The organism is Xanthomonas sp. F14 (genome assembly GCF_014199865.1).
Window position 1 is genome coordinate 647,579 of record NZ_JACHOM010000001.1, and the last position, 56,485, is coordinate 704,063.

The window sequence follows — 56,485 nt, forward strand, 5'->3', positions numbered from 1 at the left end:
GGTGATCAGGGGCGCCGCCGCGCTTGGGGGCGGCGCCACGTTGGAGCGCACCCGGGCGCGATGCGGCTTTACCGGTAAAGCCGCATCGCGCCCGGGTGCGCTCCTACGATGTCTGTGGTCTGCGGCTGTGCTTATTCCGGGTCGTAATCCAGATTCGATGCCAGCCAACGTTCGGCCAATGCTACGGTGATGCCCTTGCGCTTGGCATAGTCGGCCACCTGTTCCTTGCCCAGGCGCCCGACCACGAAGTATTGGCTCCTGGGATGGCTGAAGTAATAGCCGGAGACCGCTGCGGTGGGCAGCATCGCGAAACTTTCGGTCAGCGTCATCGTGGTATGACGCTCGGCATCGAGCAGGTCGAACAGGGTGCGCTTTTCGCTGTGCTCGGGGCAGGCGGGATACCCCGGAGCCGGGCGAATGCCACGATAGCGCTCGGCGATCAGCGCCTCGTTGTCCAGCGTCTCATCCTCCACATAGCCCCAGAATTCGGTGCGCACGCGTTGATGCAGGCGCTCGGCCAGTGCCTCGGCCAGACGGTCGGCCAGGGCCTTGAGCAGAATCGCGTTGTAGTCGTCGTGTGCGGCTTCGAACCGCGCCACATGCGGCTCGATGCCGATGCCGGCGGTGACCGCAAACGCGCCGATCCAGTCCTGCTTGCCGCTGCTCTTGGGCGCGATGAAATCGGCCAGGCAGAAGTCGGGGCGGTCGATGGGTTTGTCGACTTGTTGGCGTAAGAAGTGCAAGAGCTGCCGGGATTGGGCATTCGGGATTTGGGATTGGCCGGGCTGCTGCGAATCTCCAATCCCGTTTGCCGAATCCCGGTGGTCTGTCAGCACCACTTCCACGTCATCGCCCACACTGTTTGCCGGCCACAGCCCGAACACCGCCTTCGCGGTCAGCCATTTTTCGGCGACGATGGTGCGCAGCATCTTGCGTGCATCGCGGTACAACTCGCTGGCCTGGGTGCCGACCACCTCGTCGCTGAGGATCGCCGGGAACTTGCCGGCCAGCTCCCAGGCCTGGAAGAACGGGGTCCAGTCGATCAGCTCGATCAACTCCTGCAGCGGATAGTCGTCGAACACGTGCAGGCCCGGCTGGCGCGGGGCGGGTGGTGTGTAGGTGTCCCAGTCACCGTCGAAACGCTGTGCGCGTGCCTTTTCCAGCGACACCAGGCGTTTGGCGTCGCCGCGATTGTGGTGGCGCGCGCGGATCTCTGCGTAGTCGGCATCGTTGGCGGCGACGAAGGCCTGGCGCAGGTCGCGCGAGATCAGCGATTGCGCAACGCCCACCGCGCGCGAGGCGTCCTTCACCCACACGGTGGGGGCGGTGTAATGCGGGTCGATCTTCAAGGCGGTGTGCGCGCGCGAGGTGGTGGCGCCACCGATCAACAAGGGAATCTCGAAGCCTTGCCGCTGCATCTCGCGCGCGACATGCGACATCTCTTCCAGCGACGGCGTGATCAGGCCGGACAAACCGATCAGGTCCGCATTCTCTGCGCGTGCACGGTCGAGTATCACCTGCGCCGACACCATCACGCCCAGGTCCACCACATCGAAGTTGTTGCATGCCAGCACCACGCCGACGATGTTCTTGCCGATGTCGTGCACATCGCCCTTGACGGTGGCCATGATGATCTTGCCGTTGGACTTGCCGACATCGCCGGTCCGCAGCTTTTCCGCTTCGATGAAGGGCAGCAGGTACGCCACCGCCTTCTTCATCACACGCGCGGACTTGACCACCTGCGGCAGGAACATCTTGCCGGCGCCGAATAGGTCGCCGACCACGTTCATGCCGTCCATCAGCGGGCCTTCGATCACGTCCAGCGGGCGGGTGGACTGCTGGCGCGCTTCCTCGGTATCGGTTTCCACGAATGCGTCGATGCCGTGCACCAGCGCATGCGCCAGCCGCGCACGCACCGGCTTCTCGCGCCAGGCCAGGTCTTCGACTTTCGCCGCGCCCTTGCTGCCTTTGTAGCGCTCTGCAATTTCCAGCAAGCGTTCGGTGCCGTCCTTGCGGCGATTGAGGATCACATCCTCCACGCGTTCGCGCAGTTCCGGGTCCAGCTCGTCGTAGATCGGCATGCCGCCGGCGTTGACGATGCCCATGTCCATGCCGGCCTTGATCGCGTGGAACAGGAACACCGAGTGGATCGCCTGGCGCACCATCTCGTTGCCGCGGAACGAGAACGACACGTTGGAAACGCCGCCGGAAACATGGCAGTGCGGCAGCGTGCGTTTGATCTGCCGGGTGGCTTCGATGAAGTCCACCGCGTAGTTGTCGTGCTCCTCGATGCCGGTGGCCACGGCAAAGATGTTCGGGTCGAAGATGATGTCTTCCGGCGGAAAGCCCACCTGCTCGGTCAGCACATTGTAGGCGCGCGTGCAGATCTCGACCTTGCGCGCGCAGGTATCGGCCTGGCCGACTTCGTCGAAGGCCATCACCACCGCGGCGGCGCCATAGCGCAGTACCTTGCGCGCCTGTTCGATGAACAGCGTTTCGCCTTCCTTGAGCGAGATCGAGTTGACCACGCTCTTGCCTTGCAGGCACTTTAGGCCGGCTTCGATCACGCTCCACTTGGACGAATCCACCATCACCGGAATGCGCGCGATATCCGGCTCGGACATGATCAGGTTGAGAAAACGCGTCATCGCCTTTTCCGAATCGATCAGGCCCTCGTCCATGTTGACGTCGAGGATCTGCGCACCGTTGGCGACCTGCTGGCGCGCCACGTCCACCGCCTCCTCGTAGCGCTCTTCCTTGATCAGCTTGCGGAACTGCGCGCTGCCGGTGACGTTGGTGCGCTCGCCCACGTTGACGAACAACAGGTCCGGGGTGATGACCAGCGGTTCCAGGCCGGACAGGCGGGTGTGGCGGGGAGTGCTCATGCGATGCTCTGAAGAAGGGCGGCCGCGTTGCTAGCCCGGATCGGAAAAGGAAGTGACGGGACGCAGTCGTCCGCAATCATCCGGCGCTGCACGCCTGCTTCCCCCGCATGCGGATGAAGGTGCCCGAAGGACGGATGAGTGTCATCGCTCTGCATCACGCTGCCAGCTCCTGCGCGCCAGGCAATTGCCGCGGCGGCAGGTCGGCGACCGCTTGGGCGATCGCACGGATGTGATCCGGCGAGGTGCCGCAGCAGCCGCCGACCAGATTGAGCAGGCCGGCCTGCGCGAATTCGCGCAGGGTTTCGGCCATTTCTTCCGGGGTTTCGTCGTACTCGCCGAAGGCATTCGGCAGGCCGGCATTGGGATGCGCGCTGACGTAGGCGTCGGCAATCTGCGCCAGCGTTTCCACGTGCGGGCGCAGGTCCTTGGCACCGAGCGCGCAGTTCAGCCCCACCGACAGCGGCCGCCCATGCGCGACCGAGGCGTAGAACGCTTCCGCCGTCTGGCCGGACAAGGTGCGTCCGGAGGCGTCGGTGATGGTGCCGGAGATCATCACCGGCAGGCGTCCGCCGCGTGCTTCGAACACTTCCTCGATGGCATACAGCGCGGCCTTGGCGTTGAGCGTGTCGAAGATGGTTTCCACCATCAGCGTGTCGGCACCGCCGTCGATCAGGCCGTCGATGGCCTCGCGGTAGGTGTCGCGCAAGGCATCGAAGCTGGTGTTGCGGTAGCCGGGGTCGTTGACGTCCGGGCTGATCGAGGCGGTGCGGCTGGTGGGGCCGAGCACGCCGATCACGAAGCGCGGTTTATGCGGGGTCAGCGCCTCGACTTCGTCGCAGCAGGCGCGCGCGACCTGCGCGCCGGCCTTGTTCAATTCGTAGACCAGATGTTCCAGGTGATAGTCGGCCTGGCTCACCGAGGTGGCGTTGAAGGTATTGGTTTCCAGCAGGTCGGCACCGGCGTCCAGATAGGCGCGATGGATGCCGGCGATGATCTCCGGGCGCGACAGCAACAGGAGGTCGTTGTTGCCTTTCAGGTCGTGGCCTTCCGGCGCGTGTGCGTGATCGCAGCCCGGGCCATGTACGTGCACCTGCGCGCTGTCGTAACCGTCGGCAAAGCGGCTGCCGCGGTAGTCGGGCTCCTGCAGATCGTGGCGCTGGATCATCGTGCCCATCGCGCCGTCGATGATGAGGATGCGTTCGGCGAGCGCGGCAGTCAGTCTGGCGGCGCGTTCGGGATGCAGCCAGGGCAGTGCAAACGGGATTGGAGCTTGGGGATTGGATACCTGCGTCATGATTCAGCTCTCCGCGAAGCAGCGCCTTTGCTTTCAACGATTCCCGATTCCCGATTCCCAATTCCCGGCTTCACCGCAATCAATGAAATCACCTCGAAATGCGGCGGGCGCTTCTCGCGCGTCACCGTCTCCAGGCTGGACACGTCCAGCCCGGCTTTCTCGGCAAACCTGCGCAGTTCCTTGGCAGCAAAGCCGAGATTGACGTGGCCATAGGCATGCACCGCGGCACGGTGTTCGTGCTTGGCCAGGCTGCACAGCAACAGGCGGCCGCCGGGGCGCAGCACGCGCGCGGATTCGGCCACTGCCTGCGCCGGCTTGGCTGCGTAGGTGAGCGCATGCATCAGCACCACTAGGTCGAAGCTGGCATCGGGAAACGGCAGCGCATGCATGTCACCCTCGCGCACTTCCACATTGCGCAGCTTGCGCAGGCGCTCGCTGGCGGCGGCGACCACGCGTGCGCTGGTGTCGATGCAGATGTAGCGGGTGGCATGTGGTGCCACCAGCTCGGCCAGCACGCCGTCGCCGGAGGCGATGTCGAGCACGTCGCCGGTTTCCAGCAGAGGCAGGGCGGTGCGCGCCAGCGCCTCCCAGGTGCGCCCCGGGGAGTAGTGCCGCTCCATGTCGCCGGCCACCGAGTCGGCCCAGTTCTGGTCGGCGGCGCGGTTGGCCAGCACTGCGGCCACGCGCTCGGCGTCCTGACGCAGCAGCGGGTCGTCGCTTCCGGTGCTCAATGCCAGCCACAGGGCGCGCTGCGCCGGGTCCAGCGACACCTCGTCGAAACGGTAGTAAGCCGACACGCCGGCGCGGCGGTCGCGCACCAGCCCGGCTTCCTTGAGCTTGGCCAGGTGCGTGGACACGCGCGGCTGGGCCAGGCGGGTGATCGCCGAAAGCTCGGCCACGGTGAGTTCTTCCTGCTCCAGCAAGGTCAGCAGGCGGACGCGGGTGGCGTCGGCAAATACCTTCAGGCGCGCCGACCAGTCTTCCAGATCCATGAATATCTCTATATCGCGATATGGAGATATTTTCGGCCGGGCAGGGTGTGGGGTCAACTACATACGCATGCGAATGGTTGGGGCTACAATGGACGCTCAGCCTAGGCCTGGAGGGGTGCGACGTGGATTTCAGCTTTACCGAAGAACAATTGATGATCCAGGATGTGGCGCGCCGCATCGCCCAGGAAAAGATCGCCCCCAGCGCGGAGCAGTTCGATCGCAGCGGCGAGTTTCCGCTGGAGAACATCCGCCTGCTCGGCGAGAACGGCCTGATGGGCATCGAGGTGCCGGCCGAGTACGGTGGCGCCGGCATGGACCCGATCAGCTATGCGCTGGCAATGATCGAGATCGCTGCCGCCGACGGCGCGCATTCCACCATCGTGTCGGTCAACAACTCGCTGTTTTGCACCGGCATCCTGAAGAACGGCAGCGAGGCGCAGAAACAGCTGTACGTGCGCGCGATCGCCGAAGGCGCGCAGATCGGCGCGTTCGCACTGACTGAGCCGCAGTCCGGTTCGGATGCCTCGGCGATGCGCTGCCGCGCGGTCAAGCAGGCCGATGGCAGCTTTGTGATCAACGGCAAGAAGAGCTGGATCACCTCCGGCCCGGTCGCCAAGTACATCGTGTTGTTTGCGGTGACCGAGCCGGACAAGGGCTCGCGCGGCATCACTGCTTTCATGGTCGACGCCGATCGCGCCGGCTTCCATCGCGGCAAGACCGAGCCCAAGCTCGGCATCCGTGCCTCGGCCACCTGCGAGATCGAATTTGCCGATTACATCGCCCAGCCCGACGAAGTGCTGGGCGTGGAAGGCGAGGGCTTCAAGACCGCGATGAGCGTGCTCGACGCCGGGCGCATCGGCATCGCTTCGCAGGCGGTCGGCATCGCGCGTGCGGCCTATGAGGCGACCCTGGCCTACGTCAAGGAGCGCAAGGCCTTCGGCGCGGCCATCGGCACCTTCCAGATGACCCAGGCCAAGATCGCCGACATGAAGTGCAAGCTGGATGCAGCGCTGCTGCTGACGTTGCGCGCGGCCTGGTTGAAGGGGCAGGGCCAGAAGTTCGGCACCGAAGCGGCCGTGGCCAAGCTCACCGCCTCGGAAGCGGCGATGTGGATCACCCATCAGGCGGTGCAGATCCACGGCGGCATGGGCTATTCGAAGGAAATGCCGCTGGAGCGTTACTTCCGCGACGCCAAGATCACCGAAATCTACGAGGGCACCTCGGAAATCCAGCGCCTGGTGATCGCGCGTGGCGAGACCGGCTTGCGCTGAAGGGCCTGATCCGGCAGTACGCCGCGGTCGACACCATCGGCCCGAGCTGCGCAACAGTCGATCCGGCACCGTGGCGCTGGCGATTGCCTCGCACGGTGTAGGAGCGCGCTTGCGCGCGATGGGGCGTTATCGATAACGCCCCATCGCGCGCAAGCGCGCTCCTACGCAAACGTGAGCGGTCAGATATCGCGGAGGCGCCGTGTCAGCGGCCTGGCGCCGGCACACCGCAAGCAACGTCACAGTCTTACATCGCGCGTAGTTGCGCCCGACCTTGTCGCGCGCGGCGCGCGCGGATCACAATCGCAGCTTCTCTGGCCTCTGGTGCGCGCATGCCCCGGTCCTTGCACGCTGTGTTTTCCCGCCTTTCGTTGTCCGCCCGTGTTCCGGTGCTGGTGTGTTGGGGGCTGTTGCTGGTCTGCGCTGCGGCAAGTGCGCAAACGCCGCCGCCCTCGATCGTGCCCACCGACCGCCTGCAGGAAGCCTGGTGGGCGCAGCGTCATGCGCAGGTGCTGGAGCAGGTGAAACAGCACGCCGACACGCCGCTGTTGTTGATCGGCGATTCGATCACCCAGAACTACGAAAAAGCCAAGGCACCGGACGAGGATTTTCAGCCGACCTGGCAGACCTTCTACGGCAGCCGTGGCGCGCTCAACCTGGGCTTCAGCGGCGACGGCACCGAGAACGTGCTGTGGCGGCTGGCCAATGGTGAGGTCGATGGCCTGCAGCCCAAGGTCGCGCTGGTATTGATTGGTACCAACAACACCGGCCACCTCGGCCAGACCGCGGAGCAGGCCCAGCTCGGTATCGATGCGGTGGTGGCGGCGATCGAACAGAAATTGCCGCGCACTCAGATCTTGCTGGTGGGCGTGCTGCCCAGTGGCATCTCCAGCGAGAAGTCGCGCCGCGATGCGCAGATCAACCAGGGCCTGGCGGTGCGCTATGGCGACAATGCACGCGTGACCTATCTGGATGTGGGGTCGATCTTCCAGCGCGACGGCAAGCTGCGCACCGAGCTGTTTTACGACACCCGTTTCCGCCCGCCGGCCGCTGCCCTGCATCCGGACACGCAAGGCCAGCGCATGCTGGCCGAGGCGATCGAGCCGACCCTGGCGCGCCTGCTCGGCGAGCCGCCGGTCAAGCCGGTTGCCGCGCTGGGCCGCGATTTTGCGACCTCGCTGATTCCAGTCGACCGGCTGGAGCAGGACTCCTACGACTGGTACGCGCGTCACCATGCGGCGCTGGCCGCAGCGCGCACCCTCAAGCCCGAGGTGGTGATGATCGGCGATTCGATCACGCACTTCTGGGCCGGCCCACCGCAGGCCACGCGTGTCAGTGGCCCCGAGTCCTGGAGCTGGTTGTACGGCAGGCGCCCGGTGCTGAATCTGGGCTTTGGCTGGGACCGCACCCAGAACGTGCTGTGGCGCATCCGCCAGGGTGAGCTCGACGGCCTGGATCCGCGCTGGGTGGTGCTGCATATCGGCACCAACAACCTCACCGGCACTGCGCAAGCGCGCGCCGCCACGCCGGCCGAGGCCGCCCAGGGCGTGGAGGCGGTGGTAAGCGAGGTGCGTCGCCGTTTGCCCAGGAGTCAGCTGATCCTGATGGCGATCATGCCGCGCGGCCGCCATGCCGGGGATGCGCAGCGCGCGCCCATTGCCGAGACCAATCGGCTGCTGGCCGCGCGTTATGGCAAGGATCGGTCCGTGCGTCTGGTCGACATCGGCCCTCGGATGCTGCAGCCGGACGGGACCTTGCCCGAGGCGCTGATGCCGGACGGCACCCATCCCAGTGAGACCGGGTATGCGATCTGGGCCACGGCGCTGCGCGAGGCGGGCATCACGGCAACGCCATAGGCCGTCCTGCGCTGCGGAGTCAGGGTAGCGGCGTCGAAGAGGGCGCTGCTGTCGCGCAGCAGGCTATCCGGTTGCACGGTTGCCGCGTCATGGCGTGAGCGGAATGAAGCGCCGGCCGCCGATCAATAGCGGGCTGCCATCGGCCGGCAACGCAAGCGCACGGCCACCAGCAGAACTTTCCGGACCCCAGAAACCAGAAGACCCCCGATCGCTCGGAGGTCTTTTTAAACTGGTGCCCAGAAGAGGACTCGAACCTCCACGAAGTTGCCCCCGCTAGCACCTGAAGCTAGTGCGTCTACCAATTCCGCCACCTGGGCAGGTGAGCCGCGAATTTTGCAGACTCCCGGCGGGCTTGTCAATGCCTGGTGGCAGGCAATTGCGACCGGCCAGGCGAGGCGTGCCGCCCATGGCGCGGCCGCAAGGGGTACCATGTAAGCAATGACAAAGAAAAACACCCCAGATTCCGATCGGCCCAGTCGCCGCAAGTCCACCAGCCCGGGCGAGTCCACCACCGCCGAAAAACAGAAGTTGCCGGGCTGGATGCCGGACTTCCTGGTCCGCGCCGCCGCCGGTGCGTCGACCAAGTCCGCCAACAAACGCGCTGCCGACAAGGCCGCCAACGCCTCGCCAGAGCTGCCGGTAGCGCCCGCGCTGCCCACGCCGCCGGCACCACGCGCACCGCATCCGCGCAAGAGCGGTCCGCCGGCGCCGCCGCCGGAACGCTTCCAGCAGGCGCCGACCGAAGCGCCCGCCCCGGCGGCGGAGTTCAAGGACCCGCATGCCGACCGCGAGGCACTGCGCTACGCCGAGCCGATCGCCAGCCGCGAGGCCATCCTGCAGTTGCTCGACGCCTGCGATGGCCCGCAGACCGCCGAGGAAATCGCCGAACAACTCAATCTCAGCGACCGCATCGACGCGCTGGGCAAGCGCCTTGCAGCGATGGTGCGCGAAGCGCAGCTGGTGCAGAACCGTCGCGGCGGCTACGCGCCGGTGCAGCAGACCAGCCTGATCGCCGGCGTGGTGATCGCCAATCCGGAAGGCTTCGGTTTCCTCAAGCCGGACGAGGGTGGCGACGACCTGTTCCTGCCGCCTTATGAAATGCGCAAGGTCATGCACGGCGATCGTGCGCTGGCCAACGTCACCGGCATCGACCGCCGCGGCCGTCGCGAAGGTGCGATCGCCCGCGTGCTCGAACGCCGCATGTCGCGCATGCTCGGACGCTTCTTCTACGAGCATGGCGTGGCCTATGTCGACCCGGACGACAAGCGCGTGCAACGCAACGTGCAGATCGCACCTGACGGTATCGGCGAGGCGCGCGAAGGGCAGTTGGTGGTGTGCGAACTGATCGCGCCGCCGGACGCGCGGCGCCCGGCGATCGGCAAGATCATCGCGGTGCTCGGTGACAAGCTCACCCCGTCGCTGGTGGTGGAGATGGCCATCCACGGCCATGAGCTGCCGCACGAATTTCCGCAGGAAGTGCTGGACGAGGCCGCGGCAGTGCCGTTGGTGGTCGAGCCGCAGATGATCGGCGGGCGCGTGGATCTGCGGCAGATGCCGCTGGTCACCATCGACGGCGAAGACGCCAAGGATTTCGACGACGCGGTGTATTGCGAGCCCAATGTCGACGGTTTCCGTCTGGTGGTGGCGATCGCCGACGTGTCCAACTATGTGCGTCCGGGCACGCCGCTGGACGATGAAGCACAGAAGCGTGCCACCTCGGTGTATTTCCCGGGGTTCGTGGTGCCGATGCTGCCGGAGACGCTGTCCAACGGCATCTGCTCGCTGATGCCCAAGGTCGACCGCATGTGCTTCGTCTGCGACATGCAGGTGGGGCGCGACGGCGAAGTCACCGGTTCGCGTTTCTACGAAGCAGTGATGAACTCGCATGCGCGCCTGACCTATAACCAGGTCTGGAAGGCGGTGGGCGAAGACGACGCCGACACCAAGGCCTTCATCGGCCCGTTGCTGCCGCAGGTGCAGCGCCTGCACCAGCTGTACAACGTGCTGTCCAAGGCGCGCACGCAGCGTGGCGCGATCGAGTTCGAAACCTCCGAAGTGCGCTTCGTGCTCGACAACACCGGCGAAGTCACCCAGGCCGGCATGCTGGTGCGCAACGATGCGCACAAGTTGATCGAAGAATGCATGATCGCCGCCAACGTCGAGGCCGCGCGTTACCTGCTGAGCATGCATGTGCCGGCGCCGTACCGCGTGCACGAGCGGCCGCCGGAGAGCAAGTACGAAGACCTGCTGGAGTTCCTCAAGGAATTCCAGCTGAGCCTGCCGGCATGGAGCAAGGTGCGCCCCGGCGACTACACCAAGTTGCTGAAGAAGGTGCGCGCGCGCCCCGACGCGGCGCTGCTGGAATCGGTACTGCTGCGCAGCCAGAGCCTGGCGGTGTATTCGCCGGACAACAACGGTCACTTCGGTCTGGCGCTGGAGGCGTATGCGCACTTCACCTCGCCGATCCGGCGTTACCCGGACTTGCTGGTGCACCGCGCGATCAAGCACGCCCTGACCGGCGCCAGCCCGGAAAAATACATCTATACCCCGCGTCAGATGGCGGCCTTGTCGCTGCAGTGTTCCGAGCGTGGTCGGCGTGCCGACGAAGCCGAACGCGAAGTCGACGAGCGGTATCGCGCCGCGTGGATGGAAAAGCATGTCGGCGGCCAGTTCGATGGCGTGATCAGCGGTGTGACCGGGTTCGGCCTGTTCGTGGAGTTGACCCAGTCCAAGGTCAACGGCCTGGTGCATGTCACCCAGCTGCCGCAGGACTATTACCAGTTCGATCCGATTCGCAAGACGCTCAGTGGCGAGCGCCGTGGCCGCACGTTCCGTCTGGGCGATCCGGTGCGGGTGCTGGTGCTGAAAGCCAGCATGGAGGAGCGCAAGATCGACTTCCGCCTGGCCGAGGATCGCGGCGATTCGCCCGAACCGCCGCCGCCGCCGAGTGCTCAGCCGGCCAAGCGCAAGAAGAAGCAGTACTAAGCGCGTCTTCAGGACCGCGAGCCGCCGTCCGGCGGCGGCCCGCGATGCGTGCGGACCGCCGGATATGAGCGGCAGGTCGTTGCGGGCAGACGCTCGCAACGCGCGCTGGGTGCCCACTTTCAAGGCTTGAGGCGACGATGGACGCAGCAATCGAGTACAGCGGTGGCTGCCAGTGCGGTGCCGTGCGTTTCCACGTGCGCGGCAGGCTGACGGACGCATCGATCTGCCATTGCCGCATGTGTCAAAAGGCCTTCGGTGCCTACTACGCGCCGTTGGTTTCGGTGCGCGGTGTCGAGTTCAGCTGGACACGCGGCGAGCCGAAGCGCTTCGCCTCTTCATCGATAATGTTGCGTGGCTTCTGCGCCGAATGTGGAACGCCGCTGACCTATGAAGCGCCCGACGGCCTGGCGATTGCTGCCGGTGCGTTCGATACGCCCGAGCAGCTGCCTCCGGCAATCCAGTACGGGGTGGAGCGCAAGCTGCCGTTCGTCGATGCATTGGCCGATCTACCGGCGCGCACCACCGAGGACGATGTCGCCGCATTGGCGTTTCTGGCCGATGTGGTGTCAAGGCAGCACCCGGATCACGATACCGCGCAGTGGCCAGTGTGAGTCCGCGCCCGCAGGCGTGAGTGCCTACCGCAGGGGCGCGCGACAGCGGGGTGCGTGCAGGTGCCGGCACCATCACAACGGCGCGAGCGCCATCTTCGATCCCCGCAATCGGCCGTACAGCGTGCTGAAGTTCTGGCCGTGGCCCAGGAGCACCGCGATCTCCTTGTCGCTAGCGCCGTCTGCGCTCCGGCCGTGACGTGGCAGGCCGCAGGCCCTACCATTCCCCTTTATCTCTTCGTATCCGGCGCAATGAGCAGCAAGCAGAATCAGTGGATCGTCGGCGTCAACGCCGTCGCCTCGTCCGTCGAGAACGACGCCGACAACGTGCGCGAGGTCTTGATCGAGGCCGGCAGCAAGAATCCGCGCCTGATCGAAATCGAAGAGCAGGCCCGCCGCAAGGGCATCGACGTGCGCCGGGTCAATACCCAGGCACTCGATGGCGTCGGTGGGCAGGTGCGCCACCAGGGCGTGGTCGCCCGCTATGCCGCAGCGCGGCTGTGGGCCGAAAACGAACTCGAAGCGCTGGTGACCGCCGCCGAGGGACGTGCCTTGCTGCTGATCCTCGATGGCGTGCAGGACCCGCACAATCTCGGTGCATGCCTGCGCAGCGCGGCCGCGGCCGGCGTCACTGCAGTGGTCATTCCCAAGGACAAGTCGGCCACGGTCAACGCGACCGTGCGCAAGACCTCGGCCGGTGCGGCCGACCGTATTCCGGTGGTCGCGGTGACCAATCTGGCGCGTTGCCTGCGCGATCTGCAGAAGCAGGGCGTGTGGCTGTATGGCCTGGCCGGTGAAGCCGAGGCGTCGCTGTACAGCGTGGACCTGCGCGGCAACGTCGGGCTGGTGCTCGGCGGCGAGGCCGACGGCCTGCGTCGTCTCACCCGCGAGCATTGCGATGGTCTGGTCAAGATCCCGATGCCGGGCGATATCGAAAGCCTCAACGTGTCAGTGGCCGCCGGTGTGACCCTGTTCGAAGCGGTACGCCAGCGCCTGGGCGCCTGAGGCGGCCACCGAAACGACTGCGCTCACCGCCAGGTGGGCGCGGGCGCGGCCGATGCCCCGACTCGGCACGCACCACCCGTGCACTGCGCTTGCTGCACGTCGTCCGCATCCAGCTGGCGGCTGTTCGCTCTGTGTCGCCAACCACTCTGCATCGCACGTGCGTGCCAATGGCGAGCGCAGGTCGATCGGCATGGCGAGATCGCGCGTGCGGCGCGGTTTGATCCGCGCACACATGCAGCAGCCGATCTGCGCAAACCATGGCGCCGGTGCGCTTGCCGCTGCAGTGCCAAGCGCGCAGGTGGCCCGCCGCGCATGACGTTAACCAAGGCGTGCGACGATTGACCGGCGCGCGCGCCCGTTTTTGCCTACCATATCGGCAGCGAACGGCGTGTTATGTCTGATGAGAGATGGGGCGGGGGCCTGGTCGACGGGCGAGAACGGATGCGATGCCAAGGCGTCGGCACGGGGAGACAAGCGGCCGCAGCGCTGGCTCGGTGCCATTGTCTGCATGCTGCTGGCGCTGTGCTCGCTCGCGGCACTGGCTGCACCGGCCGGCACGGCGCCACTGCGCGACTACGCGATCGACAGCTGGAGCTCGCGTAACGGCCTGCCGCACAACTCCTTGCGCGATATCGCCCAGACCCGCGACGGCTACCTGTGGTTCGCCACCTGGGAAGGCCTGGTGCGTTACAACGGCCTGGAATTCGGCATCATCGACCGCAGCACGCGTCCCGGCCTGCCCGACAACGGCGTCGGCGCCTTGTACGTCGACCACGACGGGGCGCTGTGGCTCAGCGATGCGCGCGGCAATCTGGTGCGTCACGGCAGCGACGGGCAGTGGCGGCACTGGCAGCGGCAGGGACCGTGGCCGCAGGCGCTGATCCATGCAATGACCATGGATGCGCGCGGTCGCATGTGGTTGCTGTTCGAGGGCCACGGGCTGGGCTGCCTGTGGCCGGATGGGCGCTTCGAGTATTTTCCGCCGCGCGATGGCGTGCCGCTGCAGAGCAGCTTTCCGCGCATGGCATTCGACGACCAAGGCCGGCTGCTGATCGGCACGCTGGACGGCCTGATCTATCGCGAACCGGACGGACGCATGCATCGCGCCCCGGCCGCGTTCGGCCTGCCACCCGGGCTGGCGTGGCCATACCGCGCGCCGGACGGCACGCTGTGGGTCGTCGCCGGCGAGCAGCTGTATCGGCTGCGGGGCGAGACTGCCGAGCTGGTACGGCGGGTGCCCGGGCAGGGCCATTTCACCGCGATGCTGCAGGACCACCATGGCGACCTGTGGCTGGGCAGCGAAAATCAGGGGCTGCTGCGCATCGGCAGTCATGGAGTGGAGCACCTGCCGGCTGGTCGCAGCCTGCCGACCGGGCGCATCGTCAGCCTGCGCGAGGATGCCGAAGGCAGCATCTGGGTCGGCGCCAACGGCGGGCTGTTTCGGCTGCGCGAGACGTTGTTCAGCAGTTACAGCCAACGCGATGGGCTGAGCGGCGACTACGCCCGCGCGGTGCTGGAAGACCGCGACGGCAGCCTGTGGATCGCCAGCACCGCCGGCCTGGATCGCATGCTGCCGGACGGGCGCATCGTGCCGGTGGCGGTGGCCACGCCATCCGGGCGCAAGCTTTCGGTGCTCAGCCTGGCGCTGGATCGGCACGGCGATCTGTGGGTGGGCACCTATGCCGATGGCGTCTTCGTGCTGCACGACGGACGCCTGCTGCGGCATTACGGCGACGCCGAGGGCATTCCCAGCGGGCATATCCGCGCCATCGTGATCGAAGAATCCGGCGTGGTGTGGCTGGCCACGCAGCGCGGCGTGGTGAAGCTGGTGAACGGCAAGCGGGTGCCCCTGGCGGTCGACGGCCTGCCCGATGGCGTGGTGACCGCGCTGGCCAGCATCGATGGCGCGCTGTGGATGGGCTCGGTCGACGGCGCGGCGGTACTGCGCGAGGGAAAATTGCAGCAATTGAATCTGGAAGCGCTGGGCGGCGCGCGGAGCGTGTTCGGTTTTCAGCGCATCGGTGACGCTGTCTGGATCTCGACCGATCGCGGCCTGTACCGGGTGCGCAACGGCAGGCTCGCACGCGTGGGGCTGGAGCAGGGCATGCCGGTCGATACGGTGTTCCAGCTGGTCGGCGACCGGTTCGGCAATGCCTGGATCAGCAGCAATCGCGGCGTGTTGCGCACGCAACTCACCCTGCTCGACGCGGTTGCCGATGGACGCGGCCGGCTGGTCATCGAACGCTATGGCGAGATCGACGGCATGGGCAACGCGCAGGCCAACGGTAGCTCCGGGCCAAGCATGATCGCGCGTGCCGATGGCTCGATCTGGGTGGTCACCGCCGGCGGCGTGAGTACGGTCGACCCGGCGCGCCTGCAGCGCTTTCGCGAGCGGCGCGCGCCGCCGGCGGTGATCGAAAGCGTGCAGCAGGACGCACGTCCGCTGACATGGCGGCAGCAGGCGCGCCTGCCGGGCGGGCATCGCCTGAACGTGTCCTACGTCGGCATGAGCTTCCTGCTGCCGGAGCGGATCGAATACCGCACGCGCCTGGAAGGCCTGGACAGCGACTGGACCGAGCGTGGCCGGCAACGCAGCGTGGAATTCATCGGTCTGCCGCCGGGGCGCTACCGTCTGCATGTGGCGGCCCGTCACCCGGGCGGTGCCTGGAGTCCGCACGAGGCGGTGTGGGCGTTCGAGGTGCTGCCGCTGTGGTGGCAGCGCCAGGACGTGCGTCTTGCCGCGGTACTGGGTGCGATTTTATTGCTGGCGCTGGTGTATCGGTTCCTGCTACGCCGCTATAAGAGCCACAACGCACGCCTGGCCGAACTGGTGCGCAAACGCACCGAAGATCTGCAACTGCAGGCGCAGCGTTTGCTGCAGGCCAACCAGGAAAAGAGCGAGCTGCTGACACGGCTGCGCATCAAGTCGGATGTGTTCGAGCGCCAGGCGCACGAGGACGCCCTGACCGGGCTGCCTAACCGCAGGCATTTCGACGAGGCGCTGGCGCGCGACATCAGCCGCGCACGCCGCAGCGGGCGGCCGTTGGTGCTGGCGATTCTGGATATCGATCATTTCAAGCGCATCAACGACCACTATTCGCACGCCAGTGGCGATGCGGTATTGCATGAAGTCGGTGTGCTGCTGACCGCCGCCGCGCGCGCGTCGGACCTGCCGGCGCGCCTGGGCGGCGAAGAGTTCGCCCTGCTGCTGGCCGACACGGCGCTGGAGGATGCACAGGCGCTGTGCCAGCGCATCCGCGCGCTGTTCCACGCGCGCCACGGCTGGGGCGGCGTGGAAGGCCTGCAGGTGACCTTCAGTGCCGGCGTGGCCCAGTTGCGCGACGACGACACCGGCTCATCGCTGATGCAGCGCGCCGATCAGGCGCTGTACCAGGCCAAGAGCGCGGGGCGCGATCGTATCGGTGTGGGATAGGTGCTGGGATTGGGGAATCGGGATTGGGGATTGGCAAGGGCAGTGTGTTGGTCTGCTTTAGAACCCACCGACTGGCTGTGCCATTGCGTGCGGCGCATCGTGGCTCAGCAGAAAGGACGCGTCAGGCAGCGTGCCTTTGCGAATCCCCAATGCCTAATCCCCAATCCCTGCTCAAACAGGCCCCGGCCAGGCATTGGCGATCGTGCAGAACAGTCGCGCGGTCTGCTCGGTGTCGTAGACCGCGCTATGCGCATCGGCGGCATTCCATTCCAGGCCCGCGGCTTGTGCCGCGCGCGCCAGCACGGTCTGCCCGTACGCCACGCCGGCCAGGGTCACGGTGTCGAACACGCTGAACGGATGGAACGGGTTGCGTTTGTGGCCCACGCGCGCAACCGCGGCGTTGAGGAAGTTCAGGTCGAAATGCGCGTTATGGCCGACCAGGATCGCGCGCTGGCAGCCGTATTTCTTCACTGCCGCACGCACCGGCGCGAACACATGGTCCAGCGCGTCCTTTTCCTGCTTGGCGAAGCGGAACGGGTGGTCGAGCACGATGCCGGTGATCTCCAGCGACTTCGGGTCGATCTCCAGTCCTGGCGCCGGCACCAGATGGGCACTGGCGGTGTCGCCGGGGAAGAACCGCCCGTCGGCATCCATTTCGATCGGCACGCAGGCAATTTCCAGCAGGGCGTGCTTGTTCCAGTCGAATCCTCCCGTTTCCACATCCACCACCACGGGCAGGTAGCCGCGGAAGCGCCGCGACATGGGCAGGAAGGAGGGGGCAGGTTGCAGGTCGACCGGTTCGTTCATCGGCATAGCCTAGCAGGTCGCACGGCCGGCTCGATCGTGGCAACTGGCGGCCTGCCCGCGTGTACTGAGCGGCGATCCGGCAAACAAAAGCCCGACCCGTGTTGCCACGGATCGGGCCTGGAAGCTGTGCTACACCGCTGGCGTCAGCGGGCGGCGACCACGCTTGCGATCAGTCCGGTGGCCACCGCAATCAGCACGTAGTTGTTGTCCACGCGGCGCCATTCGTGCCCGCGCTGCGGCGTGTTCAAGTGATGCTTGCGGTAGTCGGTCACCCGTATGCCGCGGTGGTCCGGTGCCAGGCGCTCGCCACGCCGATACGGCGGGCCGCGACGATCGTTGCGGTGGTCGTCGTTGTGCGCGCTGGGGCGGTGGTCACGCTTGTCATCGTGCCTGTCGTCGCGATGATCGTCGCGGCGGTCCGGGCCATGCGCGTCGTGGTGCTGCGCGCTGCGGTCGCGGTCGTCATGCTGTTGCGGCGTGGCGAACGCTGCGCCGGACGTGAGCAGCGATACAACCATGAGGGATCCGATGATGCGTTTCATCTGCCTACTCCTGCGTCACAGGAACAGCCTGTGCGAGCTCACCGTAGGCATTTGGAGCTGAATACGTAATGAAATAAGGCGTTGCGACCTGTGCCGGCAGATGCCGCCGGCACACGTTGACGATCAGATGACGCCGGTGGTGCTGGTGTCGTCGCGCTTCAGGCGCGGCGGCAGCGGCTGTTCGCCGTGGACCAGGAACCACACGTTCTCGGCGATGTTGGTGGCGTGGTCGCCGATGCGCTCCAGGTTCTTGGCCATGAACAGCAGGTGCGTACACGGAGTGATGTTGCGCGGGTCTTCCATCATGTAGGTCAGCAACTCGCGGAACAGCGCGGTGTATTGCGCATCCAGGCGTGCATCTTCGTCGCGCACGCGGATGGCCGCATCGGCATCCTTGTTGCGGTACGCCTGCACCGCTTCGCGCACGGCATCGGCGGCCATCTGGCCGAGCGCACGCAGGCCCACCGTCTGTGGCAGCGGCGGTGCGGAATTAAGCGCGATCGAGCGCTTGGCGACATTGGCCGCGTAATCGCCAATGCGTTCGATATCGGCCGGAATGCGCAGGCCGGCCAGGATCTCGCGCAGGTCGCGCGCCATCGGCCCACGCAACGCCAGCCGCATCACGTCGTGGCTGATCGCATGCTCCAGCGCATCGATCGCCTCGTCGTTGACCACGATGCGATGCGCGGCGTTGTCGTCGCGACGCTCCACCACATCCAGTGCGGCTTCCAGCTGCGCCACCGCCGTGTCGCCCATGCGCACGATCTCGGCGACAAGACGGTGCTGCTCCTCGTCGTAGCTTTTGACGATATGGTCGTTGAGGTGCTGGTTCATCGTGATCTCGATTCGTGGCGGTGGTGGATGTCCGCCGTACCCCTGGCGACATCGCAGATGATGCAAATGTCGTGCCGGGCAGTGCGGCGGAGCTGCGTCAATGCGGCGTTGCGATAGCCCGCCTTACATCAACCGAAACGGCCGGTGATGTAGTCCTCGGTCTGCTGCTTGGACGGCTGGGAGAAAATCGTTTCGGTGCGGTCATGCTCGATCAGGTCGCCCAGATACATGAAGGCGGTGTAGTCGGAGACACGCGCCGCTTGCTGCATGTTGTGGGTCACGATCACGATGGTGTATTCGCGCTTGAGCTCTTCCACCAGTTGCTCGATACGGCTGGTGGAAATCGGATCCAGCGCCGAGGTCGGTTCGTCCAGCAGCAACACGTCCGGGCGCAGCGCCACCGCACGTGCGATGCACAGCCGCTGCTGCTGGCCGCCGGACAGGCCCAGCGCGCTTTGCCCCAGCTTGTCCTTGACCTCGTCCCACAGCGCGCCCTGGCGCAGCGCCTGCTCGACCCGGTTCTGCATGTCGGCCTTGGACAGTTTTTCGTGGTGGCGGATGCCGTAGGCGACGTTTTCGAAGATCGTCATCGGAAACGGCACCGGCTTCTGGAACACCATGCCGACCTTGCTGCGCAGCCGGTTCATCGGGTACTTCGGCGACAGGATGTTTTCGTTGTCCAGCAGCACTTCGCCGCGCGCTTCCATCTTCGGATACAGCGCATAGATGCGGTTGAAGATGCGCAGCAGGGTGGACTTGCCGCAGCCCGACGGCCCGATCAGCGCGGTGACGCGCTTTTCCGGAATCTCGATGTTGATGCCCTTGAGCGCGTGGTACTTGTCGTAATAGAAGTCCAGATTGCGTGCGGCCACTTTCACCGGCGCCTGCGCGGCCGGTGCTCCCTTGGCGGCCGGAACGGCGATGCGATGCATCGGCATGGCGTTTTGGAGATCGTTCATGTCGGGTGTCCGGAGGGAGAGGTCAGTCATTGGAAATCTTGTTGCGCAATAGCAGCGCGCGCGCGCCCAGGCTCACCAGCAGCACGAACACGGTCAGCACCAGCGCGCCGGACCAGGCCAGGGTCTGCCAGGTCTCATAGGGGCTGCCGGCAAACTGATTCATGATCACCGGTACGCTGGCCATCGGCTGGAACACGTTGCTGTTCCAGTACTGATTGCCGAAGGCGGTGAACAGCAACGGCGCGGTCTCGCCGCTGATGCGGGCCAGGGCCAGCAGGATGCCGGTGAGGATGCCGGCCGAGGCGGCGCGATACAGCACCTGCACGGTGACCTTCCATTGCGGGATGCCCAGCGACAACGCCGCTTCGCGCATCTGCGCCGGCACCAGGCGCAGCATTTCGTCGGTGGTGCGCACCACCACCGGCAGCACGATGAAGGCCAGCGATAGCGCGCCGGCAAACGCGGAGAAGCGCCCGCCGGTCTGCATCACGTACAGCGTGTAGACGAACAACCCCAGCACGATCGACGGTGCCGACAACAAGATGTCGTTGACGAAGCGCACCACCAACCCGGCCTTGCGTGCATTGCCGTATTCGGCCAGCCAGGTGCCGGCGGCAATGCCCAGTGGCGTGCCGATCGCCAGCGCCAGGCCGCACATCACCGCACTGCCGAAGAAGGCATTGAGCAGGCCGCCTTCCTGCATCGGCGGCGGTGTCATCTTGGTAAACAGGTTGACGTCGATGCCCGGCACGCCCTTGGACAGCAAGGTCCACAGGATCCAGGCCAGGAAGAACAGGCCGAACACCGCGGTGACGCAGGACAGCAACAGTGCGATCGCGTTGGTCACGCGGCGGCGGTTGTACAACGATTGCGAGACCGAGGACATCAGTTGCCCTCCCGACGCGACAGCTGCATCAGCATGAAGCGCGCAATCGCCAGCACGATAAAGGTCACGATGAACAAGACAAAGCCCAGCAGCAGCAATGCCGAGCGATAGGTTTCGGTTGCCTCGCCGAAGTCATTGGCGATCAGCGCGGCGATGGTGGTGCCGGGCTCCAGCAGCGACGGCGACAGCCGCACCGTGTTGCCGACCACGAACGCCACTGCCATGGTTTCGCCCAGCGCACGGCCCAGGCCCAGGAACACGCCGCCGATCACCGCAGAGCGGGTATAGGGCAGCACGATGTCCCAGCTGACTTCCCACTTGGTCGACCCCAGCGCATACGCCGATTCCTTCAGGCGCGTCGGCACGGTCAGGAACACCTCGCGCATCACCGAGGAGATGAACGGAATCACCATGATCGCCAGCACGAAGCCTGCGGTCAGCAACCCGATTCCCAACGGCGGGCCCTGGAACAACGGGCCGATCAAGGGCAGCGTGCCCAGGTGATCGTTGAGCCAGGGCGTCACGTGCTCGGTCATCACCGGCACCAGCACGAACAGGCCCCACATGCCGTAGATGATCGACGGGATGCCGGCCAGCAATTCGATGGCGGTGCCGACCGGGCCGCGCAGCCAGCGCGGCGCCACCTCGGTGAGGAAGAACGCGATACCGAAACTCACCGGCACCGCAATCACCATCGCAATCAATGCGGTGACCAGGGTGCCGTAGATCGGCGCCAGCGCGCCGTATTTGTTTTCCACCGGATTCCAGTCGGCGGAATAGAAAAAGCTCAGGCCCTGCATCTGCAAGGCATGGCGCCCGCCCCACAGCATCGACAGCGCGGCGCTGCCGAGCGCCAACAGGACGAAGACGACCGTGGCGGCCAGCGCAAGCTTGAACAGGCGATCGGCACGTGCATCGCGCAGGTCGCGGCCGCGCGGGGCGGTCATCGCTTCGGGAATGGCGGTGGCATTCATTCGATTGGACTCGTCACCCGCGCACTGGCGGGAGCGTGAGACAGCAGGAACGGCGAGGCGCCCGCAAGCACCTCACCGCAGCGCAGCCCGCCCTCACAGCGGGTGCAGGGCATCACTTGAACTCGCTGGCCCAGTAGGCCTGGATCTGCTTGACCAGTTCCGGCGGCAGCGGCACGTAATGCAGTTCGCTGGCCTGAGCCTGGCCGTTGTCCAGCGCCCACTTGAAGAAGTCCAGCGTGGCCTTGCTGCGCGCCGCATCCTTGGGCTGCTTGTGCATCAGCATGAAGTTGGTCGCGGTGATCGGCCAGGCCTTCTCGCCCGGTGCGTTGGTGATCACCAGGTTGAAATCCTTGGCGTTGGCCCAGTCGGCGCTGGCGGCAGCGGCGGCGAAGCTTTCCGCATTCGGCTCCACCCACTGGCCGGCCGCATTCTGCAGCGAGGCGTAGGGCATCTTGTTCTGCAGGGCGTAGGCCAGTTCGACATAACCGATCGAACCCTTGATCTGCTGCACGTACGAGGCCACGCCTTCATTGCCCTTGCCGCCGACGCCACCCGGCCACTGCACCGAGGTGCCTTCGCCGACCTTGCTCTTCCACTCCGGGCTGACCTTGGACAGGTAGTTGGAGAAGTTGAAGGTGGTGCCCGAACCGTCGGAGCGATGCACCAGGTTGATCTTGGTCGCCGGCAGCGTCACGCCCGGATTGGCCGCGACGATCGCCGCGTCGTTCCACATCGTGACCTTGCCCAGGAAGATGTCGCCCAGCAGCGCGCCGGTCAGGCGCAGCTTGCCCGGTGCGATGCCTTCCAGGTTCACCACCGGCACCACGCCGCCGATCGCCGACGGGAACTGGCCCAGGCCGGCCTGCTGCAGTTCGGCGCTGTCCAGCGGCTTGTCGGTCGAACCGAAGTCCACCGTGCCGGCCTTGATCTGCGCAATACCGCCGCCGGAGCCGATCGACTGGTAGTTCACCTTGTTGCCGGTGGCGGCGTTGTAGTCGGCCGACCACTTGGAGACCAGCGGATAGATGAAGGATGCACCGGCGCCGGAGATCTCGGCGCTCTTGCTGTCGCCAGCGGTGGCACCTGCGGCGGTGGCACCCTTGGCGGTGTCGCCGGACTGCGCATCCTTGCCGGGCGAGCAGGCGGCCAGGGCGAGGGCGATGGTGAGGGACAGGGCGGTCAGGCTGGCCGACTGCAGTTTCATGGAAGCTCCGAGGCTGGGTTGGCCGGGGGACCCGGCAGACCACGCTATGAAATGATGTTTTTGTTACACGTGCATGACAGTGCCTTTTGGAGAAGGCATCACAAAAAAGACGCGACCCCGTGGGGGCCGCGTCCCGGTGCCGACGCCGGGGAGAGAGACGGCGTCGTTCCTGTCGCTGTGGCTGGCGTTACTTGGGCAGGTTCTTGGCCCAGTAGCCTTCGATCTGGGTCACCAGGCTGTCCGGCAGCGGCACGTAGTCCAGCTGCTTGGCCTGCGCATCGCCCTTGCTGTAGACCCAGCGGAAGAACTCCAGCGTGTTCTTGAGGCCGGCCGCGTTCTTGGGCTTCTTCTGCACTAGGATGAAGTTGGTGGCGGTGATCGGCCAGGCGTTGTCGCCGGAGGCATTGGTCATCACCAGGTAGAAGTCCTTGCTGTTGCCCCAGTCGGCGCTGTTGGCGGCGGCGGCAAAGGTCTCGTCGGACGGCTGCACGAACTTGCCGGCGGCGTTCTTCATCGCGGTGTAGGCCATCTTGTTCTGCAGCGCATACGACAGCTCGACGTAGCCGATGCCGCCCTTGATCTGCTTCACGTACGCAGCCACGCCCTCGTTGCCCTTGCCGCCGATGCCGGTCGGCCACTGCACCGCGGTGCCTTCGCCGACCTTGCCCTTCCAGTCCGGGTTGACCTTGGACAGGTAGTTGGTGAAGTTGAAGCTGGTGCCCGAACCGTCGGAGCGATGCACCACGGTGATCTTGCCGTCGGGCAGCTTGACGCCCGGGTTGAGCGCGGCGATCGCCGGGTCGTTCCAGGTGCTGACCTTGCCCAGGAAGATGTCGCCCAGGGTCTTGCCGTCCAGCTTCAGCGCGCCTGCCGCCACGCCGGGCACGTTGACCACCGGCACCACACCGCCGATCACCGACGGGAATTGCGCCAGGCCGGCCGCGGCCAGTTCTTCCGGCTTGAGCGGCGCATCGGACGAGCCGAAATCCACGCTGGCTGCCTTGATCTGGGCGATGCCGCCGCCCGAACCGATCGATTGGTAGTTGACCTGCTTCTTGGTGGCCGCGTTGTAGTCGGCCGACCACTTGGACATCACCGGATAGATGAACGACGCACCGGCGCCGGTGACATCGGCGGCCTGGGCGCACAAGGCCAGCGAGGCGGTGAGCACGCCGACGGCCAGACGGGTCTTCAGAGAGTGGATCACGGAACAGCTCCTGTAGCGAAGGGATGAGGACGTCCCGCGGTCGTGCCATTGCAGGGCAGGGGCATGACCGCGCGGTGTCCGGGAGATGACATGCAGATGACGGCGTTGCGGCGGGGCGCGTTGCCGGGTGGGATCAGGGTGATTGCCGCCGTGGCACGCTCACGGGAGCGCAGCACGGCAGCCGATCCAGCGCGCACTTACCAATAGAACTGCGCACGTGCCTCGATGATCGACGGGTTGTCGTCGACCAGGCCACGCGTGGCGCTGTTGTAGCGGGTGCTTTCCACCTTCGCGTAGTCGAGTGCGAACTTGAAGTTGGAGCGCCAGTACCAGTTGGCACCGATCGTCCACACATCCATCTTGCCGCCCAGCACGCCGTCCACGAACGGCGTGGTGCCGTTGGAGACCAGGTGGCCGTCGTTGAGGTCCAGGGTGTCGTAGCGCACCGCCAGCTGCCACATCCCCGAGGCCGGCGCGTTCGGCAGCGGGGTGGTCGGCACGCCGGCCTTGTAGCCCCAGGTCTCGCCGGTGATGTTCCAGACGCCGCTGACGTACCAGCCGTCACTCTTGTAATCGTTGGCGTTGTTGCCGATGCGCTTGGCGTTTTCCTGGAAGAACTCGCTCTGCAGCTTGAACGGGCCGGTGATCCACATTGCCTCGGCGCCGGCCACACCCACGCGGTCCACGTTGGTGATGGCGCCGCTGTCGATCAGGCGCACCGTGGTCAGGTCGGCGTCCGGGCGTGCGCGCAGGCGCAGGGTGTCGTCGTCGGTGTCATAACCCAGGTAGCTCAGACCGAAGTGCAGCACATTGCCGCTCTCGTTGATCGGCGCCCAGGTGCCGCGCGCGCCGTAGCCGCTGCCGTGTGCCTGGTTGCGGGTCAGTTCGCGGCCGAACGCACTGGCGGTGATGCTCCAGTCGTTGTCGCCCATGCCGTAGGCCACGCCCAGCCGGCGCGAGATGCCGTAGGTGTTGGTCACTGCGGCCTTGGAGACGAAGTCGTTGTTCTTGGTGCTGGACAGCTCTTCCAGGCTGTTGGGCTGCTTGAACTGGCCGACCTGCAGGTAGTTGTTGGCGTTGCCGGCGAACTTGTACTTGATGTTGTTGTCGAGGAAACGCCCGGTGCTGCGGATGGTGGTGCCGCGGATGGTGACTTCCTTCAGCACGCTGGGGTCGTAACCGGCCACCCATTCGAAATTGCCCGGGCCCTTGCCCTTGAGCACCAGCTCGGCACGGCGGATGCTGAATTCGGAATTGTCGCCATTGGCACCGATCGGGCCATTGAGGTCCTGCACATCGTTGTGGAACCAGTTGCCGTCGGCCTGGACCAGGCCTTCGAGCGACATCTCCGAGCCGCCGATCACGTCGATGGCGATTTCGGCGTGCGCGGCGGGTGCGGCCAGCGCCAGCAGCAGGGCGGAGCCAAGCAGGGTGGGAGAAAGTTTCATATGTGCCTTGCGACCTGAGAAAGTGAGCGCAGGCTATGGCGTGAAAGTTGCGTTAATGTGACACCTTCAGATCGCGTTGCAATCTGATTTTTGTCAACAAAGACAAAGATTTACGCGTGTTTGTTTTTTGTCAGTGTGTGTCATGAGTCTGAACAGGCCGCGTCGTATGACAGATGTGACAGTGGCGCAGTTCACCGTTTCAGCGAGCTCAAGCTTATTGCGACCTGAACCAACTAAGTGGAACTGCGGCGTATCAAGCGCTTTGTGCGTCGCACCACTTGCACAGGCGCGTTCTAAATTGTTAGTTTCGAGGCCATGTTTCCTCGATTCCTCCAGTTGCTGTTGGTCTGCCTGCTCGCGCTCACTGCGTGGTCGGCGGCCGATGCGCACAGCCGCATCCACGATGCGCTTGTGGGCGACGGCGTGGCGGTAATGGCGGACGCTGGCGAAGAACGTGATGCAGCCGATGATCTGCAGGGCGACGGGGACGCACAGACCCAGGTCGATACCCATTCTGCAGACGATATCCCCTTGCTCTCCCAGGCATGGCCGGTGGTCGCACGTTATTTCCCCTCTTGGTACGCGCATTACGCGCCGGCAACTCAAAAACGCGACCTGATCCCGCAACTGCGTCCTCCCAACGCAGTGCGCGCCTGATCCTCCGTTAGTCGCGTCAACCGGTGCAGCGCACCGGATTCATTTGACTTGTTCGTCTTTGCACTTCGCGGTTCGCGCCGCGGAGAGCCATCCGTTGCCTAGAGGTATCTCCCATGGAAAGTTTGCTAGAAGGTTTTCGTCATTTCCGTAAGGAAGTGTATCCGCGCCAGAGTGCGCGCTTTCAGGAACTGGCCGGTGGCCAGAGTCCGCATACGTTGTTCATCACCTGCGCCGATTCGCGTGTCATGCCGGAGCTGATCTTCTCCGCACAGCCGGGCGAACTGTTCGTCTATCGCAATATCGGTAATGTGGTGCCGCCTTACTCCCAGCACGTCAGCGGCGTGGTTGCGGCGATCGAATACGCCATCGCCGTACTGGGCGTGCGGCACATCGTGATCTGCGGTCATACCGACTGTGGCGCAATGAAGGCGGTGCTCAAGCCGGAATCGCTGGAAGACGTGCCGTCCGTGGCGGCCTGGCTCAAGCACACCGATGCAGCGCGTCACGTCACTGCCCATCACGGACACGATCCGCACAGCCAGGAAGCGCTGAGCTGCATGACCGAAGAGAACGTGGTCTCGCAGCTGGACCATCTGCGTACGCAGCCGGTGGTCGCCGCGCGTCTGGCGGCCGGCACCTTGCGCATCCATGGCTGGATCTATGACATCGCCCATGGCGAGATCCGCGCCTTCGATGCCGAGAAGGGTGGCTTCCGTCCGTTGTTGGCGGACAACACCCCCGAAGCCACCCCACGTCCGCGACTGCAGCAAGTCGTGCGCGCTGAACTCGCCTGACGGAGCACATCATGAACACATCAGGTATCGGCGGATATTTCCGCCAGGGACTGTTCGGACGTGATTTGTTGTCGTCTGTCGTGGTCTTCCTCGTCGCGCTCCCGTTGTGTATGGGCATTGCGATCGCTTCCGGCATGCCGCCGGCCGCAGGTCTGATCACCGGCATCATCGGTGGGCTGGTCGTCGGCTTCCTGGCGGGCTCTCCTCTGCAGGTGAGCGGACCGGCCGCCGGCCTGGCTGTGTTGGTGTTCGAGCTGGTTCGCGAGCATGGCGTTGCCGCCCTCGGTCCGGTGATTCTGCTGGCCGGTGCGATTCAGTTGATTGCCGGCCTGTGCCGCGCAGGCGTGTGGTTCCGGATGACGTCGCCGGCCGTGGTGGCCGGCATGTTGTCGGGTATCGGCATCCTGATCGTGGCCTCGCAGGCACACGTGCTGATGGACGCCGCTCCCAAGGCGCGCGGCCTGGAGAACTTCGCTGCATTGCCGGCCGTAGTGTGGCAGGCGATCACCGAGGGGACCGGCCGTACCGCGTTGTTCGTGGGTCTGGCCACCATCGGCATCATCCTGGCATGGGACAAGCTGCGCCCGCAGCGTCTGCGCTTTTTGCCGGGTGCGTTGATCGCGGTGGTGGTGGTCACGGCGACGGTGCAGTTGCAGGGCCTGAACGTCAACAAGGTCGACGTGCCGACCAATCTGTTCTCGGCGATCAGCATCCCCAGCGTCGCGGACATCTTCGGCGTGTTCAATGCGACCTTGCTGGTGTCGGCGGTGACCTTTGCCTTCATCGCCAGCGCAGAGACCTTGCTGTCGGCGGCGGCGGTGGATCGCATGCATCAGGGCGCGCGTACGCAGTACGACCGTGAGCTGGCGGCGCAGGGCGTGGGCAATATGCTGTGCGGCTTCCTGGGCGCATTGCCGATGACCGGCGTGATCGTGCGTAGCGCGGCCAATGTGCAGGCCGGTGCGGCCACGCGCATGTCCACGGTGCTGCATGGCGGCTGGTTGCTGGTGTTCGCAATGCTGCTGCCGTGGCTGTTGCGGATGACGCCGGTGGCGTGTCTGGCCGGCATCCTGGTCTACACGGGCGTGAAGATGATCAAGATCGGGCAGGTCAAGGAGCTGGCGACCTATGGCCGTGGCACCGCGGCGATCTACCTGGCGACCACCTTCGCGATCGTGGCGACCGACCTGCTGACCGGCGTGCTGATCGGCTTCGGCCTGTCGTTGTTCCGTCTGGCCCTGCATTCTTCGCGCCTGAAGGTGGACGTGCGTGAGCACGAGCACAAGAAGGACGAGATGCATCTGACCCTGCAGGGCTCGGCGACGTTCCTGAAGGTGCCGGCGATGGCGCGTACGCTGGAAAGCGTGCCGCCGAACACCGCATTGCACCTGGACGTGGCCAAGCTGCATCACGTCGACCACGCCTGCATCGAGTTGCTGCGCGACTGGAGCCGGAATGCGGCCTCGCGCGGCTGCGAGCTGGTGGTGGACTGGAACGAGCTGGATCGACGCGTGGAAGGTCAGCCGACGGTGGAAAGCGCGCTGGTCGAACAGCGCGTGGAGCAAGCCAAGGCGGCGTAGACCTGCTGCAGACGCCCGGCGCTCGCGCCGGGTGACATCTATCGTGACCGGGTGATGCATGGCGCCGCAAGACGCATCATCCCGGTCGCGATTTTTTTTTGGGCGGGGATTGGGGATTGGGGAGTCGGGATTTGGGATTCGTAAAAGCGCACGCTGGCCTTGCCGGCGTGATTGCTTGGCCGTCGGTTTGCGGATTGGTTGGTTGTTGAGACGCGCGTTAGCCTTTTGCTGTTATCGGCCTTTCGGCGGGTGCGGGGGTCTTGTCGCGGTAGCGGCATAGGTCGTGGATCACGCAACCTGGGCAATCGGGTTTGCGTGCCTTGCAGACGTAGCGGCCATGCAGGATGAGCCAGTGGTGTGCGTCGTGCAGGAATTCGGCCGGAATGACCTTGATCAGCTTGTCCTCGACCACGCGCACGTCCTTGCCCGGTGCAAGACCGGTGCGGTTGGCGACGCGGAAGATATGCGTATCCACCGCCATGGTGGGCTCGCCGAACGCGGTGTTGAGCACGACGTTGGCGGTCTTGCGGCCGACGCCGGGTAAGGCCTCCAGTGCAGCGCGATCGTGCGGCACCTCGCCGCCGTATTGCTCCAGCAGGATCCTGCAGGTGGCAATGGCGTTCTTGGCCTTGGCGTTGAACAGGCCAATCGTGGCGATGTAGCGCTTCAGGCCTTCTTCGCCCAGATCGAGAATGTCGCGCGGGGTATTGGCCACCGGGTACAGCTTGCGGGTGGCCTTGTTGACGCCGACATCGGTGGCTTGTGCCGACAGCAGCACCGCGATCAGCAACTCGAACGGCGTGGTGTATTCCAGCTCGGTGGTCGGGTGCGGATTGAGCTCGCGCAGGCGCGCGAACATCTCCTGTATTTCGGGCTTGCGCATGTTGCTGCCGCGCCGTGCCGGCGCGGTGACGTGGATCGCGTTCATGGCTGTGCTCCACCAGCGGCCTTGGCCTTGGCGCGCGCCAGGATGGCCGCAGCCAGCGGCGGTAATGCGGCGGCCGCCGGTTGGCTGGGCGCCGCTGCCGGCGTTCGGCGTGCATCGCGTTCGGCAGCGCGACGTTGCAGGCGCGCGGCGCGTGCACGGTAGCGGTCGCGTGCTGCCCAGGCATCGCGTAGCCGTTGTTGTGCGGCCAGCAGCACCGCGCTCAGTTGCGGGCAGGCCGGATCCAGCAGGTCGTCGCGTGGATCGGGCCGGTACTCCATCAGGCCCAGTGCCAAGGCACGATCGAGATCGTCGGCGTGGACGCAGTCGAACAGCTGCTGGGCCAGTGGACGTGGTGCCGATGTGGGGTCGAACGTCATGGCAGGCCGATCAGCGGTTGAGAAAGTGTGCGGGGCGTTTTTCGAGAAAGGCGCCGGTGCCTTCGCGCATGTCGTCGCTGGCGAACAACAGTGCAAATTGCGCGGTTTCCAGCTGCAGGCCTTCTTCGATGGCGCATTCGCCACCGAACACCACCGCATCCAGGATGCCGCGCAGCGCGAGCGGTGCGGCGGCGGCCAGGCGTTGTGCCAGGGCGAGGGTTTCGTCCTGCAATGCCTCCGGCTCGACTACGCGATTGACCAGACCCAACTGGAACGCGCGCGCAGCATCGATCGGCAGGCCGAGCAGGCACAGTTCCAGCGCTGCCGCTCGCCCGGTCAGACGCAACAGCCGTTGCGTGCCGCCGAAGCCGGGGATCAGGCCAAGATTGATTTCCGGCTGCCCAAGACGCGCGCTGGATGCGGCGATGCGCAGATGACAGGCCATCGCCAGCTCCAGCCCGCCGCCGAGTGCAAAGCCATTGACCATGGCGATCACCGGCTTGGGCATGCGCTCGATCCGGCGCATCAGCTGCTGGCCGAGCAGCGAGAACTCGCGGCCCTGCATCGCCGACAGATCGCGCATTTCGGCGATGTCCGCGCCGGCGACAAACGCCTTGGGGCCGGCACCGGTCAGTATCACCACGCGGATGTCGTCCGCGCTCGCTGCCTCGGCGAAGGCGTGATCCAGCGCCTGCAGCGTTTCCTGGTTCAAGGCGTTCAGTTTGTCCGGTCGATTGACCGTGATCGTCCGTACACTGGCGTGGTCGGCGATCAGAATGACGTGATTGGACATGGAAATCCTTACGAACGTAAAAAATTAGTAAATGCGGAACTTCCGAAAGCCTTGCTGGTCATAGCTTTCGTGATAAGTAGCGGTTCGCTATCGCGGCCGCTATCCTAGCGCGTCATCTCAGGCGGCAGACCCGTCCTGTGCCACCACCCTGGAGAATTGTTTGATGAAGTTGCGTTCTATCGCGGTCGCTGTGGCGGCCCTGGCCCTGACGGGCAATGCACTGGCCCAGGACACGACGTCCGAGAAGGGCAAGTTGAGCTACTACTTCGGCTATGACTACGGCAACAACCTTGCCGAGCTCACCGGCCGCGGCGAGCAGCTCGACATCAACTCGGTGGTAAAGGGTCTGCAGGACGCCTATGCCAAGAAGCAGCCGGCGATCACCGCCGACCAGCTGAAGCCGGCTGTCGAAGCGTTCCAGAAGCGTGAGCAAGGCCGTGCCCAGCAGGCCAAGGCCGAATACGACAAGGCCGCTGCTGCCAACAAGACCAAGAGCGACCAGTTCCTGGCCAAGAACAAGGGCACCGCTGGCGTGCAGACGCTGCCGAGCGGCGTGCAGTACCGCGTGATCGAAGCCGGCAAGGGCGCCAAGCCGACCCAGGCCAGCACCGTGCAGCTGGAAGTGGCCGGTCCGTTCCCGTTCGGCGACCGCGAGAAGGCCCGTCCGGCGCAGCAGATCCCGGCCATCAAGGTCAGCGAAGTCGAAATGCAGGCCATGCGCGACACGCTGCTGCAGATGCCGGCCGGCTCGAAGTGGGAAGTGACCCTGCCGCCGGAGAAGGCCTACGGTGCCGACCCGCGTACCCCGTTCCCGCCGAACGTGGCCGTGCAGTTCGAGATCAAGCTGGTCAGCGTCAAGTAATTGCGTTTGCTGTTGCTGTGACAACGCCGGCCACCAGGCCGGCGTTGTCGTTTGGGTCCACCGGATGCGCGACAGGATGGACGGCCGGCGTGAGGATGCGGTGCGGTGGGAGCCAGCGATGAGCGACACGGATTCGAACCGCAGTGGCCTGCCCAGCCCGTGTATCGGTGTATGTTCGTTGGACGCGCAGGCGCACTGTGTCGGCTGCCTGCGCAGCCTGGATGAAATTGCACGCTGGATGAGCATGAGCGACGGCGAACGTCAGGAGTATCTGCACACGGTTCTGCCCGCGCGCGCGTTGGCCGCGCGGCTGCCCGAATGCGCGCAGCTGCAGCGTGCGCTGTATGCGCTGGACACCGCGCCCGACGGGCCGGGCTGGAATCATGCCGAATTGATCGACCTGACCGAAGGCGGCGCGTCTGCCGAGGCCGCAGTGCTTTGCGGTCTGGTGCCGCGCGCGCAGGGCACCATGGTGCTGCTGACCCGGCGCACCGACAGCCTGCGTCACCATGCCGGACAGGTCAGTTTTCCCGGTGGCCGGGTCGAGCCGTCGGATGCGGATGCGGCCGCTGCGGCCTTGCGCGAGAGCTGCGAGGAAATCGCGCTCGGCGCCGGCCAGGTGCATGCGCTGGGATATCTGGATCCGTTTCTGACCGTGAGCGGGTTTCGCGTCATCCCGGTGGTGGCGGTGATCGACCCGGCGTTCGTGGCGGTGCCGCAGCCGGATGAAGTGGCCGAGGTGTTTGAGGTGCCGTTGGCCTATCTGATGGACCCGGACAATCTGCGCAGCGTGGAGCTGGAGTTTCGCGGCAGGCCACGCCGCGTGCTGGAATACGACTGGCCGGGCCACCGCATCTGGGGCGCCACCGCGGCCATTCTCCTCAATCTTCGTCGTCGTCTGGAGCAGGTTGCATGAGTGCGGAACTCCACTGGACCACGCTGGTCGACAGCGCCACGCTGGCCGCGGCGTTGCCGCATCCGCAGTTGCGACTGCTGGACGCGCGCGCTGCGCCACCGACTGCGCCGGACCCGGATGCAGCGCGCAAGGCCTATGCACAGGGGCATCTGCCAGGCGCGTACTACGCCGATCTCGACGAGGATCTGGCCGATCTGTCGCAGCCTGCGCAAGGGCGGCATCCGCTCCCGCAAAGCGCGGCATTCGCCAGGCGGCTGGGCGAGTGGGGGATCGACCCGGACAGCCAGGTGGTGATCTACGACGCCGCCGACGGCAGCATGGCCGCGGCGCGGGCATGGTGGATGCTGCGGTTGCTGGGGCATCGCCGCGTGGCGGTGCTCGATGGCGGGCTGGCCGCCTGGCGCGCGGCGGGGTTGCCGGAAAGCACCGAGCCGCCTGCACTGCACGATGGCGCGGCATACCCGGGCAGCTTCGATGACGATGCCGTGGTCGAGGCCGGGCAGATCCTGGCGCGGCTGGATCAGGCGCCGGGCTGGTTGCTGGATGCACGCGCCGCCGAGCGGTTTCGCGGCGAGGTGGAGCCGGTCGATCCGGTGGCCGGGCATGTGCCCGGTGCGGTGAGTCGTCCGCTGGGTGTGAGCCTGCGCGATGGGCGTTTCAAGCCGGCCGAGGAACTACGCAGCGAGTTGTCTGCGCTGCTGGGCGCGTATCGCCCCGAGCAGGCAGTGGTGATGTGCGGTTCGGGCGTGACCGCCTGCCATCTGCTGCTGGCGCTGGAAGTGGCCGGCTTGTCGGGCGCGCGCGTTTACGCCGGCTCCTGGAGCGGTTGGTTGCAGGATGCGACACGCCCGGTCGCGACCGGCCCCTGATTGCAGGCACAATGGCGGCAGGAACGGTGACCTGTGGGGACGCAGGTTCGCTGCGCGGAGCGCAGTTTCTCGCAGTGCTGGGTGACTCATGCGGTTGCAGTTGCAGGTCGGCGCGCTGTGCGTCGCGATGCTGTCGATGGCGGCCTGTTCGGCGGGATCGACCGCCGACGCCAACGGTGCGCGCATCGCCGGTCGTGGACAGAGCGACCGCCATGCGGTGTATCAGGTCGAACTCGAACGTGCACGCGCCGAGCGCTTGCAGCGCTTGCGCGCGCCCGACGGTTGGCTGAGCTACACCGGCTCCGGGCGTGTGCGCGCAGGCCGTTACCAGGTGGGCAGCGATCCGCGCAGCGATCTGGTATTGCCGGCCGGTCCTGCGCAGCTGGGGCAGCTGACGCTGGATGGCGACGGCCGCGTGCACTTCGACGCCGCCGCACATGTACCGGTGTACTTGAACGGGGAGCGCGTCGATCGCGTCCGCCTGGAGCCGGAGCGCGCAGGGCAGCGGGGCGATCGCCTCGATGTGGAAGGGCGGCAGTTCTATCTGGTGCAGACCGGCAGCTTGTTCGGCTGGCGTTTCCGCGACCCGGCAGCGCCGCTGCTGAGCCATTTCGCCGGGCTGGAATATTTTCCGACCGATCCGCACTGGCGCATCCAGGCGCGCTGGCAGGCGTATCCCACCCCGCGCACGACCACGCTGCTGACGTCGATCGGCACGCCGCTTACCGTCGAGATACCGGGCGAGGCGGTGTTCTCGCGCAATGGCCAGGAGTACCGCTTGCAGCCGATCGTCAGCGACGACGGGGAGGGCCTGTTCTTCCTGTTCGCCGATCGCACCAGCGGCAAGGAAAGTTATGGCGGCGCGCGTTATCTCTACACCGCGCCGCCACACGATGGCCGGCTCGTGCTCGACTTCAATCTGGCCGAAAATCCGCCCTGCGCGTTGACGCCGCATGTGGTCTGCCCGATCGCATCGCCGGAAAATCGCCTGGATCTTGCGGTGAATGCGGGCGAGAAGACCTACCGCGCAGCCGAGCGTTGAGCGCTGTACCAGCGAAGGCAGAATGCTGTTTCGATGGGGGCACCGCTGCTAGCGCGGTGCATGCGACCAGCTGACCGCCGCTTCGATCTGCGGCCACGGAAACAGCGGGCCGGGATCGAGCTTGCGCTGGATCTTGCGCGACGGGTCGTCGCTGGCCGCTTCCTGGGTGGTGTCCAGTGCCTGGTGGCCGGCAATCCGGCGTACCGACGGCAACTGTTGTTGCAGCCATTGCAGCAGCGTGATCAGCGCGTTGATCTGCACCTGCGGGTACGGTTCGTTCATGCACTGATGGCGCGAGTCCAGCCAGTGCGGATAACGGCCGCTGTTGACCAGTTCGATGCCCAGCGTATGCGGGTTGTGGCCGCGCACGTGGTGGGCGACGCGCTCCAGCGCAACGTATTGCTGGATGCTGCCGTTGCGGTCGATGTAGTAATGCCCGCTGTTGCCGGTGCCGCTGTCGTAGAGCACGCGTTCGCCGTATTCGCGCGCCATCGCCATGTCGGGCAATTCGGTGCAATGGATGACCACCATGTCGATCTGCGTGAGCGCGCGTCGCGCCAGCCGCGATTCGTAGGACAACGGCGCATAGGTGATCGGTGGCGACGGCAGGACGGCATCGGACATGGGGCGGATGCTAGCATTCGACGATGGCTTTGAATCCCGACAGCCCTTTGGGCAAATTGATGGCAACCCTGCCGCAGACCGGCCAGGTGACCTGGATCGGCGTGCGCCCGGCGCGCGACGTGGACATGATCGAGGTGGACGCGGCGCAGGCCACCACCGGCATCGGCCTGGTCGGCGACCGCTACAAGGGCGGCAGCGGCAAGCGCGGCGTGACCCTGATCCAGGCCGAGCATCTGCCAGTGATCGCAGCGCTGGCCGGTTATACAGCAATTGCGCCGGCCACCTTGCGCCGTAACCTGGTGGTGTCCGGCATCCCGCTGATCGCCTTGAAGGGGCGGCGCTTCCGCATCGGCGATGTCGAGCTGGAAGGCACCGACCCCTGCGATCCGTGCTCGCGCATGGAAGACGCACTTGGCGCGGGTGGCTATAACGCCATGCGCGGCCATGGCGGCTTGTGCGCGCGCATCCTGCGTGGCGGCGTGCTGCGCATCGGCGATACGGTGCAGGCGCTATGAGCCGCGGTCACTGCATCCTGTCGCACGGCTTCGAAAGCGGCCCAGATGCGCTGAAGGTCACCGCCCTGGCCGATGTCGCCGGGCAGCTGGGCTGGACCCACGAGCGCCCGGACTACACCGATCTGGACGCACGCCGCGAGGTCAGTTCGCTTGGCGACGTGCAGGGCCGGCTGCAACGCCTGCTGGAGATCGCGCGGGCGGCGGCCGACAAGGGCCCGCTGGTGCTGGTCGGCTCCAGCCTGGGCTCGTACATCGCCGCGCAGGTGTCGTTGCAGGTGCCCACGCGCGGGCTGTTCCTGATGGTGCCGCCGACCCGGATGGGGCCGTTGCCGGCACTGGATGCGGCGCGCGTGCCGATTTCCATCGTGCATGCCTGGCGCGATGAATTGATTCCGGCCGGCGAGGTGATCGCCTGGGCGCAGGCGCGGCATGCGCGCTTGCTGCTGGTCGACGACGAACACCGGCTGGCGTCGCATGTGGATGCGTCGGCGCGTGCCTTCGCCGAACTGTTGCAGAGCCTGTGATGCGCAATGGTCTGAAGACGAGCGGGCTGCGGGGCCTGCGATGAACGTGCTGATTCGCGAAGCCAGCGATGGCGATGCTGCGGCGATCGAACTGCTGACGATGGTCGCGTTCATGCGCGACGAACATAGCCGCCACGACGAGCAGCACGTGATCGCCGCCTTGCGCAACGACGGCGCGCTGGCGCTGTCGCTGGTGGCCGACCACGACGGGTATGTGGTCGGGCACCTGGCGGTATCGCCGGTGTCGCTGTCGGACGATTCGCCTGGCTGGTATGCGTTGGGGCCGCTGGCGATCGGGCCGGGGCATCAGCGCCAGGGACTGGGCACGCGCCTGGTGCAGGCGGCGCTGGGCAGCTTGCGCGAGCGTGGCGCCGCCGGTTGCCTGGCATTGGGCGAACCGGCGTTTTTCCGGCGTCTGGGCTTTGCGGTGGAACCGGGGCTGGTGTTGCCCGGCGTGCCGGCGTCCGAGCTGCAGGCGCTGGCGTTCGGCGACCGTCTGCTGCCGCTGGCCGATGTCGCCTATCACCCGGCTTTCGGGCTGGGTTGAGTCCAGCTGCTGGCGACCGCTTGGCGTGATCCACGCCAGGCACTGGGTCGGCAGGGGACGGTTTTCGCGGGATTGAGGACGCAGGGACGCCGGATCCCGGCAATTGCGTACCGGCGAGCGCTCGCCGCGGTTTCCGGGGGCGCCTGGAGGTCGGCGAGGTGCTGGCCTGCAGGAGCGTGAACCGTCATGAACGCCGGTGCTCGCCATGCTGGGCTTGACCGCGGCCACGCCTGCGATTTGGCCTGGCTCGCAGGCTGACCTACACTTTGCCGCATTGCCCACTGTCTGAGGATTGGTCCAATGCGCCATTGATGCCGCCGTCGTGATGACGGCCTTACCCGCTGCCGGTCCGGCTGGATCGGTGCGTGTGCTGGCATGCAATGGAGACCCGTATGACCTGTCCGTCGCTGACGCTGGAAAGCGTTGCGTATGTGCTGCCCGATGGCAGCCCGCTATTTTCCGATCTGTCCATCCACATCGACCAACGCGCCACCGGCCTGGTCGGGCGCAATGGCGTGGGCAAGAGCGTGCTTGCGCGCCTGCTGGCCGGCGAGGTGCTGCCCAGCGCAGGGCGTTACGTGCGCAACGGCAGCGTGCATTACCTGCCGCAGCGCGTGCGCGTGGCGCCGGGGCAGAGCATTGCCGAACTGGCCGGTGTCGCGCCGCTGCTGGATGCGCTGGACCGTATCGCCGCCGGCAGCGTTGCGCCCGCCGATTTTGAACTGGTCGGCGAGCGCTGGACCGCCCATGCGCAATTTGCCGCAGAACTCGAACGACAAGGTCTGGGTGGGCGCGATCCGCGTGCACCGGCCGCGCAGCTCAGCGGCGGCGAAGCGACGCGCGTGGCACTGGCCGGTGCGTTTCTGACCCGGCCGGACCTGTTGATTCTGGACGAGCCCAGCAATCACCTGGATGGCCCGCAACGGCAGCGGCTGATGGATCAGTTACTGGCGTGGAGCGGTGGCTTGCTGGTGATCAGCCACGACCGCGACCTGCTCGATGCGATGCAGCGCATCGTTGAATTGTCCGCGCAGGGGCTGCGCAGCTACGGCGGCAATTACACGTTCTATGCGCAGCAGCGCGCCATCGAACAGCAGGCCGCCAGCGAATTGCTGGCCCAGCGCAAACAGGCGCGTTCACGCGGTGAGCAGGCGCTGCGCGAACAGCAGCAGCGTCAACAGCAACGCCAGGCACGCGGCGCGCGTGCCGCAGGGCAGGCCAACCAGGCCGCGATCCTGCTCGGCGCGCAGAAGCAGCGCAGCGAGCTCAGCGCGGGGCGGCTGCAACAGCAACGCCAGGCCGAACAGGCGCGGCTGAGCGAGGCGGTGGTGCAGGCCGCAGCGCTGGTGCAGGACGACCCCACGATCGCGCTCCTGGCGCCGACATCGCCCGCCGGTGCATCGCGGCAGCTGGCCACGCTGCAGCAGGTGGAGCTGGCCGACGGACGGCTGGGCGGGCGGCGGGTGGACCTGCTGCTACATGGGCAGCCGCGGATCGGCCTGGTCGGCCCTAATGGCAGCGGCAAGTCGTCGTTGCTGCAGCTGCTGGCCGGGCGCCTGCAACCCAGCGCGGGGCGTTGCCAGGTGCATGTGCCGGTGGCGTACCTGGATCAGCACCTGGGGCTGCTGGATCCGGCGCGCTCGGCCGCTGCGCAGCTGCAGGATGCAGCTCCGGACGCGCCAGCCCACGCGCAGCGGCTGCGCCTGGCGCTGCTGGGGCTGGACCAGCAGCGTGCCGACCTGCCCACCGGCCAGCTCAGCGGCGGCCAACGGCTCAAGGCGGCGCTGGCATGTGCGCTGTACCGGGCGCAGCCGGCGCAACTGCTGTTGCTGGACGAGCCGACCAACCACCTGGACCTGGCCGCGGTGGAAGCGATCGAGGCGCTGCTGCGCAGCTACCAGGGGGCGCTGATCGTCGCCTCGCACGATGCCGCCTTCCTGCAGCGGCTGGGCCTGCAGCAGCGCCTGGAGACTGCGCAGCCGCAGTGGCGGCTGGCGCCGTGGTGAACCGCGCGGCGGGCGATCCGGCCGGCGGGCTGGTAAAGCCGGCTCCGATGGCCGACCATTTGCGCCCCGCCCGCGGCGGCCACGGCTTTGCCCACCCGGGCGCCGGCCCAGCGTCCTGCTCCCACGCTCGCCCCCACGGCCAGCGTCTCCATCGATACCTGCCTACGTGAAATTCTTCGCATCCTGTGCCAAGGGCCTGGAATACCTGCTTGCCGACGAGCTGCTGTCGCTCGGGGCCAGCAAGGCCACCGCCACCATCTCCGGCGTCAACGTCGAAGGCGACCTGCGCGACGCGCAGCGCGCCGTGCTGTGGTCGCGCCTGGCCAGCCGCGTGTTGTGGCCGCTGAGCGAATTCGATTGCCCGGACGAGGACGCGCTGTATGCCGGGGTGGCCGAATTGCCGTGGGACGAGCACCTGTCCGTCGGCCACACGCTGTCGGTGGACGCGCATGTCTCCGGTACCGCGATCACGCACGCCCGTTACGCGGCGCAGCGGATCAAGGACGCGGTGGTCGACACCATGCGTCGGCAGGGCCTGGAACGTCCGTCGGTGGACGTGGACAGCCCGGATCTGCGGTTGAACCTGTCGCTGCGCAAGGGCCGCGCCACCATTTCGGTGGATCTGGGCGGCGGCCCGCTGCACCGGCGCGGTTGGCGCATGGCGCAGAACGATGCGCCGCTCAAGGAGAATCTGGCTGCGGCGGTGTTGCTGCGCGCCGGTTGGCCGCGCGCCTACGCCGATGGCGGCGGCCTGCTGGATCCGATGTGCGGCAGCGGCACCCTGCTGATCGAAGGCGCGCTGATGGCCGCCGACGTGGCGCCCGGCCTGCAGCGCTATGGCAGCGATCTCCCCAGCCGCTGGCGCGGCTTCGACCGCGAGGGCTGGCAGCAACTGGTGGGCGAAGCGCGCGAGCGCGACAGTCTCGGCCGCGCCGCGCTCCGGCAGGTGATCCACGGCAGCGACATGGACCCGCATGCGATCCGCGCCGCGAAAGAAAATGCGCAAGTGGCTGGCGTGGCCGAGGCGATCTGGTTCGGCGTGCGCGAGGTGGGCGACCTGCAGACCCCGCCGCAGGCCACCGGCGTGGTGGTGTGCAATCCGCCTTACGACGAACGTCTGGCCGCCGATGCGGCGCTGTATCGCCGCCTGGGCGATACCCTGCAGCGCGCCGTGCCGCAATGGCGGGCCAGCCTGCTGTGCGGCAACGCCGAGCTGGCGTATGCCACCGGCCTGCGCGCGGGCAAGAAATACCAGCTGTTCAATGGCGCGATCGAGTGCGCGTTGATCGTCTGCGACCCGATCGCGGTGCCGCGGCGCACCCCGCTGGCGGCGCCGACCGCGCTCAGCGAGGGCGCGCAGATGGTCGCCAACCGCCTGCGCAAGAACCTGCAGAAGTTCAAGAAGTGGCGCGCACGCGAAGGCATCGAATGCTTCCGCGTCTACGACGCCGATCTGCCGGAATACTCGGCCGCCATCGACGTGTACCAGCAAGCCGATGGCGATCGCCGCGTGTTTCTGCATGTGCAGGAATACGCGGCGCCGGCGACGATTCCGGAAGCCGACGTGCGCCGCCGTCTGGGCGAACTGCTGGCCGCCGCACGCGAGGTGTTCGAGGTGCCGGGCGAACGCGTGGCGCTCAAATCACGCGAGCGCGGCAAGGGCGGCAGCAAGTACGGCCGCTTCGAGCAGCGCAACGAGTTCATCAACGTGCGCGAGCATGGCGCGCTGCTGCGGGTGAATTTGTTCGATTACCTGGATACCGGCCTGTTCCTGGATCATCGCCCGTTGCGCGGCACCATGGCCATGCAATCGAAGGGGCGGCGCTTCCTCAACCTGTTCTGCTACACCGGCGTGGCCAGCGTGGAAGCGGCGGTGGCCGGCGCGAGCTCGACCACCAGCGTGGACCTGTCCGGCACCTATCTGCAGTGGTGCGCCGACAACCTGGCCCTGAACGGGCAGGCCGGCAGCAAGCACAAGCTGGTGCAGGCCGACGCGCTGGCCTGGCTGGAAGCCGAGCGCGCGCATTTCGACGTGATCTTCTGCGACCCGCCGACCTTCTCCAACTCCGCACGCGCCGAAGACTTCGACATCCAGCGCGAGCATGTGCGGCTGTTACGCGCGGCAGTGGCGCGCCTGGCGCCGGGTGGGGTGCTGTATTTCTCCAACAACTTCCGCCGCTTCAAGCTCGACGAGGAACTGGTGGCCGAGTTTGCGCAGTGCGAAGAAATCAGCCCGCGCACCATCGACCCGGATTTCGAGCGGCATGCGCGCATCCATCGCGCCTGGCGATTGACCGCCTGAGGAAGTGGCCCGGTGACGCCTGGCCGGGCAGCGCGCGCAGGGCGCGCGCGGGATTGCCGCGCCCGTTGCGCTGACGTGCGCCGTGTCACCGGTGGCGCCCGATCCCGATCCCGATCGCGCAGGCGCAGGCGCGTCCGCGCAGGCGAGGGCGGGGCGGCTAGCCAACAAGCCCACCACAGCGCTGCGGTATGCTGATTCGCATGCTCTGGAGTCAACGATGACCGCACCACCCCGGATTGCCTTTCTCGCCAGTCACGCCGAGCCGGCGGTGACCGCGCGCGCGCGTCTTGTGCAGCGCTATGGCGATCATGCGCTGGACACCGCCGACATCGTCTGCGCCCTGGGCGGGGACGGCTTCATGCTGCAGACCCTGCACCGGCACGGCGCTGCCAGCAAGCCGGTGTTCGGCATGAAGCTGGGCTCGGTCGGGTTTCTGATGAACCAGTACCGCGACGACGAGGACGACCTGCTCGCGCGTCTGCAACGTGCCGAACCGGCGCACCTGCGCCCGCTGGAAATGCAGGTGCAGACCGAGTCCGGTGCCAGCACGGTGTCGCTGGCCTACAACGAGGTCTCGCTGCTGCGCCAGACCCGCCAGGCCGCGCACCTGAGCGTGGATCTCAATGGCCAGACCCGCATCGCCGAGCTGATCGGCGACGGTGTCATGGTCGCCACGCCAGCCGGCAGCACCGCCTACAACTATTCCGCGCACGGGCCGATCCTGCCGCTGGGCTCGCACACGCTGGCACTGACCCCGATCGCCCCGTATCGCCCGCGCCGCTGGCGTGGCGCCATCCTCAAGGCCGACACCGAAGTGTGCTTCCGCGTGCTGGACCCGTACAAGCGCCCGGTCAGCGTCACCGCCGACTCGCACGAGATCCGCGACGTGGTCGAAGTGACCATCCGCGAATCCACCCAGCGCCAGGTGACGCTGCTGTTCGATCCCGAACACAATCTGGAAGAACGCATCTTCAGCGAACAGTTTGCGGTTTGAGGAGCGGGGATTGGGGAGTGGGGATTCGGGATTTGCAACGGCAGCAGCGCGACGTGCAGCCGAGCCTGCGCGTGCCCAAGGTACGATGCAGTGCAAGTAACCATCTCAAATCCCAGAACATTCGTTGTTGCTCCAACCCATTCCCCGATCCCGATTCCCCATTCCCGGCACCCCTATGGCTGATAACTCCCCAAGACTCCTGACCGTCGCAGTGACCTCGCGCGCGCTGTTCGATCTCGAAGAAGGCCACGCGCTGTTCGAGGCCGATGGCGTGGAGGCGTATTCGGCGTTCCAGCGCGAGCATGAGGACGACATCCTGGAGCCGGGCGTGGCCTTTCCGGTGGTGCGCAAGCTGCTGGCGCTCAACCACGATGTGCCCGAAGAAACCCCGCGTGTGGAAGTGATCCTGCTGTCGCGCAATTCCGCCGACACCGGGCTGCGCATCTTCAATTCGATCCAGCACTACAACCTGGGCATCGTGCGGGCGACCTTTACCTCGGGTCAGCCGACCTGGCCGTACGTGAAGCCGTTCGGCACCGACCTGTTCCTGTCGGCCAACCCGGAGTCGGTACGGCGTGCGCTGACCCATGGCATTGCGGCGGCGACCATCATGCCGCGCGCGCCGGGCGAACGCGCCGAGGCCGCCGCGGCGATCGTGGACAACGACGAAAGCCGCCTGTCGACCCAACTGCGCATCGCCTTCGACGGCGATGCGGTGATCTTCGGCGACGAGAGCGAACGCATCTCGCGCGAGCAGGGCGTGGAGGCATTCGGGCGCCACGAGCGCGAACGAGCGCGCGAGCCGTTGTCGGTGGGGCCGTTCCGCAATTTCCTGTCGGCGCTGCATACGCTGCAGGCGGCATTCCCGCCGGGCGAGGCCTCGCCGATCCGCACCGCGCTGGTCACCGCGCGCTCGGCGCCGGCGCACGAACGGGTGATCCGCACCCTGCGCGAGTGGGGCGTGCGTCTGGACGAGGCGCTGTTCCTCGGTGGGCGGCACAAGGGGCCGTTCCTGGAGGCGTTTGGCGCGGACATCTTCTTCGACGATTCGCAGCACAACATCGACAGTGCGCGCCAGCACCAGCACGTGGCGGCCGGCCACGTACCGCATGGCGTGGCCAACGATCCGCCGGGCAGGTGAGCGAGGCACCGAAGCCGGCCGGACGCGCCGCGCTGCGCTCCAGCTGGCGCCAGCTGGAGTTGTACTTCGCCGACGACACCGTGCAGACCCGCATGTCGCGCTGGGCGCCGTACCGGCTGATGCTGCCGTATACGCGCGGCATGCTGGCGGCGCTATGGCTGCAGCCGCGGCCCGAACGCATCGGCCTGATCGGCTTCGGCGGCGGCGCGCAGGCCAAGTTCTGCCACCGCTATCTGCGCAGCACGCGCATCGAGGCGGTGGACGCCGATGCGCAGGTGCTGGCGTTGCGCGATGCGTTTGGCGTGCCGCGCGACGATGCGCGGCTTGAGGTCACGCACGGCGACGGTGCGCAGTGGATCGGCACGCGTACCGGGCGTTACGACCTGTTGCTGCTGGATGCCTACGATGCCGATGGCATCCCACCGGCGTTGTGCACGCCCGAGTTCTACGCCGATTGCCGCGCTGCGCTGACGCCAGGCGGTGTGCTGGCGCTGAACCTGTTCCAGGTGCCGCTGGCCGGGCATCTGGCCACGCTGCGCGAGGTATTCGATGGGCGGGTGCTGCTGTTGCCCGAGCCGGATCCGCGCAACCAGTTGCTGTACGCCTGGAACGGCAAACGCACGCCAGGCACTGCGGAGCAGGCGCTGGCGACGTTGCCGTGGCCGGCGCGCCGGCAACTGCGGCCGTCGATGCTGCGGCTGCAGGCAGCGTGGATGGAGCGGGCCTGGCGGTTTTCGTGAGCCGCTGTCCGGCGCGCGGCGTCAGCCTGCGCAGGAGAAAATCCCAATATCGCTCGCAAGCGCGCGGTCATGGGGGCAGCGGAGTTTCCGCATCTGCCAGCGGCAGCTGGATATCGGTCAGCCGCCAGCGCAGCCCTTGCCGCGTCAGCACGAACACCACCGGCGCTCCGGTCGCGGTGCGGGTGGTGGCGGTGAAGCGGCGGGTGGATTCGAAGCGCTGCTCGGCGCCTTGCAGCGGACGCGCCGGCGCCGGCGCCGCATAGGTGTCCGGGCTGACGGTGTCGCCGGTGACGCGATTCCACACGCTATGGCCTTGCAGCAGCGCGCCGATGCCCAGCGGGGTCACCAGCGTGTCCACGCCGGCACCGCTGATACCGCTGGCGAGCTGCAGGGCGAACCCGCCGAGCAGGCTCGATTGCATGCGGCTGCCGGCCTGGCGAACCAGGTAATCGTCCAGCTGCGCCTTGAGGTTGACCCGCAGGCTGGGGAAATCCACATGGCGTTCCAGCTGCGCGGCGTCGCGATTGGCGACGGCCTGGCTGATGCCGCGAATGGCCAGGTACGGGCCTGCAACCACATAGCTGACAAGCAGCAGCACGGCCAGTACGGGCAATAGCAACCAGCGTTTGTTCATGGTGTGCAGTCCATCGCGGTGGTTGGTGCAAGACGCAGCGATGCACAGCGCCGCGCAGCGAGAGATCGCTTCGGTGTGCCGGTCGCCGGCGCCGCGTCGATGGCCGTCGGCGCCGCGCGATCCATCAAAATTCCAGATCCAGCGCGGCGCACAGGTAATCGACGAACGGCGCCAGCACCACCAGGTCGGCCTCGATGGTCTGGCGCAGGCGCGGGCCGGTCATGACGGCATCGTCGAGATGACGCAGGTACGCCCAGTTGCGATGCTTGAGATCGTCGATGAACTCGAACTCGTTGGGAAAACCGCGCGGCGCGCGCACCAGTTTCTCGCTGTCGTCCAGCGCGAACTTGCGGCGCAGTCTGGGTTCGTAGGCGGCCGCTTTCCAGTTGGCGGGATTGTCGAAAATGAACTGGCGCAGCTTGCGCTGGGTGTCCGGCTCCGGATGCCACAGCCCGGCACCGACGAAGCTCTCGCCCGGCTGCAGATGGATATAGAACGACGGCGCCGGCACCTGGCGGCGGCGCTCATGGAACAGGCGCGCGCCCTGCCAGTTCTTGTACGGCGATTTGTCGTTGGAAAAACGCGCATCGCGGTAGATGCGAAACAGCGAGCCGCCCTGGGTCTTGGGATCGGCGCGATAGTGCTCGCTGACCTCGGCCAGGGCCGGCTGCAGGTCGGTGATGAGCTGCAGGAACGGCTGGCGCACATGCGCCTCGTACTGATGCCGGTGATCGTTGAACCAGGTCTTGTCGTTGTGGCGCGCCAGTGCGCGCAGGAACTTGAAACTGGCGTCGGAAAAATAGGTGGTCATAGCGTGCGTTGGAGGTCCAAACCCCAGGCGGCGAGCTGATCGAGCAGGGACTGCTTGGTAGCATCGTCTGGGTGAGCAAGCCGTAAATCCGCGATCTGCGCATGGAACTGATCAAGCGTGACCTCGCCCAGGCCACGGTCGTCGAGCAGGCGTTGACGGCGATAGACATTCCAGCGTTCCTGCTCTTCGAACGACAGCGTCTGCGGCCAGTTGCGCGCGCGGTAGCGGAACAGCAACTCGACCAGGCGCGGGTCGCGGAAGCGCGACTCCAGCGCGCCCAGTTCGGCCGGCGCACTGGCGCGCACCTGCGCCAGCAGGCGCTTGTCGCCTTCGGCCAGGAAGCCGTCGTAGAGCGAGGCATCGGCATCGTTGACCGCCGGCGCCGCAGCGCGTTCGTTGCCGTACACCTGGCGCACTTTTTCGGCCAGCTCAGGGCCGAGCTCGCGCAGGCGTGCAGCCTTGGCCAGCACCGCGTCGTGGTCGATGCCCAGGCGCTGGAAATCCGCTGCGCGCAGATGCTGCCAGGCCACCAGCGCCGGCGACTTGTTCAAGTGCACTTCCTTGAGCGGAATGCGCTGCTCGCCCTCGGGCAGGTCGGCGGCGCGGATATACAGCCGGTCGGCGATCTCGTCCGGGCTCAGGCGCAACAGCACTTCAGGGTCGCCATCCAGATCGAACACGATCACGCGGCTGTCGATGCGCGGATGGCGCGTCAACGGCAGCACCGCGGCGGCGCACATGCGCGAGGCGGGATAGCGCTGCGAGATATGCAGCACCGGTTGCATCGCGATGACGTCCAGCAGCGTCGCCGCAAAGCGCTTGTCGCGCAGGCGCAGCGCGTAGTCCCACAACTTGGGTTGATGCTGCTGGAACCTGCGCGCCATGCCGATGGTGGCGTACACGTCCGACAGCGCCTCGTGCGCGTCGCCTTCGCGCACTGCGTTGGCATCGGCCAGGTGTTCGAGCTTGAACGAGGTGGCGCCGTCTTCGCGCTGCGGCCAGACGATGCCGTCAGGGCGCAGCGCATGCACCAGCCGCAACACGTCGAGCAGGTCCCAGCGCGAATTGCCGCCGCGCCACTCGCGCTCGTACGGGTCGTAGAAATTGCGGAACAGCCCGCAGCGCACGAACTCGTCGTCGAAGCGGATCGAGTTGTAGCCCAGCGTGCAGGTCTGCGGCCGGCTCATCTGGTCGGAGATGCGCGCGAACGCTTCGGCCTCGCTCACGCCTTCGCGCAGTGCGTGTTGCGGGGTGATACCGGTGACCATGGTCGCGTACGGCGAGGGCAGCAGATCGTCGGCCGGTTGCACGTAGAAACTGATCGGCTCTTCGATCACGCGCAGTTGCGCATCGGTACGCACCGCGGCGAACTGTGCGATGCGCGTGCGGCGTGGATCCTGGCCGAAGGTTTCCAGGTCGTAGAAGAGAAAGCTGTCAGGCATGCCGTATGAAATCCAGGTCCGTGGCGCACTGCGCAGGGCGCCGCCAGTGCTGCCTAGTATCTCTTATCCGCACCTACACCTGCTGACGCCGGCCTGCGCGGGTGGATCAGTGCGCGCCTTCCAGCGGCTGCAGGCGCGCATGCACGACCGCTTCCAGCGCGGCCCAGTCGATGCGCGACAGGTCGCTGTGCCCGCGCGTGGCCTCGACCAGGATCTGGCGCTGGATCTCGCTGCGCGCCAGGGCGATCGAGTAGCGCGTGCGCAGGAAGGTCACCATCGTGTAATGCGGCACGAAACGGGTGGGCCAGCGCGCCTGCAATTGCTGTTCGAGCGCGCGTTGCAGCAGGAAATCGGGATCGTCGACGCGGTCGCGCATCTCCAGGTAATTCTCCAGCGCCATCTGCTGGATCGCTGCGGCGTCGTCACGGCGTGCGGCCTGGAACGCGGCAAACGCGGTCTCCAGATCCTCGTGCGCATCCAGCTGCTCTGCCAGCGCCACGCAATCTTCGAAGGCGCAGTTCATGCCCTGGCCGTGGAACGGCACCATCGCGTGCGCGGCGTCGCCGATCAGCAGTGCGCGGCCGCCCAGATGCCAGCGGTCCAGGGTGAGGGTGCCGAGCAGGCCGGGCGGATGTTCTTCCCAATGCTCCTTGAGCTGCGGGATCAGCGGCAGGGCATCGGGAAAATCACGCGCAAACAGGGCCAGCGCTTCGTCGCCGGTACGCGTGGTGGCAAAGCTGGGGTCGCCGGCGTTGGGCAGGAATAGCGTGACGGTGAAGGTGCCGCCGTCGTTGGGCAGCGCGATGCACATGTAGCGCCCGCGCGGCCAGATATGCAGCGCATTGCCTTCGATGCGGAAACCGCCACCGGGCAATGGCGGAATTTCCAGCTCCTTGTAGGAGTGATCGAGGAATTCGGTGCGCTCACCCAGCGGCGACTTGCGCTGCATCGCCGCGCGCAACGCCGAGCCGGCACCATCGCTGCCAATCAGGCTCTGGAAGTGGATTTCGTGCGGCTGGTCGTCGCGGTCGTCGATGAAGCGCGCATAGCCGGCATCGAAGTCCACCGTGTGCAGGCGGCGATAGAAATGCACGCGCGCGCCAGCCTGTTCGGCCAGATCGAGCAGTGCGACATTCAATGCGGCGCGGTGGATCGACCAGATCACCTCGCTGTCGTCGCGTCCATAGCGTTGCAGCTGCGGTTCGCCGATCAACGGATGCACCATGCGCCCGCGCATCATCACCGCCTTGGCCATCACTGCGTCTTCGGCACCGGCCTGACGCAGCGCATGGCGGCCGCGCTCGGCCAGCGCCAGGTTGATCGAGCGGCCGGACTCGTAGCCCTTGATGCGCGGATCGCCGCGGCGCTCGTAGACGGTGACCTGCCAGCCGCGACGCGACAACAGGATGGCCAGCAGGCAACCGGCCAGGCCAGCGCCGATCAAGGTCAGGGAACGGGGAGAGACTGCGCTCAATGCGGTATCCGGCAGCGGCCGGACGCAAGTGCCGGCGAAGGGGGAGAACGTGGATGGCTGGCAACGGCACCTGCCGCGATCAGCCAGGTGCGGGTTCGGAGTGTACGTGCGCGTGTGCCGGTTCCGGCCCACGCACCGATCTGGTCGATGGCACAGTCTGTGCCGCGTGTGCTCAGGCGCTGGCCCAGGTTTCCACCTGTTCGACCAACCGATGCAGATCGCTGAAGCGGTTGTACAGCGGCACCGGTGCGATGCGGATCACGTCCGGCTCGCGCCAGTCGCCGAGCACGCCGACCGACTGCAGGTACTCGAACAGCGAGCGCCCCTGCGCGCGGCCACCGGCCACCCGCAACGACAACTGGCAGCCGCGTTGCGCCGGCGCGGCCGGGGTGACGATCTGCAGCACCTGCGGCACGCGGGCGTGGATCAGCTGTTCCAGGTGCCCGGTGAGTTGTTCGGACTTGGCGCGCAGCGCCGGCATGCCGGCCTGATCGAACAGCTCCAGCGACGCACGCAGTGGCGCCAGCGCCAGCACCGGCGGATTGCTCAGCTGCCAGCCTTCGGCGCCAGGCGAGGGCACGAACTGCGGCTCCATGCGGAAGCGGCTCTGCTGCTCGTGTCCCCACCAACCGGCCATGCGCGGCAGGTCGCTGTTGGCATGGCGTGCGTGCACGAAACAGCCACCCACCGCGCCGGGGCCGGCGTTGAGATATTTGTAGTGGCACCACACCGCGAAATCCGCGCCGTCGTCGTGCAGCGTCAACGCGATATTGCCGACCGCATGCGCCAGGTCGAAACCCACCATCGCGCCCTGCGCGTGTGCCAGCCGCGCGATTTCGCCCAGCTCGAAGGCCTGGCCGGTGCGGTACTGGATGCCGGGCCACAGCACCAGCGCCAGCCGCGGACCGTGCCGTGCGATGGCATCGGCGATCGCCGCCATCGATACCGTGCCATTGGGTTGGTCGGCTTCCACTTCGATCAGCTGCGTGGCCGGATCCAGCCCATGCAGGCGCAGTTGCGATTCCACCGCATGGCGGTCGGACGGAAACGCGCCGGCTTCGATCAGGATGGCGCCCCGCTCGGGTGTGGGCCGGTAGAAGCTGGCCATCATCAGATGCAGGTTGACGCTCAGCGTGTTCATCGCGACCACTTCGCCGGGCTGTGCGCCGACCACGCGCGACAGGCCATCGCGCACCAGCTGGTGATAGGTCAGCCACTGGGTGGGACCGGTGAAGTGGCCTTCCACCGCGAGCGCGCCCCACTGGTCGAGCACCTCGGCCACCATCGCGCGCGCGCCGCGAGGCTGCAGGCCCAGCGAATTGCCGACGAAATAGGTCTGGTCCTGGCCGGCATGCTGCGGGAACACGAAGTCATCGCGCAGGTGGCGCAGCGGGTCGGCGGCGTCCACCGCAACGGCATGGGCGCGGGACAGCAGGTCGGTCATGATCACGGCTCGCAACGCAGGTCAGTGACGCAGTTTACCCGCCGGCACCGTGTGCGCCGTCATGCGCGGCCGCTGGCTCGGCTGCAGCGCTGGTCGAGGCTGGCCGGGCAGGGCGCAGTAGATGCGTCAAGGTGCCGATACTGTCGGTGATGCGGTCGATGGTGTCGGCCAGTGCGGCGGTGGCGGGCGAGCCGTCGGGCAGGGCGGCCAATGCATCGGACAGCTGGCGCTCGGCGCCGCGCAAGGTGGCTGCGGCGGGAATGCCGCCGTCGACCAGGCAGGCGATCAGCTCGGACAGCGCCTGGTCGGCCTGTTGCGCGAAGGCGGGCAGCGCTTCCAGCGCAGGCAGGGGATGGCCGTCGCGCAGCACCGCCTCCAGCGACAGGGTGGCGCGGATCAGCCGGTTGCCGTTGGCCAGCAAGGATTCGGCGAGTTTGAGCTCGTGCAGATTGCGTCGGCTGCGTGGCTCGCCGCGCAGGCGTTCGATCGAGGCCTGCGCGTTGGTGCGCGCCACGCGTGCGGCAGCGCGGGTGTCGCCCAGATCGTCCATCCTGCCGATCAGCAGATTGCGCAGATGATCGCGATAGGCGCTCAGCAGCTGCGCCAGCGAGGCGCGGATATGCCGACGCTCGCGCGTGGGCCACACCGCGTAGGCGATCAACGCCCAGGCACTGCCGGCGACCGTGGCCTGCAGACGCGCACCGATGGCCTCGCCCGGTGCCACGCCTTCGAACGACAGCAGCAGCACCAGCATGCCGGTCAGAAACGCCACGCCGATGCCGTAGTTCACCTGCGTCAGCAGGCGGAAGCCCAGGCAGAACAGCGCCAGCAACGCCAGGCGGACGCTGGCGCCGTCCATCGCCAGGTGCGCCAGCAAGGTCGCCACCAGCAGGCCGACGAAGGTGCCGGCCACGCGCAAGGCGCCGAAGCTGAAAGTGCCGCCGAAATCCGGCTTGAGCACGATGGCGGTGGTCATCGGAATCCAGAAGCCGTGCGGGATCTGCTGCCAGCGCTGGAAGGCGATCGCCAGCGCCAGGCACACGCCGCAACGCAAGGCATGCCGGAACGCCACCGAGGACAGATCCAGGTTCGCGCGCAGCGTGGCCCAGGTCGCTGCGGGCCGCAGCGCCGCCGGCAGGCGCGCTTCGGCCAGCTGCGCCTGGATCTCGCCACGGCTGCTGGCCCAATGCGCGTTGCGGATCAGGGCGCGCAGCTGGCCGCCCAGGCCTTGCGCGCGCGCCACCGCCACGCGCACCAGCCGGCGCTCGCGGGTATCGGCGTTGTCGTGCTGGAACTGCGCCAGTGCGGCGACCAGATCGTCGAAGCCGGTCATCGAGGCATTGGCGGCGAGCGGGTCTTCGCCCACCGTCATCGCATGCGCGAGCTGTTCCAGCACGATGGCGCTGCGTTCGAGCACGCGCTCGATCGCCGGGCGCGCCTGCGAGTCGGTCAGGCGGGTATCGACATCGGCCAGCGACAGCAGCTCGAGCCGTACGCGCTCGCACAGCTCGGCGATGATGCGGAAGCTCTGCACGGCGATCGCGCGCGAGCGATGCTCGCCATGCAGCATCACCATCGCATCGAGCACTTCCTGGGTGGCCGGTGGCGGGGCGCTGGCTTCCGGACGCTGGCGTGCGATGCCGGCCAGTTGACGCATCAGGTCGGCCAGCGCGAAGCGCTCCGGGCGATAGCGTTGCAATGGCCAGGCCGCCAGTGCCAGCACTACCTGGAGCAGGCCGCCGGCGAAGATCAATGCCGCCACGCCCGCGGCCTGCTGCACCGGCAGGCGCATGTCGGCGCTGACCACCAGCAGGATCATGCTGGTCAGCCCCACCCGCGCTGCCACCGGGCCCAGTGCCACCAGCAAGCCGCCGCCAAGGCCGAGCAGCAACCCGGCGATCACCAATGCCGGGGTGTTGTGGCCGACCCAGATGCCGAGCAACGCAGCCAGGCCCGCTGCCAGCGCGGCCATCAGCATGCGTTGCAGGCGCGCGCGATACGGGCCGGGCTGGTCGGTGAACATGGTGTTGAGCGCGCCGGTACACACGGCCAGACCGGCGGCGACATGCCCGGTGGCCACGCCGACCGCCAGCGGCAGCACCACCGCGGCGGTGTTACGCAACGCAACGCGCAATGGCACGTCGCGCGGCTTGAGGTCGATCAGCGTGCGCAGCATGGCATGGGGTTCAATGCGGACGCACGGCGCGGCTGCGGCGCGTGCACACGCTCGACACACGGTGCGCTGCGCGCAGCTGCATCGTCATTGCGTTGCGCGGCATTGCGAGGGCGCGGCGGCGCGCCGATGGCCACCGCCGAGCGAATGCGCTCGAAGACCTGTGCGACGCGTGCCTGGAATTGCCTCGGCCATCGCCCACTCATGCCTCGACAGTGGCATAGCGCTCCGGCGCAGGGTGCAGATGCCCGCACTGGCTGCAGGTGCGCAGCGCGAGCGAACGGTAGAAATGATCGAACACCGGCGGAAAATCGGTTTCGATGTCCTGCAGCGGAAACATCGCCTCGTACAGTTTGTGATTGCACTGCGGGCAATACCACTGCAGGCCGTCCTGCTCGTTGGGCAAGCGCTCGCGTTCGATCACCAGGCCGATCGAGCCGGCCGCGCGTTGCGGCGAATGTGGCACCTTCGGCGGCAGCAGGAAGATCTCGCCGGCGCGGATCGGGATGTCGCGTGCCACGCCTTCGTCCTGCACCTTCAGCACCATCTCGCCTTCGAGCTGGAAGAACCACTCCGCGCCTTCGTCGTAGTGATAGTCGGTGCGCGCGTTCGGCCCACCGACGATCATGATGATGAAGCCGTCCTGCTGGATGCATTTGTTGCCCACCGGCGGCTTGAGCAGGTGGCGGTGTTGCTCGATCCAGGCTTGCAGGTTGATCGGCGGGACCAGCATCGACGTTCCTCGGCAAAGAAGACGTCCAGCATAGCCAACCGACGGCGCCGATGGGCGCCGCGGCTGGATGGCGTGCGGGTGCGGCTCAGCGTTCGGCGTGATCGGCCTGGATGCGCGCCAGTGCGGCGTCGTAGCGTTCCTGCAGCAGTTCCGGGCGGTCGATCGACATGCCCAGGTCGTGCGCACGTCCGTCGCGCAGGCTGTAGACCCAGCCATGCACCTGCAGTGCCTGGCCGCGGTCCCAGGCGTCGCGCACGATGGTGGTGCGGCACACATTGACCACCTGCTCGAGCACGTTGAGCTCGCACAGGCGCGCGTGCTGCACCGGCAGGTCGCCCGCGTCGTGCAGGCAGGCCTCGTGCTTGTCGGCCACATCGGTGACGTGACGGATCCAGTTGTCGACCAGGCCCATGCGCTTCTGGGTCAGGCTGGCGAACACGCCGCCGCAGCCGTAATGGCCGACCACCAGGATGTGCTTGACCTTGAGCACGTCGACGGCGAACTGGATCACCGACAGGCAGTTCAGGTCGGTATGCACCACCACATTGGCGATGTTGCGGTGGACGAACACCTCGCCCGGGGCCATGTCGATGATCTGGTTGGCCGGCACGCGCGAGTCCGAGCAGCCGATCCACAGGTACTCGGGCGTCTGCTGGGTGGACAGCTTGGAGAAGAATTCCGGGTCCTCGCGGCGGATGCGCTCGGACCAGGCACGGTTGTTTTCAAGCAAATGGTTGAGCTCGTTCATGCGCGCAGTATTCCAGAGGAAGGAGGGCAGTGTGTGATCGACAGATGAGCGAGAAGCGGTGTTGCAGAAATCGGTGGTGTGCCGCGCCGCTCAGACCGCGCGGTCGCGTGCAAGCAGGGCATCGCGCATCAGCGACGCCACCTCGCGGGAGTCGGCCGATGCCTGTTGCTGCAATGCATCGCTCACGGCCGCCACATTAGCGGCCGGATGGTTCTGGCTGAGCTTGAAGGTCAGCTCGATGCGGCTGGGAACGAAGCGGAAGCCGACCAGGCCGCGTAACTGGCGGCGGTGGCTGTCGCGCTGCATCTCGAACAGCCAGTCGCTGCCGACGCGTTGTTCGAAGTGGGTGCTCATGCGGCCGATCAGCTCGCCCAGCGCCGCCTCATCGCTCACCTGCTCGCAGCGTCCATGCAGATGCGCCACGGCGTAGTTCCAGGTCGGCACGCGTGCGGCCGCTTCCTTGTCCGGATACCAGCTGGGCGACACATAGGCATGCGGGCCCTGCACCACCAGTACCGCGTCGCCGGGGCTGCGTGCCTGCGGATTGGGGCGCGCCCAGTGGCCTTCGATGACCACGGATTGCGCATCGCGTCGGTACAGCACCGGCAGATGCGAGATCGCCGGCTGTCCGTCCTCGCCGTGGCTGATCAGGGTGACGAACGGGTCGCGCGCGATCAGCCAGTCCAGCAAGGCCAGATCGGTCTGCGCGAACGCGCGTGGGGCGTACATGTCAGGCGCGACCGCCCAGGGTCAGCACCATGCGTTCGCGTAGGTCCGCATCGTCGTCGCCACGCGGCGGCGAGACCTCATCGAGCGAGAAGCCACGCATCAGCGCGTCTTCTTCGTCCAGCCCGTCGAGCGCGACGAATTCGGCATCGAACAAGGCCGCGCGGGCGCTGTCTTCGCTGTCGTAGGGCAGGATCTTGCCGTCGCTGTCCAGGACTTCGGCGGTACCGGCCTGCTTGACGCGCAGGCGCGCCCAGATCAGCGTGCGGCCGATCGTGGCCAGCCACCACGAATCGTGGTCGTCATCTGCGGTGTCTTGCGGAGTATTCATGGCATTACCTTGGAAAGCAGGCCGAGCAGGGCTGCCATGCCCAGGCCGAAAAAGATGGTCAGCAGCGACAGCCAGGCCGGCGTGGCCAGGCCGGACAGCGCACTGTCGCGATGGCTGCGGTAGCGCCGCGCCAGCAACCAGCGCAGCGCCGCAGGACTGATGAAGGCCGGCTCGCCGAAGCTGGCCAGCGCCTCGGGATGTCGGTCGCGCAGGTGCACCAGCGTCAGCGGCCAGAAGATCAGCAAGGCGGTGAGGCCGGCAACGGCCACACCGACAAAACACAGTGCGAAGAACAGGGTCATGTGCCCGCCAGCATCAGTGCGAGTTGGGGAAGTGCTGCGCCGATCACCAGCGCAGTGATGGTCCACCATAACGGACGCACGGCGCGGATGATCGCCCTGCGTGCCGTGTCACCCTGCCACCACGCGCTGGCACCCGGATGTGCGGCTGCCAGCAACGCCGCCGCGAAGGCCAGCAACTGCAGCGTGGCGGCGGCCAGCAGGCTCACATCAGAACTCGGCGCTGCCCGGCGCGCGCGGGTAGGGGATGGCGTCGCGGATGTTGCTCAACCCGCACACGTAAACCACCAGGCGCTCGAAGCCCAGGCCGAAGCCGGCATGCGGCACCGAGCCGTAGCGACGGAAATCGCGGTACCAGCTGTAGTGCTCCTGGTCCAGGCCGAACTGCGCCATGCGTGCATCCAGCACATCCAGGCGCTCTTCGCGCTGGCTGCCGCCGATGATCTCGCCGATGCCCGGCGCCAGCACGTCCATCGCCGCGACGGTCTTGCCGTCGTCGTTCAGGCGCATGTAGAAGGCCTTGATGTGCTCGGGGTAGTTGGTCACCACCACCGGGCGGCCGATATGTTCCTCGGTCAGCCAGCGCTCGTGCTCGGTCTGCAGGTCCAGACCCCATTCGACCGGGAAGTCGAACTTCTTGCCCGAGTTCTGCAGCAGCTTCACCGCCTCGGTGTAGTCGATCTGCTCGAACGGGGCATTGATGAAGGCTTCCAGTTTGGCGATCGCGTTCTTGTCCACGCGCTCGGCCAGGAATGCCAGATCGTCGCCACGCTCATCGAGCACCGCGCGGAACAGGTACTTGAGGAACTGCTCAGCCAGGCGCGCGTCTTCGGCCAGATCGGCAAAGGCGATTTCCGGCTCGATCATCCAGAATTCGGCCAGATGGCGCGTGGTATGGCTGTTCTCGGCGCGGAAGGTCGGGCCGAAGGTGTAGACCTTGCTCAGCGCCAGGCAGTAGGCCTCCACGTTGAGCTGGCCGGACACGGTCAGGAAGGTTTCCTTGCCGAAGAAGTCGCGGCTGAAATCCACCGCGCCGCTGGCATCGCGTGGCAGGTTGACCATGTCCAGCGTGGAGACGCGGAACATCTGCCCGGCGCCTTCGGCGTCGGAGGTGGTGATGATCGGGGTGCTGATCCAGTTGAAGCCGTTCTGGTGGAAGAAGCGGTGCACCGCCTGCGCCAGGCAGTTGCGGATGCGGGTGACCGCGCCGAATAGGTTGGTGCGCGGGCGCAGGTGCGCCACTTCGCGCAGGAACTCCGGCGACATCGGCTTGGGCTGGATCGGGTAGGTCAGCGGGTCTTCGACCCAGCCGACGATCTCCACGCCGCTGGCCTGGATCTCGAACGACTGGCCCTTGCCCTGCGACTTCACCAGCACGCCCTTGGCGATCAGCGAGCAGCCGCTGGTCAGGCGCTTGATCTCGTCGAAGTTGGGCAGGGTGTCGTTGGCCACCACCTGGATCGGAGCGAAGCAGGAGCCATCGGTCACGTTGATGAAGGCCAGTCCGGCAGATCCGCGCAGCGTGCGCACCCACCCCCGTACCGTGACTTCGCCGCCTTCCGGGAGTTTTCCCGCAAGCGCATGTTCAACGCTGACCACCGTCATGACTTGTCCTCGCCGTAGCGACTTTGAATGGTCTGCGAGTTTACTGGCTGCGGGCGCGCTGGCGCGAGCATCTGAACCGCTTGTGGGTGCTCGCGCTTGTCCAAGGCCGGACATGGCCCCATCTGGGGAACACGTCGTCGCAGCGGCTGCAGCCCCGGTGATTGCAGCCTCGCTATACTTGCCACCATCGTTTCCGGAGCACCCCCATGGCCATCAGCCTCACCCCCGCCGCGCTGGAGCGCGTGCAGCGTTTCGTGCAGCAGACCCCGGGGACGCTGGGTCTGCGCTTTGGCGTGACCAAGACAGGTTGCTCGGGCTGGGGCCATGTCACCGACCTGGCGCGCGAGAAACGCGACGACGACGCGGTGTTCGAGCAGGAGGGCGTGCGCATCTTCGTCGACCCGGTCAGCCTGCCGCTGGTCGATGGCACCTGCATCGATTTCGGCAAGCACGGCCTGAGCGAGACCTTTACCTTCCGCAATCCCAACGCGACTGCCGAGTGCGGCTGCGGGGAAAGTTTCACGACCGAAGCCGAGCATCGCTGAGCTCGCTGGTGCGCGCTATCTCCCACCGGGCGAAGGCGCCCGAAGGGCGGATGAGGGTACGGGGCGAAGCCTCGCGCGGTTAGACGTCACCAGTGGCTTCGCCGCGGACCCTCACCCCAACC

Annotated in this window: 52 protein-coding genes, 1 tRNA gene and 1 other RNA gene; 24 read left to right on the top strand and 30 right to left on the bottom strand. The window is 66.7% G+C overall.

What is annotated here, in order from left to right:
• Positions 1-131 precede the first annotated feature (131 nt).
• The 3 genes from metH to GGR73_RS02860 all read right to left on the bottom strand — a co-directional run bounded on the left by metH (position 132) and on the right by GGR73_RS02860 (position 5,171).
• Entirely contained in the window at positions 132-2,885 is a 2,754-nt protein-coding gene (gene metH / locus GGR73_RS02850; RefSeq protein WP_184455543.1) for a methionine synthase, read from the bottom strand.
• Between the two features lie 154 nt (positions 2,886-3,039).
• Positions 3,040-4,179, bottom strand: a complete 1,140-nt coding sequence (locus tag GGR73_RS02855) for a homocysteine S-methyltransferase family protein (protein ID WP_184455546.1) — start codon at positions 4,177-4,179, stop codon at positions 3,040-3,042.
• Positions 4,176-5,171 carry an ArsR/SmtB family transcription factor gene (locus GGR73_RS02860; protein WP_024940812.1) on the bottom strand — a complete coding sequence of 332 codons (996 nt, stop codon included), beginning with the start codon at positions 5,169-5,171 and terminating at the stop codon, positions 4,176-4,178. The genes GGR73_RS02855 and GGR73_RS02860 overlap by 4 nt, the downstream gene beginning before the upstream one ends.
• A 152-nt stretch (positions 5,172-5,323) precedes the next feature.
• On the opposite strand from GGR73_RS02860, the gene GGR73_RS02865 reads away from it, so the two are divergent.
• The gene (locus tag GGR73_RS02865) at positions 5,324-6,442 is read left to right on the top strand and encodes an acyl-CoA dehydrogenase family protein (RefSeq protein ID WP_225874194.1); all 1,119 of its coding nucleotides are present in this window, start codon (positions 5,324-5,326) and stop codon (positions 6,440-6,442) included.
• A gap of 329 nt (positions 6,443-6,771) precedes the next feature.
• Complete coding sequence (locus tag GGR73_RS02870) at positions 6,772-8,295, top strand: GDSL-type esterase/lipase family protein (protein ID WP_184455550.1); 1,524 nt, start codon at positions 6,772-6,774, stop codon at positions 8,293-8,295.
• A 230-nt stretch (positions 8,296-8,525) separates the two neighbouring features.
• On the opposite strand, the gene GGR73_RS02875 is transcribed toward GGR73_RS02870, so the two are convergent.
• Positions 8,526-8,612: transfer RNA gene (locus GGR73_RS02875), tRNA-Leu, on the bottom strand.
• 121 nt (positions 8,613-8,733) lie between these two features.
• On the opposite strand from GGR73_RS02875, the gene rnr reads away from it, so the two are divergent.
• The 5 genes from rnr to GGR73_RS02900 all read left to right on the top strand — a co-directional run bounded on the left by rnr (position 8,734) and on the right by GGR73_RS02900 (position 16,326).
• Positions 8,734-11,280 carry a ribonuclease R gene (rnr, locus tag GGR73_RS02880; RefSeq protein ID WP_047128508.1) on the top strand — a complete coding sequence of 849 codons (2,547 nt, stop codon included), beginning with the start codon at positions 8,734-8,736 and terminating at the stop codon, positions 11,278-11,280.
• A 137-nt stretch (positions 11,281-11,417) separates the two neighbouring features.
• On the top strand, positions 11,418-11,891 hold the full coding sequence (locus tag GGR73_RS02885; RefSeq protein WP_104568652.1) for a GFA family protein: 474 nt from the start codon (positions 11,418-11,420) through the stop codon (positions 11,889-11,891).
• Between the two features lie 249 nt (positions 11,892-12,140).
• Positions 12,141-12,893 carry a 23S rRNA (guanosine(2251)-2'-O)-methyltransferase RlmB gene (gene rlmB / locus GGR73_RS02890; RefSeq protein WP_024940443.1) on the top strand — a complete coding sequence of 251 codons (753 nt, stop codon included), beginning with the start codon at positions 12,141-12,143 and terminating at the stop codon, positions 12,891-12,893.
• A 67-nt stretch (positions 12,894-12,960) separates the two neighbouring features.
• A non-coding RNA gene (locus GGR73_RS02895) (sX9 sRNA) lies at positions 12,961-13,036 on the top strand.
• Between the two features lie 257 nt (positions 13,037-13,293).
• Positions 13,294-16,326 carry a ligand-binding sensor domain-containing diguanylate cyclase gene (locus GGR73_RS02900; protein WP_184455552.1) on the top strand — a complete coding sequence of 1,011 codons (3,033 nt, stop codon included), beginning with the start codon at positions 13,294-13,296 and terminating at the stop codon, positions 16,324-16,326.
• Between the two features lie 171 nt (positions 16,327-16,497).
• Here GGR73_RS02900 and rnt read toward each other — a convergent pair whose 3' ends face one another.
• The 9 genes from rnt to GGR73_RS02945 form a co-directional block, all read right to left on the bottom strand.
• On the bottom strand, positions 16,498-17,139 hold the full coding sequence (gene rnt, locus GGR73_RS02905) for a ribonuclease T (protein WP_102584351.1): 642 nt from the start codon (positions 17,137-17,139) through the stop codon (positions 16,498-16,500).
• A 137-nt stretch (positions 17,140-17,276) separates the two neighbouring features.
• Positions 17,277-17,675 carry an RcnB family protein gene (locus GGR73_RS02910; protein WP_104589087.1) on the bottom strand — a complete coding sequence of 133 codons (399 nt, stop codon included), beginning with the start codon at positions 17,673-17,675 and terminating at the stop codon, positions 17,277-17,279.
• Between the two features lie 123 nt (positions 17,676-17,798).
• The gene (gene phoU, locus GGR73_RS02915; protein ID WP_005994733.1) at positions 17,799-18,509 is read right to left on the bottom strand and encodes a phosphate signaling complex protein PhoU; all 711 of its coding nucleotides are present in this window, start codon (positions 18,507-18,509) and stop codon (positions 17,799-17,801) included.
• Between the two features lie 128 nt (positions 18,510-18,637).
• Positions 18,638-19,468 (bottom strand): phosphate ABC transporter ATP-binding protein PstB, encoded by an 831-nt coding sequence (gene pstB, locus GGR73_RS02920; protein WP_016902480.1) that lies wholly within the window; start codon positions 19,466-19,468, stop codon positions 18,638-18,640.
• A gap of 22 nt (positions 19,469-19,490) precedes the next feature.
• Entirely contained in the window at positions 19,491-20,354 is an 864-nt protein-coding gene (gene pstA / locus GGR73_RS02925) for a phosphate ABC transporter permease PstA (RefSeq protein WP_039511726.1), read from the bottom strand.
• Positions 20,354-21,328 carry a phosphate ABC transporter permease subunit PstC gene (pstC, locus tag GGR73_RS02930; RefSeq protein ID WP_006450306.1) on the bottom strand — a complete coding sequence of 325 codons (975 nt, stop codon included), beginning with the start codon at positions 21,326-21,328 and terminating at the stop codon, positions 20,354-20,356. The genes pstA and pstC overlap by 1 nt, the downstream gene beginning before the upstream one ends.
• Positions 21,329-21,440: 112 nt before the next feature.
• Complete coding sequence (pstS, locus tag GGR73_RS02935; protein WP_016902478.1) at positions 21,441-22,532, bottom strand: phosphate ABC transporter substrate-binding protein PstS; 1,092 nt, start codon at positions 22,530-22,532, stop codon at positions 21,441-21,443.
• A 187-nt stretch (positions 22,533-22,719) separates the two neighbouring features.
• A complete protein-coding gene (gene pstS, locus GGR73_RS02940; protein WP_039520551.1) occupies positions 22,720-23,739 on the bottom strand; it encodes a phosphate ABC transporter substrate-binding protein PstS in 1,020 nt (339 codons plus the stop codon).
• 197 nt (positions 23,740-23,936) lie between these two features.
• The gene (locus GGR73_RS02945) at positions 23,937-25,187 is read right to left on the bottom strand and encodes an OprO/OprP family phosphate-selective porin (RefSeq protein ID WP_024940436.1); all 1,251 of its coding nucleotides are present in this window, start codon (positions 25,185-25,187) and stop codon (positions 23,937-23,939) included.
• A gap of 336 nt (positions 25,188-25,523) precedes the next feature.
• Here GGR73_RS02945 and GGR73_RS02950 point away from each other — a divergent pair, with 336 nt between their 5' ends.
• The 3 genes from GGR73_RS02950 (at position 25,524) to GGR73_RS02960 (ending at position 28,218) form a co-directional block, all read left to right on the top strand.
• Complete coding sequence (locus tag GGR73_RS02950; RefSeq protein WP_016902475.1) at positions 25,524-25,844, top strand: hypothetical protein; 321 nt, start codon at positions 25,524-25,526, stop codon at positions 25,842-25,844.
• A 113-nt stretch (positions 25,845-25,957) separates the two neighbouring features.
• Positions 25,958-26,638 (top strand): carbonic anhydrase, encoded by a 681-nt coding sequence (locus GGR73_RS02955; protein ID WP_016902474.1) that lies wholly within the window; start codon positions 25,958-25,960, stop codon positions 26,636-26,638.
• Positions 26,639-26,649: 11 nt separating this feature from the next.
• Complete coding sequence (locus tag GGR73_RS02960; protein ID WP_046342271.1) at positions 26,650-28,218, top strand: SulP family inorganic anion transporter; 1,569 nt, start codon at positions 26,650-26,652, stop codon at positions 28,216-28,218.
• Positions 28,219-28,435: 217 nt separating this feature from the next.
• On the opposite strand, the gene nth is transcribed toward GGR73_RS02960, so the two are convergent.
• The 3 genes from nth to GGR73_RS02975 are packed head-to-tail and all read right to left on the bottom strand — an operon-like array spanning position 28,436 to position 30,316.
• Positions 28,436-29,146 carry an endonuclease III gene (gene nth, locus GGR73_RS02965; RefSeq protein WP_184455554.1) on the bottom strand — a complete coding sequence of 237 codons (711 nt, stop codon included), beginning with the start codon at positions 29,144-29,146 and terminating at the stop codon, positions 28,436-28,438.
• Positions 29,143-29,523, bottom strand: coding sequence for a hypothetical protein (locus tag GGR73_RS02970; RefSeq protein ID WP_054592284.1), 381 nt, complete (start codon positions 29,521-29,523; stop codon positions 29,143-29,145). Before GGR73_RS02970 ends, nth begins: the two co-directional genes overlap by 4 nt.
• 10 nt (positions 29,524-29,533) lie before the next feature.
• Complete coding sequence (locus GGR73_RS02975; protein WP_054592283.1) at positions 29,534-30,316, bottom strand: enoyl-CoA hydratase-related protein; 783 nt, start codon at positions 30,314-30,316, stop codon at positions 29,534-29,536.
• Between the two features lie 163 nt (positions 30,317-30,479).
• On the opposite strand from GGR73_RS02975, the gene GGR73_RS02980 reads away from it, so the two are divergent.
• The 4 genes from GGR73_RS02980 (at position 30,480) to GGR73_RS02995 (ending at position 34,005) form a co-directional block, all read left to right on the top strand.
• A complete protein-coding gene (locus GGR73_RS02980; RefSeq protein WP_016902469.1) occupies positions 30,480-31,178 on the top strand; it encodes an FKBP-type peptidyl-prolyl cis-trans isomerase N-terminal domain-containing protein in 699 nt (232 codons plus the stop codon).
• Positions 31,179-31,296: 118 nt separating this feature from the next.
• Complete coding sequence (locus GGR73_RS02985; RefSeq protein WP_039528018.1) at positions 31,297-32,094, top strand: CoA pyrophosphatase; 798 nt, start codon at positions 31,297-31,299, stop codon at positions 32,092-32,094.
• A complete protein-coding gene (locus tag GGR73_RS02990; protein ID WP_184455556.1) occupies positions 32,091-32,963 on the top strand; it encodes a sulfurtransferase in 873 nt (290 codons plus the stop codon). The genes GGR73_RS02985 and GGR73_RS02990 overlap by 4 nt, the downstream gene beginning before the upstream one ends.
• 88 nt (positions 32,964-33,051) lie before the next feature.
• Complete coding sequence (locus tag GGR73_RS02995; protein WP_184434147.1) at positions 33,052-34,005, top strand: DUF1684 domain-containing protein; 954 nt, start codon at positions 33,052-33,054, stop codon at positions 34,003-34,005.
• A 48-nt stretch (positions 34,006-34,053) separates the two neighbouring features.
• Here the strand turns inward: GGR73_RS02995 and GGR73_RS03000 are convergent, their stop codons facing one another.
• Positions 34,054-34,629 carry an N-acetylmuramoyl-L-alanine amidase gene (locus tag GGR73_RS03000; protein ID WP_115043289.1) on the bottom strand — a complete coding sequence of 192 codons (576 nt, stop codon included), beginning with the start codon at positions 34,627-34,629 and terminating at the stop codon, positions 34,054-34,056.
• Positions 34,630-34,652: 23 nt separating this feature from the next.
• Here GGR73_RS03000 and GGR73_RS03005 point away from each other — a divergent pair, with 23 nt between their 5' ends.
• The 9 genes from GGR73_RS03005 (at position 34,653) to GGR73_RS03045 (ending at position 43,398) form a co-directional block, all read left to right on the top strand.
• Positions 34,653-35,144 (top strand): MOSC domain-containing protein, encoded by a 492-nt coding sequence (locus tag GGR73_RS03005; protein WP_184455558.1) that lies wholly within the window; start codon positions 34,653-34,655, stop codon positions 35,142-35,144.
• Entirely contained in the window at positions 35,141-35,668 is a 528-nt protein-coding gene (locus GGR73_RS03010) for a YqiA/YcfP family alpha/beta fold hydrolase (RefSeq protein WP_024940678.1), read from the top strand. The genes GGR73_RS03005 and GGR73_RS03010 overlap by 4 nt, the downstream gene beginning before the upstream one ends.
• Positions 35,669-35,708: 40 nt before the next feature.
• The gene (locus tag GGR73_RS03015; protein ID WP_024940677.1) at positions 35,709-36,215 is read left to right on the top strand and encodes a GNAT family N-acetyltransferase; all 507 of its coding nucleotides are present in this window, start codon (positions 35,709-35,711) and stop codon (positions 36,213-36,215) included.
• Positions 36,216-36,607: 392 nt separating this feature from the next.
• Positions 36,608-38,221, top strand: a complete 1,614-nt coding sequence (locus GGR73_RS03020; RefSeq protein ID WP_184455560.1) for an ATP-binding cassette domain-containing protein — start codon at positions 36,608-36,610, stop codon at positions 38,219-38,221.
• Complete coding sequence (locus GGR73_RS20255; protein ID WP_184455562.1) at positions 38,200-38,391, top strand: hypothetical protein; 192 nt, start codon at positions 38,200-38,202, stop codon at positions 38,389-38,391. Before GGR73_RS03020 ends, GGR73_RS20255 begins: the two co-directional genes overlap by 22 nt.
• On the top strand, positions 38,388-40,523 hold the full coding sequence (gene rlmKL, locus GGR73_RS03030) for a bifunctional 23S rRNA (guanine(2069)-N(7))-methyltransferase RlmK/23S rRNA (guanine(2445)-N(2))-methyltransferase RlmL (protein WP_024940675.1): 2,136 nt from the start codon (positions 38,388-38,390) through the stop codon (positions 40,521-40,523). Before GGR73_RS20255 ends, rlmKL begins: the two co-directional genes overlap by 4 nt.
• 217 nt (positions 40,524-40,740) lie before the next feature.
• Positions 40,741-41,517 carry an NAD kinase gene (locus tag GGR73_RS03035; RefSeq protein WP_016902458.1) on the top strand — a complete coding sequence of 259 codons (777 nt, stop codon included), beginning with the start codon at positions 40,741-40,743 and terminating at the stop codon, positions 41,515-41,517.
• A gap of 175 nt (positions 41,518-41,692) precedes the next feature.
• On the top strand, positions 41,693-42,658 hold the full coding sequence (locus GGR73_RS03040; protein WP_024940674.1) for a 5'-nucleotidase: 966 nt from the start codon (positions 41,693-41,695) through the stop codon (positions 42,656-42,658).
• Complete coding sequence (locus GGR73_RS03045) at positions 42,655-43,398, top strand: spermine/spermidine synthase domain-containing protein (RefSeq protein ID WP_184455564.1); 744 nt, start codon at positions 42,655-42,657, stop codon at positions 43,396-43,398. Before GGR73_RS03040 ends, GGR73_RS03045 begins: the two co-directional genes overlap by 4 nt.
• Positions 43,399-43,465: 67 nt before the next feature.
• On the opposite strand, the gene GGR73_RS03050 is transcribed toward GGR73_RS03045, so the two are convergent.
• The 13 genes from GGR73_RS03050 to asnS form a co-directional block, all read right to left on the bottom strand.
• On the bottom strand, positions 43,466-44,032 hold the full coding sequence (locus GGR73_RS03050; RefSeq protein ID WP_104559161.1) for a DUF2939 domain-containing protein: 567 nt from the start codon (positions 44,030-44,032) through the stop codon (positions 43,466-43,468).
• A gap of 124 nt (positions 44,033-44,156) precedes the next feature.
• The gene (locus GGR73_RS03055; RefSeq protein ID WP_024940671.1) at positions 44,157-44,843 is read right to left on the bottom strand and encodes a DUF2461 domain-containing protein; all 687 of its coding nucleotides are present in this window, start codon (positions 44,841-44,843) and stop codon (positions 44,157-44,159) included.
• Positions 44,840-46,285, bottom strand: coding sequence for an exodeoxyribonuclease I (gene sbcB / locus GGR73_RS03060; protein ID WP_184455566.1), 1,446 nt, complete (start codon positions 46,283-46,285; stop codon positions 44,840-44,842). The genes GGR73_RS03055 and sbcB overlap by 4 nt, the downstream gene beginning before the upstream one ends.
• 106 nt (positions 46,286-46,391) lie before the next feature.
• Positions 46,392-47,759 (bottom strand): FAD-dependent oxidoreductase, encoded by a 1,368-nt coding sequence (locus GGR73_RS03065; protein ID WP_184455567.1) that lies wholly within the window; start codon positions 47,757-47,759, stop codon positions 46,392-46,394.
• A gap of 172 nt (positions 47,760-47,931) precedes the next feature.
• Positions 47,932-49,203: a kynureninase gene (kynU, locus tag GGR73_RS03070; protein ID WP_184455569.1), complete on the bottom strand. Its 1,272-nt coding sequence runs from the start codon at positions 49,201-49,203 to the stop codon at positions 47,932-47,934.
• Between the two features lie 34 nt (positions 49,204-49,237).
• Positions 49,238-51,379: an FUSC family protein gene (locus GGR73_RS03075; protein ID WP_184455571.1), complete on the bottom strand. Its 2,142-nt coding sequence runs from the start codon at positions 51,377-51,379 to the stop codon at positions 49,238-49,240.
• 199 nt (positions 51,380-51,578) lie between these two features.
• On the bottom strand, positions 51,579-52,109 hold the full coding sequence (locus GGR73_RS03080; protein WP_184455573.1) for a 3-hydroxyanthranilate 3,4-dioxygenase: 531 nt from the start codon (positions 52,107-52,109) through the stop codon (positions 51,579-51,581).
• Positions 52,110-52,194: 85 nt separating this feature from the next.
• Entirely contained in the window at positions 52,195-52,857 is a 663-nt protein-coding gene (gene can / locus GGR73_RS03085) for a carbonate dehydratase (protein WP_016902447.1), read from the bottom strand.
• 90 nt (positions 52,858-52,947) lie between these two features.
• The gene (locus GGR73_RS03090) at positions 52,948-53,586 is read right to left on the bottom strand and encodes an FMN-binding negative transcriptional regulator (protein WP_184455575.1); all 639 of its coding nucleotides are present in this window, start codon (positions 53,584-53,586) and stop codon (positions 52,948-52,950) included.
• Position 53,587: 1 nt separating this feature from the next.
• Positions 53,588-53,914, bottom strand: coding sequence for a hypothetical protein (locus tag GGR73_RS03095; protein WP_184455577.1), 327 nt, complete (start codon positions 53,912-53,914; stop codon positions 53,588-53,590).
• Positions 53,911-54,216: a hypothetical protein gene (locus tag GGR73_RS03100; protein ID WP_047125582.1), complete on the bottom strand. Its 306-nt coding sequence runs from the start codon at positions 54,214-54,216 to the stop codon at positions 53,911-53,913. The genes GGR73_RS03095 and GGR73_RS03100 overlap by 4 nt, the downstream gene beginning before the upstream one ends.
• Entirely contained in the window at positions 54,213-54,422 is a 210-nt protein-coding gene (locus GGR73_RS03105; RefSeq protein ID WP_184455579.1) for a hypothetical protein, read from the bottom strand. Before GGR73_RS03105 ends, GGR73_RS03100 begins: the two co-directional genes overlap by 4 nt.
• A 1-nt stretch (position 54,423) precedes the next feature.
• On the bottom strand, positions 54,424-55,818 hold the full coding sequence (gene asnS, locus GGR73_RS03110) for an asparagine--tRNA ligase (RefSeq protein WP_039511777.1): 1,395 nt from the start codon (positions 55,816-55,818) through the stop codon (positions 54,424-54,426).
• Between the two features lie 206 nt (positions 55,819-56,024).
• On the opposite strand from asnS, the gene GGR73_RS03115 reads away from it, so the two are divergent.
• Positions 56,025-56,363, top strand: a complete 339-nt coding sequence (locus tag GGR73_RS03115; protein ID WP_016904198.1) for a HesB/IscA family protein — start codon at positions 56,025-56,027, stop codon at positions 56,361-56,363.
• Positions 56,364-56,485: the final 122 nt, after the last annotated feature.

Bases quoted from the DNA above. Each gene is read 5' to 3' on its own strand.
- GGR73_RS02945 (WP_024940436.1), bottom strand. From the start codon at position 25,187: ATGAAACTTTCTCCCACCCTGCTTGGCTCCGCCCTGCTGCTGGCGCTG.
- GGR73_RS02980 (WP_016902469.1), top strand. From the start codon at position 30,480: ATGAAGTTGCGTTCTATCGCGGTCGCTGTGGCGGCCCTGGCCCTGACG.
- GGR73_RS02960 (WP_046342271.1), top strand. From the start codon at position 26,650: ATGAACACATCAGGTATCGGCGGATATTTCCGCCAGGGACTGTTCGGA.
- rlmB (WP_024940443.1), top strand. From the start codon at position 12,141: ATGAGCAGCAAGCAGAATCAGTGGATCGTCGGCGTCAACGCCGTCGCC.
- GGR73_RS02855 (WP_184455546.1), bottom strand. From the start codon at position 4,179: ATGACGCAGGTATCCAATCCCCAAGCTCCAATCCCGTTTGCACTGCCC.
- GGR73_RS03040 (WP_024940674.1), top strand. From the start codon at position 41,693: ATGGCTGATAACTCCCCAAGACTCCTGACCGTCGCAGTGACCTCGCGC.
- nth (WP_184455554.1), bottom strand. From the start codon at position 29,146: ATGAACGCGATCCACGTCACCGCGCCGGCACGGCGCGGCAGCAACATG.
- GGR73_RS02985 (WP_039528018.1), top strand. From the start codon at position 31,297: ATGAGCGACACGGATTCGAACCGCAGTGGCCTGCCCAGCCCGTGTATC.
- asnS (WP_039511777.1), bottom strand. From the start codon at position 55,818: ATGACGGTGGTCAGCGTTGAACATGCGCTTGCGGGAAAACTCCCGGAA.
- GGR73_RS03000 (WP_115043289.1), bottom strand. From the start codon at position 34,629: ATGTCCGATGCCGTCCTGCCGTCGCCACCGATCACCTATGCGCCGTTG.
- rnr (WP_047128508.1), top strand. From the start codon at position 8,734: ATGACAAAGAAAAACACCCCAGATTCCGATCGGCCCAGTCGCCGCAAG.
- GGR73_RS02995 (WP_184434147.1), top strand. From the start codon at position 33,052: ATGCGGTTGCAGTTGCAGGTCGGCGCGCTGTGCGTCGCGATGCTGTCG.
- GGR73_RS02865 (WP_225874194.1), top strand. From the start codon at position 5,324: ATGATCCAGGATGTGGCGCGCCGCATCGCCCAGGAAAAGATCGCCCCC.
- GGR73_RS03080 (WP_184455573.1), bottom strand. From the start codon at position 52,109: ATGCTGGTCCCGCCGATCAACCTGCAAGCCTGGATCGAGCAACACCGC.
- pstS (WP_016902478.1), bottom strand. From the start codon at position 22,532: ATGAAACTGCAGTCGGCCAGCCTGACCGCCCTGTCCCTCACCATCGCC.
- GGR73_RS03050 (WP_104559161.1), bottom strand. From the start codon at position 44,032: ATGAACAAACGCTGGTTGCTATTGCCCGTACTGGCCGTGCTGCTGCTT.
- GGR73_RS02900 (WP_184455552.1), top strand. From the start codon at position 13,294: ATGAGAGATGGGGCGGGGGCCTGGTCGACGGGCGAGAACGGATGCGAT.
- GGR73_RS03035 (WP_016902458.1), top strand. From the start codon at position 40,741: ATGACCGCACCACCCCGGATTGCCTTTCTCGCCAGTCACGCCGAGCCG.
- GGR73_RS02885 (WP_104568652.1), top strand. From the start codon at position 11,418: ATGGACGCAGCAATCGAGTACAGCGGTGGCTGCCAGTGCGGTGCCGTG.
- GGR73_RS02870 (WP_184455550.1), top strand. From the start codon at position 6,772: ATGCCCCGGTCCTTGCACGCTGTGTTTTCCCGCCTTTCGTTGTCCGCC.
- GGR73_RS03100 (WP_047125582.1), bottom strand. From the start codon at position 54,216: ATGACCCTGTTCTTCGCACTGTGTTTTGTCGGTGTGGCCGTTGCCGGC.
- GGR73_RS03055 (WP_024940671.1), bottom strand. From the start codon at position 44,843: ATGACCACCTATTTTTCCGACGCCAGTTTCAAGTTCCTGCGCGCACTG.
- GGR73_RS03010 (WP_024940678.1), top strand. From the start codon at position 35,141: ATGAGCCGCGGTCACTGCATCCTGTCGCACGGCTTCGAAAGCGGCCCA.
- pstC (WP_006450306.1), bottom strand. From the start codon at position 21,328: ATGAATGCCACCGCCATTCCCGAAGCGATGACCGCCCCGCGCGGCCGC.
- GGR73_RS02975 (WP_054592283.1), bottom strand. From the start codon at position 30,316: ATGTCCAATCACGTCATTCTGATCGCCGACCACGCCAGTGTACGGACG.
- GGR73_RS03005 (WP_184455558.1), top strand. From the start codon at position 34,653: ATGGCTTTGAATCCCGACAGCCCTTTGGGCAAATTGATGGCAACCCTG.
- GGR73_RS03015 (WP_024940677.1), top strand. From the start codon at position 35,709: ATGAACGTGCTGATTCGCGAAGCCAGCGATGGCGATGCTGCGGCGATC.
- phoU (WP_005994733.1), bottom strand. From the start codon at position 18,509: ATGAACCAGCACCTCAACGACCATATCGTCAAAAGCTACGACGAGGAG.
- GGR73_RS02990 (WP_184455556.1), top strand. From the start codon at position 32,091: ATGAGTGCGGAACTCCACTGGACCACGCTGGTCGACAGCGCCACGCTG.
- rnt (WP_102584351.1), bottom strand. From the start codon at position 17,139: ATGCCGATGAACGAACCGGTCGACCTGCAACCTGCCCCCTCCTTCCTG.
- GGR73_RS03095 (WP_184455577.1), bottom strand. From the start codon at position 53,914: ATGAATACTCCGCAAGACACCGCAGATGACGACCACGATTCGTGGTGG.
- GGR73_RS03115 (WP_016904198.1), top strand. From the start codon at position 56,025: ATGGCCATCAGCCTCACCCCCGCCGCGCTGGAGCGCGTGCAGCGTTTC.
- metH (WP_184455543.1), bottom strand. From the start codon at position 2,885: ATGAGCACTCCCCGCCACACCCGCCTGTCCGGCCTGGAACCGCTGGTC.
- GGR73_RS03090 (WP_184455575.1), bottom strand. From the start codon at position 53,586: ATGTACGCCCCACGCGCGTTCGCGCAGACCGATCTGGCCTTGCTGGAC.
- pstA (WP_039511726.1), bottom strand. From the start codon at position 20,354: ATGTCCTCGGTCTCGCAATCGTTGTACAACCGCCGCCGCGTGACCAAC.
- kynU (WP_184455569.1), bottom strand. From the start codon at position 49,203: ATGACCGACCTGCTGTCCCGCGCCCATGCCGTTGCGGTGGACGCCGCC.
- GGR73_RS02860 (WP_024940812.1), bottom strand. From the start codon at position 5,171: ATGGATCTGGAAGACTGGTCGGCGCGCCTGAAGGTATTTGCCGACGCC.
- can (WP_016902447.1), bottom strand. From the start codon at position 52,857: ATGAACGAGCTCAACCATTTGCTTGAAAACAACCGTGCCTGGTCCGAG.
- GGR73_RS03020 (WP_184455560.1), top strand. From the start codon at position 36,608: ATGACCTGTCCGTCGCTGACGCTGGAAAGCGTTGCGTATGTGCTGCCC.
- GGR73_RS02970 (WP_054592284.1), bottom strand. From the start codon at position 29,523: ATGACGTTCGACCCCACATCGGCACCACGTCCACTGGCCCAGCAGCTG.
- GGR73_RS02910 (WP_104589087.1), bottom strand. From the start codon at position 17,675: ATGAAACGCATCATCGGATCCCTCATGGTTGTATCGCTGCTCACGTCC.
- pstB (WP_016902480.1), bottom strand. From the start codon at position 19,468: ATGAACGATCTCCAAAACGCCATGCCGATGCATCGCATCGCCGTTCCG.
- GGR73_RS03075 (WP_184455571.1), bottom strand. From the start codon at position 51,379: ATGCTGCGCACGCTGATCGACCTCAAGCCGCGCGACGTGCCATTGCGC.
- sbcB (WP_184455566.1), bottom strand. From the start codon at position 46,285: ATGCCTGACAGCTTTCTCTTCTACGACCTGGAAACCTTCGGCCAGGAT.
- GGR73_RS02955 (WP_016902474.1), top strand. From the start codon at position 25,958: ATGGAAAGTTTGCTAGAAGGTTTTCGTCATTTCCGTAAGGAAGTGTAT.